The sequence below is a fragment of the Cognatundibacterium luofuense genome, from assembly GCF_018139685.1.
Classification (GTDB): domain Bacteria; phylum Pseudomonadota; class Gammaproteobacteria; order Burkholderiales; family Burkholderiaceae_D; genus Undibacterium; species Undibacterium luofuense.
On the sequence record NZ_JAGSPN010000012.1, the window covers coordinates 115,343 to 156,375 of the forward strand.

At 53.2% G+C, this 41,033-nt stretch carries 33 protein-coding genes (1 of these 33 cut by a window edge); 14 read left to right on the plus strand and 19 right to left on the minus strand.

What is annotated here, in order from left to right:
• Together KDM89_RS15355 and KDM89_RS15360 are read right to left on the minus strand one after the other, a co-directional pair.
• Positions 1-135, minus strand: the beginning of a protein-coding gene (locus KDM89_RS15355; RefSeq protein WP_212688795.1) for a hypothetical protein. 504 nt of this gene lie to the left of the window's left edge; only the first 135 of its 639 coding nucleotides appear in the window; the start codon lies at positions 133-135; its stop codon lies off the left edge, out of view.
• 345 nt (positions 136-480) lie between these two features.
• Positions 481-1,929 carry an aminotransferase-like domain-containing protein gene (locus KDM89_RS15360; RefSeq protein WP_212688796.1) on the minus strand — a complete coding sequence of 483 codons (1,449 nt, stop codon included), beginning with the start codon at positions 1,927-1,929 and terminating at the stop codon, positions 481-483.
• Between the two features lie 177 nt (positions 1,930-2,106).
• Here KDM89_RS15360 and KDM89_RS15365 point away from each other — a divergent pair, with 177 nt between their 5' ends.
• On the plus strand, positions 2,107-2,436 hold the full coding sequence (locus tag KDM89_RS15365; protein WP_212688797.1) for a hypothetical protein: 330 nt from the start codon (positions 2,107-2,109) through the stop codon (positions 2,434-2,436).
• Here KDM89_RS15365 and KDM89_RS22540 read toward each other — a convergent pair.
• Positions 2,433-3,290: a hypothetical protein gene (locus KDM89_RS22540; protein WP_230427899.1), complete on the minus strand. Its 858-nt coding sequence runs from the start codon at positions 3,288-3,290 to the stop codon at positions 2,433-2,435. The genes KDM89_RS15365 and KDM89_RS22540 overlap by 4 nt on opposite strands.
• A gap of 362 nt (positions 3,291-3,652) precedes the next feature.
• On the opposite strand from KDM89_RS22540, the gene KDM89_RS15375 reads away from it, so the two are divergent.
• Together KDM89_RS15375 and KDM89_RS15380 are read left to right on the plus strand one after the other, a co-directional pair.
• Positions 3,653-5,353, plus strand: coding sequence for a DUF1800 domain-containing protein (locus KDM89_RS15375; protein WP_230427900.1), 1,701 nt, complete (start codon positions 3,653-3,655; stop codon positions 5,351-5,353).
• An 8-nt stretch (positions 5,354-5,361) separates the two neighbouring features.
• Positions 5,362-6,759 (plus strand): DUF1501 domain-containing protein, encoded by a 1,398-nt coding sequence (locus KDM89_RS15380; protein ID WP_212688798.1) that lies wholly within the window; start codon positions 5,362-5,364, stop codon positions 6,757-6,759.
• A gap of 1 nt (position 6,760) precedes the next feature.
• Here KDM89_RS15380 and KDM89_RS15385 read toward each other — a convergent pair whose 3' ends face one another.
• The 3 genes from KDM89_RS15385 to KDM89_RS15395 all read right to left on the minus strand — a co-directional run bounded on the left by KDM89_RS15385 (position 6,761) and on the right by KDM89_RS15395 (position 8,487).
• The gene (locus KDM89_RS15385) at positions 6,761-7,354 is read right to left on the minus strand and encodes a chromate transporter (protein ID WP_212688799.1); all 594 of its coding nucleotides are present in this window, start codon (positions 7,352-7,354) and stop codon (positions 6,761-6,763) included.
• Positions 7,351-7,923, minus strand: coding sequence for a chromate transporter (locus KDM89_RS15390; protein WP_212688800.1), 573 nt, complete (start codon positions 7,921-7,923; stop codon positions 7,351-7,353). The genes KDM89_RS15385 and KDM89_RS15390 overlap by 4 nt, the downstream gene beginning before the upstream one ends.
• A 75-nt stretch (positions 7,924-7,998) precedes the next feature.
• Positions 7,999-8,487: a phage regulatory CII family protein gene (locus KDM89_RS15395; RefSeq protein WP_189356762.1), complete on the minus strand. Its 489-nt coding sequence runs from the start codon at positions 8,485-8,487 to the stop codon at positions 7,999-8,001.
• Between the two features lie 395 nt (positions 8,488-8,882).
• Between KDM89_RS15395 and KDM89_RS15400 the strand changes: the two genes are divergently transcribed.
• Complete coding sequence (locus tag KDM89_RS15400) at positions 8,883-9,656, plus strand: tetratricopeptide repeat protein (RefSeq protein WP_212688801.1); 774 nt, start codon at positions 8,883-8,885, stop codon at positions 9,654-9,656.
• 11 nt (positions 9,657-9,667) lie between these two features.
• On the opposite strand, the gene KDM89_RS15405 is transcribed toward KDM89_RS15400, so the two are convergent.
• The 5 genes from KDM89_RS15405 to KDM89_RS15425 all read right to left on the minus strand — a co-directional run bounded on the left by KDM89_RS15405 (position 9,668) and on the right by KDM89_RS15425 (position 16,704).
• Positions 9,668-12,067 (minus strand): sensor domain-containing protein, encoded by a 2,400-nt coding sequence (locus KDM89_RS15405; RefSeq protein ID WP_212688802.1) that lies wholly within the window; start codon positions 12,065-12,067, stop codon positions 9,668-9,670.
• Positions 12,064-13,335, minus strand: a complete 1,272-nt coding sequence (locus KDM89_RS15410) for an HD-GYP domain-containing protein (protein ID WP_212688803.1) — start codon at positions 13,333-13,335, stop codon at positions 12,064-12,066. Before KDM89_RS15410 ends, KDM89_RS15405 begins: the two co-directional genes overlap by 4 nt.
• Positions 13,336-13,635: 300 nt before the next feature.
• Positions 13,636-14,649: a transporter gene (locus KDM89_RS15415; RefSeq protein ID WP_212688804.1), complete on the minus strand. Its 1,014-nt coding sequence runs from the start codon at positions 14,647-14,649 to the stop codon at positions 13,636-13,638.
• A gap of 66 nt (positions 14,650-14,715) precedes the next feature.
• Complete coding sequence (locus KDM89_RS15420; protein WP_212688805.1) at positions 14,716-15,576, minus strand: hypothetical protein; 861 nt, start codon at positions 15,574-15,576, stop codon at positions 14,716-14,718.
• Between the two features lie 255 nt (positions 15,577-15,831).
• Positions 15,832-16,704 carry a hypothetical protein gene (locus KDM89_RS15425; protein WP_212688806.1) on the minus strand — a complete coding sequence of 291 codons (873 nt, stop codon included), beginning with the start codon at positions 16,702-16,704 and terminating at the stop codon, positions 15,832-15,834.
• A 167-nt stretch (positions 16,705-16,871) separates the two neighbouring features.
• On the opposite strand from KDM89_RS15425, the gene KDM89_RS15430 reads away from it, so the two are divergent.
• The 3 genes from KDM89_RS15430 (at position 16,872) to KDM89_RS15440 (ending at position 20,738) form a co-directional block, all read left to right on the plus strand.
• Positions 16,872-19,190 (plus strand): S9 family peptidase, encoded by a 2,319-nt coding sequence (locus KDM89_RS15430; RefSeq protein WP_212688807.1) that lies wholly within the window; start codon positions 16,872-16,874, stop codon positions 19,188-19,190.
• A gap of 388 nt (positions 19,191-19,578) precedes the next feature.
• A complete protein-coding gene (locus tag KDM89_RS15435; protein ID WP_212688808.1) occupies positions 19,579-20,022 on the plus strand; it encodes a hypothetical protein in 444 nt (147 codons plus the stop codon).
• A 38-nt stretch (positions 20,023-20,060) separates the two neighbouring features.
• Positions 20,061-20,738 carry a hypothetical protein gene (locus KDM89_RS15440; protein ID WP_212688809.1) on the plus strand — a complete coding sequence of 226 codons (678 nt, stop codon included), beginning with the start codon at positions 20,061-20,063 and terminating at the stop codon, positions 20,736-20,738.
• A gap of 155 nt (positions 20,739-20,893) precedes the next feature.
• On the opposite strand, the gene metH is transcribed toward KDM89_RS15440, so the two are convergent.
• The 3 genes from metH to KDM89_RS15455 form a co-directional block, all read right to left on the minus strand.
• Positions 20,894-24,631: a methionine synthase gene (gene metH, locus KDM89_RS15445; RefSeq protein WP_212688810.1), complete on the minus strand. Its 3,738-nt coding sequence runs from the start codon at positions 24,629-24,631 to the stop codon at positions 20,894-20,896.
• A gap of 339 nt (positions 24,632-24,970) precedes the next feature.
• The gene (locus KDM89_RS15450) at positions 24,971-25,924 is read right to left on the minus strand and encodes a TerC family protein (RefSeq protein ID WP_230427901.1); all 954 of its coding nucleotides are present in this window, start codon (positions 25,922-25,924) and stop codon (positions 24,971-24,973) included.
• Positions 25,925-25,928: 4 nt separating this feature from the next.
• A complete protein-coding gene (locus KDM89_RS15455) occupies positions 25,929-26,615 on the minus strand; it encodes a Bax inhibitor-1/YccA family protein (RefSeq protein WP_212688811.1) in 687 nt (228 codons plus the stop codon).
• Between the two features lie 150 nt (positions 26,616-26,765).
• Between KDM89_RS15455 and nhaR the strand changes: the two genes are divergently transcribed.
• The gene (gene nhaR, locus KDM89_RS15460; protein WP_212688812.1) at positions 26,766-27,674 is read left to right on the plus strand and encodes a transcriptional activator NhaR; all 909 of its coding nucleotides are present in this window, start codon (positions 26,766-26,768) and stop codon (positions 27,672-27,674) included.
• On the opposite strand, the gene KDM89_RS15465 is transcribed toward nhaR, so the two are convergent.
• Complete coding sequence (locus tag KDM89_RS15465; RefSeq protein ID WP_329604680.1) at positions 27,659-28,615, minus strand: LysR family transcriptional regulator; 957 nt, start codon at positions 28,613-28,615, stop codon at positions 27,659-27,661. The two genes, nhaR and KDM89_RS15465, sit on opposite strands and share 16 nt — an antisense overlap.
• Positions 28,616-28,677: 62 nt before the next feature.
• Here KDM89_RS15465 and KDM89_RS15470 point away from each other — a divergent pair, with 62 nt between their 5' ends.
• Positions 28,678-29,565: an EamA family transporter gene (locus KDM89_RS15470; protein ID WP_212688813.1), complete on the plus strand. Its 888-nt coding sequence runs from the start codon at positions 28,678-28,680 to the stop codon at positions 29,563-29,565.
• Positions 29,566-29,826: 261 nt separating this feature from the next.
• Here KDM89_RS15470 and KDM89_RS15475 read toward each other — a convergent pair whose 3' ends face one another.
• From KDM89_RS15475 to def, 4 genes are all read right to left on the minus strand, one after another.
• Positions 29,827-30,396, minus strand: a complete 570-nt coding sequence (locus tag KDM89_RS15475; RefSeq protein WP_212688814.1) for a FlgO family outer membrane protein — start codon at positions 30,394-30,396, stop codon at positions 29,827-29,829.
• Positions 30,393-30,968 carry a hypothetical protein gene (locus KDM89_RS15480; protein WP_212688815.1) on the minus strand — a complete coding sequence of 192 codons (576 nt, stop codon included), beginning with the start codon at positions 30,966-30,968 and terminating at the stop codon, positions 30,393-30,395. Before KDM89_RS15480 ends, KDM89_RS15475 begins: the two co-directional genes overlap by 4 nt.
• A 239-nt stretch (positions 30,969-31,207) precedes the next feature.
• Entirely contained in the window at positions 31,208-32,161 is a 954-nt protein-coding gene (gene fmt, locus KDM89_RS15485; RefSeq protein WP_212688816.1) for a methionyl-tRNA formyltransferase, read from the minus strand.
• The gene (def, locus tag KDM89_RS15490) at positions 32,161-32,682 is read right to left on the minus strand and encodes a peptide deformylase (protein ID WP_212688817.1); all 522 of its coding nucleotides are present in this window, start codon (positions 32,680-32,682) and stop codon (positions 32,161-32,163) included. The genes fmt and def overlap by 1 nt, the downstream gene beginning before the upstream one ends.
• A gap of 154 nt (positions 32,683-32,836) precedes the next feature.
• Here def and KDM89_RS15495 point away from each other — a divergent pair, with 154 nt between their 5' ends.
• The 5 genes from KDM89_RS15495 to KDM89_RS15515 all read left to right on the plus strand — a co-directional run bounded on the left by KDM89_RS15495 (position 32,837) and on the right by KDM89_RS15515 (position 40,837).
• Positions 32,837-33,961: a LysM peptidoglycan-binding domain-containing protein gene (locus tag KDM89_RS15495; RefSeq protein WP_212688818.1), complete on the plus strand. Its 1,125-nt coding sequence runs from the start codon at positions 32,837-32,839 to the stop codon at positions 33,959-33,961.
• 14 nt (positions 33,962-33,975) lie between these two features.
• Positions 33,976-35,070, plus strand: a complete 1,095-nt coding sequence (gene dprA / locus KDM89_RS15500) for a DNA-processing protein DprA (protein WP_212688819.1) — start codon at positions 33,976-33,978, stop codon at positions 35,068-35,070.
• A 57-nt stretch (positions 35,071-35,127) separates the two neighbouring features.
• A complete protein-coding gene (locus KDM89_RS15505) occupies positions 35,128-35,592 on the plus strand; it encodes a Smg family protein (protein ID WP_212688820.1) in 465 nt (154 codons plus the stop codon).
• A 162-nt stretch (positions 35,593-35,754) separates the two neighbouring features.
• Complete coding sequence (locus tag KDM89_RS15510; RefSeq protein ID WP_212688821.1) at positions 35,755-38,328, plus strand: DNA topoisomerase III; 2,574 nt, start codon at positions 35,755-35,757, stop codon at positions 38,326-38,328.
• 76 nt (positions 38,329-38,404) lie between these two features.
• Complete coding sequence (locus KDM89_RS15515) at positions 38,405-40,837, plus strand: DUF1631 family protein (protein ID WP_212688822.1); 2,433 nt, start codon at positions 38,405-38,407, stop codon at positions 40,835-40,837.
• The last annotated feature ends 196 nt before the right edge of the window (positions 40,838-41,033 follow it).

The window sequence follows — 41,033 nt, forward strand, 5'->3', positions numbered from 1 at the left end:
AAACGGGTAAGACAAAAAGTTCAGCACGGACTGCGGCAAAGGCAGCCAGTTCAGCAGCCAGTATGCGGCGATGGCAATCAGAATCACGCGTAACAGCGGACGTTTAGCCAGGGCATTTTGCAGGGTGGTGATCATGATCAGCTCGCGGAATCAGGTTGTCATTACAACCAGTCATGATAGAACGGAATGCGAATATGTCAGCTGAATAAGATGTCGAAATTGTAATGAGACGTTACGGCTGATACAGAGCGGATGCATCCGGGCTGAGTACGGGTGTCAGCGCGGGCGACGGGCGGGCCGCTGAAAGCCGTTTTCGGGCTCAAATGCGGTGTTCAGCATAGCGATCCGGCTGTCGTCGGCAGAAAGTCCGGCTCTGCGGAATAGCCGGATGACGATGTCTGCACAGTGGATAATGTCAGCCTTATCCACAGCGACGCCTTCGCCGCTGTGGTTCAGTTGCCGTAGTTTGGTCGCCGTGGCTCAGGCGGCGCGGCGTTTTTGCTGGTTGGCGATGATGTGGCCCAGCGTGCGCATCGCATCGTCCAGTTTGTCGGAATACGGTGCGCCGCAATTGATGCGCAGGAAGTGATCGAAGCGGTTGGAATTCGAATACAGCAGGCCGGGCGAGATCAGGATATCGCGCTCCAGCGCTGCATCAAACACCGCTTGTGATGAGCATTCCGGCGGCATTTCCACCCACAGCGATACACCGCCGTCCGGCATGCTGAGGCGGGTTTCCGGCGGAAAATACGCGGCCACCGCTTCCGCCATTTTGTCGCGCTGCTGCTGCAAATGCTGACGCAGGCGACGCATATGGCGTTCGTAATGGGTCGATTGTAAGAAGCTCGCCATCATGCGCTGCGATAACTCTTCGTTGTAACGGGTTTGCGCGTATTTGAACATGCTGACCCGCGCCTGCCAGCGCCCTGCCAGCATCCAGCCGATACGCAGACCGGGCGCGATGATTTTGTGCAGCGAGGCACAGTAAATCACATTGCCGGTTTTATCCCAGTGCTTGATCGCGGTCGGAATTTTGTCGCCATTGGTCAGCGCGCTGTATGAGTCATCTTCAATCAGCGGAATCTGATGCTGCTCGCACAGATGCAGTAAGCGTTGCTTATGGCTGTCCGGCATGATGCTGCCCAGCGGATTCTGCAAATGCGGCACCACCACCACCGCTTTGATATTCGGATAGGTTTGCATCGCCAGTTCCAGCGCTTCAATCGAAATGCCGGTATGCGGGCTGGTCGGAATTTCCAGTGCTTTCAACCCCAGACTTTCCAGCACTTGCAGCAAGCCGTAAAAGGTCGGCGATTCCACCGCAATCACATCGCCCGGATGTGCGACGGCGCGCAGCGCCAGATTCAGCGCTTCGATACAGCCGTGGGTAATCACCACTTCACTGGCGGCGGTGCTGATGCCGACATCCAGCGCACGTTTGGCCAGCGCCGCGCGTAATTCCGGATTGCCGCCCGGCGAAATCGCCTTAGTCAGCAGCGTAGGATGCTGGCGCAGCAGGCTGGTGGCTAACTGACGCAATTGCTGATGCGGATACAGTTCCGGCGCACCGGTCGCACGCGCCAGATTGACGCTGACTTTGCGCTGCCCTTTGGCGATGATGGCCGAGACTTTTTCATGGATACCGACATACTGGGCCGGATCAATCTGGCGCACCGTTGCCGGTTCTGCCGCCGGTGCCAGCACCGTTAAACGGCGCGGGGTGCGGATGAAATAGCCGGAACGCGGTCGCGCTTCCAGCCAGCCCTGGGCTTCCAGCCAGCGGCACAGTTGCAGGGCGGTCGACAGGCTGACTTCATGCTGCTGCATCAGTCTGCGCACCGATGGCATGCGTTCGCCGGGACGCAGGGTGCCGGACTGTATCGCACTCAGATAATGTTCCGCTAACTGGCGGTATAAAGGCGTGTTCATGCGTGTATCTTGCTCCTGCCGGGTCAGACTCACCAAGATACAGTTATCACAAAAAAAAGCAATAACAGATGCAAAATCCCGGATGTGCTGCGATACAGAGCGTAAGACTCTGTGTCTGTTGTGGTGGGTTGGAGGCTTCTATCATGTGCTGCATACAGGCTCACCGGGAGAAACCACATGGAGCAATTGCAGCTGGGGCCACGCCAGTGCTGGTATGGCTATCTGGAAAAAGGTTGTCTGATCCGCGCAGGGCAGGGCGTTTGCCGTCTGCGTAATCTGAGCGCGGAAACGGACGGAATGGCTTATTTTGCCTGCATACGGCCGGATCAGCCGCATCTGGTATTCCGTTCCGGCTGGATGATGCTGGAGCCTGACGGCGCACAGCGTTGCCAGCTGACGATGCGTTATCCGTGCGCGTTCTGGCTGCGCTGGTCACCGCTGGTCTGGCTCAGAGGACGCTTGCAGCAATTCCGCCTGCGCTGGCGCTTAAAGCAGCACCGGATTTAACCGAAGAACTCTTTGATCAGGAAGGCTTCCAGTTGCGCGCTGTCTTCCTTACGCGCCGACAGAGTGATGACTTTCCCCATACGGCGCGATTCCCAGCGGAAGTCGCCCTGATAGTGTTCACGGATCAGATCAATCATACGGCGTACCATCGCCAGTTCCACATTGCCGCCCAGACCGGCATCGACTTCAATCACTTGCTGAATCTTACGGTTGGAATTCGCTTTCCAGCCATTGAAGGCAAAGCGGCCTACGCGGGTGGATTTGTCCAGCACCTGAAACACGCCGCTGGTGCCATCATCACCGGCAGCCTGACGCATGCTGCGGCGGATATTTGCTTCCGCAATTTCCTGTGCTGACATCGGGCGTGAACCCTGGCTGGCGGCCTGATTTTCTTTTGCGGCACTGTCTTCGGCGGCTTTACGTTTTTCGCGTGCGGCGTTCAGCATCGCCAGCATATCGGTGGCCGGTGCCGGTTCTGCCGGCGGTGGCGGGGGAGCCTGTACAACGGAAGGCTGCTCAGTCACGGCAGGCACCGGTGATGGTTTAGTGACAGACGGGGTGCGTGGCGCCGGTTTCGGTGCTTTCGGACGTGGCGCGGCTTTCTGCTTTTCAGGCTGGCTCAGTTTCGCCATGGTTTGCTTATCCAGCAGCAGCGTCACCGCGCGCGAACCGGCGTCGTCGCCTTTTTTCTTGATCTGTTCCAGATGCTGATTCAGCAAAAAGTACAGCAGTACTGCATGCATCAGCACGACCAGCAAAATGCCGCTCAGACTGGCCGGGCGAAAACGGATATGCAGATGGATTTCACCCGGAAGTGTGACTTCCTGTTCGTTTTTTTCAATACTGAACTTCATGTACGGGTTTCAAAAAGACTCATCAGATCACGCAAAGCCACAGGCAAATGCAAAGACGTCAAGGATACTGCATCCGCTGCCTGCCTCTGTAACAAAGCGTGGATTCTGCGGAAAAAAAAGTGCAGGGCGGTAAGTTGCCGTTTTGGTATCGTAAGATGCTACTTCTTGTCGCAAGTTGCCGTTAAATGTGTAACAAATGTTTACCTTTGAAATATGATAAGTCATTGTTTTTAAACGATAAAGAGATTTTTTTCAGAATAATCAGAGACAGCTTTCCGGCTTCTGCTACAGAGCCGTCATAGGAATGGCGGGGTATTTCCACTATCCTCTGCAGTCATCCGGTATGCATATTTATTGAGGCAATGATGGAAACAGAAACAGAGCGCCCGCAGGCGCAGGAACAACAGGCCGCTTCCGTCCGTGGTGCGCTGGCGGTTGGCGCGGCAACGGTCGCACTGGCGGCATGCGGCGGCGGCGGCGGTGGTGCCGGTGACAGCAGCGGCGGTAGCGGCGGGGGCGTTACACCACCCGTGGCTCTGTCAGATACCGATGCAGCCCGCTTTCTGAGCCAGGCTGCGGTTGGTATTTCCCGTGCCCAGATTACCCGTGTCAAAGCGATTGGCTACTCAGCATGGATCGATGAGCAAATGACAATGGCTGGTTCCGGCACCCGCTGGGACTGGCTGAAGGCGAAAGGCTACGATGTCGCCGCGAATATTTTTACGCAGAACGGTTTCGATAATGTGGTCTGGGGCAAACTGATCAGTGCGCAGGACACGCTGCGTCAGCGTGTGACGCAGGCTTTGTCGGAAATTATTGTGGTCGGGATTGATGGTCTGGTCGGTGCAGGCTGGCAGTCATTTTCTGCGGCAGCTTTTCTGGACATGCTGGAAGCGAATTGCTTCGGTAACTTCCGCACGCTGCTGGAAGGGGTCTCCACCAGTGCAGCGATGGGGCAGTACCTGACTTTCCGTGGCAATGTGAAGTTCAATGCCAAAACCGGTGCACTGCCGGACGAAAACTATGCACGCGAAATCATGCAATTGTTTTCGATCGGTCTGATTCAGCTGAATCTTGATGGTACGCCGAAACTGCAAAACGGCGTGCAGCAGGAAACCTATACCAATGATGATATCGGCGGACTGGCCCGTATCTTCACCGGCTGGGATTTTGATCTGAGTACCAGCGATACTACGACGCCGGAATTTTTACGCCGTCCGATGACGCAGGTCGCTGCCCGTCATGAAACTGGCGCATCGACTTTCCTCGGCAGTACCGTACCGGCCGGTGCGGATGGTGTCGCGCATCTGAAGGCCGCACTGGATATTATTTTTGCGCATCCGAATGTCGCGCCGTTTATTTCGCGTCAGTTGATTCAGCGTCTGGTGACCAGCAATCCGAGCGCTGCTTATGTACAGCGTATCTCGACCGTTTTTAACAGCGACAGCAAAGGTGTCAAAGGCAATCTGGCCGCAGTGGTGAAAGCGATTCTGCTCGACGATGAAGCGCGTAATGCAGCCAATCTGGTGAATCCGCAGTTTGGTAAGCTGCGCGAACCGATTTACCGCTTCCTTGCATGGGCACGGGCATTTAATGTGCAATCCGTCAGCGGCTTATGGAACGTCGGTAACACCAGCAGCACATCCAACAGTCTGGGCCAAAGCCCTTCGCGTTCCGGCTCTGTGTTTAACTTTTTCCGTCCCGGTTATGTGCCGCCGAACAGTGGCATCGCCGGTGCTTCGCTGGTGGCGCCGGAGTTCCAGATCGTGAATGAATCGACGGTGGTGGCGTATGTGAACTACATGCAGCGTATCGTCAGTGGTGCGAATACGGATCTGGTCGCGGATTACAGCAGCCTGATTCCAATGGCGACCACCAGCAAAACCCTGCTGAATGAAGTGAATCTTCTGCTGGCTGCGGGTCAGCTCAGTGATGTCACGATCAATACAATTACTGCGGCAATCGACAGCATGCCTTCCGATACCGATGCCCGCAAACTGAACCGGATTTATGCCGCACTGACACTGGTGCTGGCATCCCCGGAATTTATCGTCAGTAAATAAGGAACACGATGATGGATAAGACGATGAATGCATCCCGTCGCGCATTTTTGCAAAAAGCAGCCAGCCTGTCTGTGGCTGGTGTAGCGACACCGTGGGCACTGAATCTGGCTGCGTTGTCAGAAGCTTCTGCCGCTACGGCAACCGATTACAAAGCGATCGTATGTGTGTTTTTATACGGCGGCAATGATTACGCGAACACGCTGGTCCCTTATGACACTACCGGCTACAACGCTTACGCTGCTTTGCGTCCAACGCTTGCATTTGCCCGTGACGCGCTGACACCGACAGCGCTGAAGGTGGCGACAGATCCGCGCGACAGTGCCGGCTTTCCGCATCAGTATGCACTGGCACCGAATCTGGCACCGCTGCTGCCGTTGTTTGACGCCGGTAAGCTGGCGCCGGTGCTGAATATCGGGACACTGATACAACCGACCACCAAGGCGCAGTATCAGACTAAATCAGTCAAGCTGCCGCCAAAGCTGTTTTCACACAATGATCAGCAATCGGTCTGGCAATCGTCAGCACCAGAAGGCGCGAGTTCCGGCTGGGGTGGACGCATGGGCGATTTATTCCAGTCCGGCAATGCGAACACAACCTTCACCTGTGTGAATGTAACGGGTAATGCTGTGTTTTTATCCGGTAACACTTCGGTGCAGTATCAGGTAACGACTTCAGGTTCTGTTCCGTTTTCCGGCCTGCAATCCAATCTGTTCGGTTCTGCTGCCTGCAGTACCGCACTGCGTACCCTGATTACTCAGAACCGCAGTCATCTGATGGAAGCGGAATACAACCGTGTGACGCAGCGTGCGATTGATGCGAATGTCACGCTGAGCGCCGCACTCGCCAGCGCACCGGTTTTTCAAACGGTGTATCCGACCAAAAACAGTCTGGGTGATCAGTTGAAACTGGTCGCAAAAATGATTGCCACAGCCGATACGCTGAAAGTCAAACGTCAGGTCTTTTTCGTCGGGATCGGCGGTTTTGATACGCATGATGGTCTGGTCAGTAATCATCCGACACTGATGAAAACCGTGGCTGATGCGATGGCTGCGTTTTACAACACGACGGTGGAGCTGGGTGTGGCGAATCAGGTCACCACATTCACTGCATCGGATTTCGGCCGTACCCTGAGCGGTAACAACGATGGCTCAGATCACGGCTGGGGCAGTATGCACTTTGTGATGGGCGGCGCAGTGAATGGTCAGCGCTTCTACGGCACACCGCCGGTGATTGCATCGAATGGTCCTGACGATGTCGGGCAGGGACGTTTGCTGCCGACCACGTCGGTGGATCAGTATGCCGCGACACTGGGTAAATGGCTGGGCGTCTCGGATACCGATTTGCTGATGCTGTTGCCGAATCTGGTTAACTACAACGTCAGTGCACGCACGCTGGGTTTTGTCTGATTCAGATCCAGCCCAGAATACCCGCCAGTGCGCCTGCACCGAGCAGCCATAACAGGTGCAGGCGGGTATGCCACACCACCAGTGCGCTGATTGCTGTGATCAGCCATAAAGGCCAGTCGCTGCGCAGATTCTGATGCGCAGCAGCCATAATCCATCCGGTTGATACCAGCAGACCAATCACCACCGGTGCCATGCCGAGTTTGAAGCTGCGCACCACCAGTAAATCACGGTTACGGTGTCCCCAGCTGGCCGCGAGATACGTCAGCGTTGTACTCGGCAACAGGATGCCGGTCATGGTAACCAGTACACCGAGCAGACCCAGCCAGGCGCTGCCGCAATTCATACCGATATTCCATCCCATCAGGGCAATGAACAACACATTCGGCCCCGGTGCGGCCTGAGCAATCGCCACCGATGCATTGAATTGCGCATCAGTCAGCCAGTGCTGGCGCTCCACCAGATAACGGTGCATGTCCGGCAATGTGGAAATTGCACCTCCGACCGACAATAAAGACAGCATCATATAGTGCAGCAGCAAAGCCAGCCAGTCGCTGAACTCAAGATGAATATTCAGAAAGTGTTCCTGGCCGGTCATCGCAGTCTCCGCGCTACCCAGATCCAGCAAACACCGCCGAGTACCGGTAAGACATAAAACAGAGGAATACGGAATACGCCGACGGCAATGAAGCATAAAGCGGCAACACCGAGCGCAAGTGGTTTGCCGAGCGGATGCTGATCCAGTGCAGAAATTAAGCGCAAGCCTGTGGCGATGATCAGTCCGGCAGTGACTGCGCCCATACCACGCAGTGCTGCCGCGACTTGCGGATGTCCGGCGTACTGTGCGTACACGACAGCCAGTAAGAGTACGAGTATCAGCGGGATCGTCAGCATGCCTGCCAGCGCAACGACTGCGCCGCGTATGCCGAAGTAGCGACTGCCGATAATCATGCAGAGATTGATAACATTCGGGCCGGGCATGATTTGCGCTACGGCCCATTCTTCAACGAATTCTTCCGGCGTCAGCCAGCGTTTTTTCTCGACGATTTCGCGTTGAGCAACAGCCAGTACGCCGCCGAAGCCCTGCAGCGCGAGCCAAGTAAAGGAGAAGAATAAGTCAGTAAGCGAGGCCGGACGCGGGCGGTCGGGTGCAGATTCGGCAGTCATGGCAGACTCTGATGCAAGCAGAAGCCTGTCATTGTAAAGCACCGTCCGGAATTTGTCCGGCGCAGTTGCTGTGGCTTAGTCCTGTGCCTGACGATGTGCGCGGATACGCGCGCGCCACTCGCCGAGTGCAGTCAGCGCAGCCTGAAATTCCCGTTCGATCAGATCTGCTTCCGCCGCTGTAATCACGCCGTCGAGTAAGGCTTCAGAAACTGCTTCAGCGACATCGCCAACCTGACTCATGACTTTGCACACTGTTTGCGACAGGTCATCTTTACTGACTTCGGAAGGTTCCGGTACGACAAAGGCTGCAAGGCCATGACGTCCGAGCAAAGCATGCAGCGGCAGATGCGCATCTTTCACGCCTGCCTGATGGCAGAGTTCGATAATGACGGACAATTCTTCAAACGACGGATAATGCGATTCAATCGCCGGTGCCAGTTTGTTGCGTAATACATTGACAGACATGCCCATTTTGGTCGCCAGCGCTTCCAGTCCGCCCGGATAGGCCCGTGCAACTTTATATAATGCGTCGTGCTGATTCATATCGGAATATTTACGGGTCATGTTCAGTCCTTGATCTTGTGTAATAGCTGGCACGCTTTGACTCAGGTGGTGTCGCAATGCAGCACGCATTGTACCGATTTGATAAGTTTTTGACAGCAGAAGCCAGTGGTTTTACCGCGATTGTGGCAAAACTGTGTGCCTATTGTAATCTGTCCTCATCTGCCTGCACATCGCTTTGCCCGTCGTAGATAAAGGAAGATCAGGCCGCTTTTGCGGCGCTTTCGGAAGGAATTTTGTAAGCAGGTTAAAATTACTCTGGCAGCAACTATGCTGATATCTGCATTCTGACCGAAACAAGTTCTACAATTCGTTACCGGAGAAGAAAGCAAAGAAACAAACACCGTGCATTCAACGATTAAGATGTAATCATCTGAAGCTGAATTTTCCTCCATTCCATGATCACAAGAAAAACGCTACGCCGTATTGTGCTTGCCTGCAGTATTGCTGTGGTGGCTTTATCCGCCAGCGGTGATGATGATCTTGCGGACGACGCGATGTTGCTGCAGCACTGGGCGCTGCAGGGAGACATGCAGGCGCAGCATACGCTGGGTATGTTGTATCTGAATGGTGAGCTGGGCATTCAGAGTTTTGATGAGGCACGTTACTGGTTGCAGCGTGCGGCTGATCAGGGACACGCCGGTGCACGCACCAATCTGGCGCTGATGTATCTGACCGGAGAGGGTGATGTGCATGATGTGCAGACCGGCAGTACCTATTTATCGCAGGCAGTCAGTCAGCATTTTGCGCCCGCGGCATTTCTGATGGGCTATCTGTATGAAACCGGTGAGATTGTCGAGCGTGATTACCAGCGCGCCAGTCAGTATTACCAGGAAGCAGCCAGTCATGGCAATGCCAGTGCGCAGTTTCATCTGGCCATGATGTATCGCGACGGACACGGGGTGCAGCAGGATCCGGCACAAACGGTTTACTGGCTGAAGCAGGCCACCGATCAGGGTGTTGTATCTGCAGAATTTCAGCTCGGTCTGCGTTATCTGTACGGCGACGGTACGGAAAAAGATGTCTGGCAGGCATATCAGCATTTATTGCATGCCAGCCTGAACGCAGGGATGAAAGCAATGGACAGTAAAGAACTGGTGAGCACCAGTCTTACTGCAGAGCAAATTGAGGATATTCAGAATCAGTCAGGCTTGTGGCGCGAAGCGGGCTGAAGCCGTTCTGATCATGCAGGTGCCAGCATTGCACTCATCTGATCCGGCGGCAGTGCCGGAGAATATAAATATCCCTGAACCTCGTCACATCCGAGCTGCATCAGTAAATCACGCTGACCGGCAGTTTCCACCCCTTCAGCGATGACCCGCATTTTCATAGCGTGTGCCAGATGAATAATGGCGGTCACAATCGCAATATCGCTTTCATCGTGCGGTAAATCTTCGACAAAGGAACGATCGATTTTCAGTTTGCGGATCGGAAAGCGTTTCAGATAACTGAGACTGGAGTAACCAGTGCCGAAATCATCAATCGACAGACTGACACCGAGTTGCGATAAGGCTTCCAGTTTTTTCAGTGTTTCTTCCGCATCCCGGATCAGCACAGATTCGGTCAGCTCCAGTTCCACCAGTGAAGGAGGAATGCCGGCTTCGCGAATCGCTTCGGCAACGCCGTCAACAAAATTGGTTTGCTGGAACTGCAGTGCAGACACGTTAAAACTCATGCGCAATGTTTGCCCGGCAGCGTACCAGCAGGCAGCCTGTGCAATAGCAGTGCGCATCACCCATTGTCCAATGGGTACAATGGCACCGGATTCCTCTGCAATCGGAATAAAACGCGCCGGGCTGATATCGCCGAGTTCTTCGTCACGCCAGCGTATCAGTGCTTCGACACCGAAAATTTCGCCACTGCGCAGATCAATTTGCGGCTGATAGTGCAGACGGAATAACTGCTTATCCAGTGCCTGCCGCATTGCATGATCCATTTTCATGCGTGACAGCAGGCCGATATTCATTTGCTTCTGATAAAAGCGGAAATCGGAACGACCGCGCTCTTTCACGTAATACATGGCGCTGTCGGCATTTTTGATCAGGTCATCCATGTTATTGCCGTCGGCCGGATACAGTGCGATACCGATACTCGACGTAATCGTGAACTGCATGCCATCCAGATCGACCGGCGCGGATAACTCATCCAGCACGCGCCTTGCACAGATTTCCGCACCTTCTGCAGTTGCCTCATGCAACAGCAGGACGAATTCATCGCCGCCGTGGCGGGCGGCCGTATCGACCTGACGGATACATTTTTTCAGGCGTCGGGTTACTTCCAGCAGAACACGGTCACCGAACGGGTGGCCGAGCGCATCATTAATTTGTTTAAAATGATCCAGATCGAGGAACAACAGTGCGAAGCTGCCATGGCGACGGCTGGCAACGCTGATTGCTTGTTTGATGCGTTCAGCCAGTAATAAGCGGTTCGGTAATCCGGTCAGCGCATCACTGAATGCCAGTTGTTCAATTTTTTGTTTCGCGGCGTGTGATTCTGTACGGTCTTTACAAAAGCCGATGAAATGCAGGGTTTGTCCTTGCGCATCCGTCACTTTCACCAGCGTGACCATGCTCAGATACGCATGACCTTCTTTGTTCCGGTTCCACAGCTCACCTTCCCAGCAGGCATTTTGTTCCAGCTGGCTCAGAATCTGATCCAGTTGTGCTGGTGGTGTTTCATGATCAAATACATCGCGCAGCAAACGCCCTTTCATTTCATCTTCTGAAAACTTGCTCAGCGATGAAAAGCTGGGGTTAACAGTGATAATGCGCTGATCTTTGTCTGTAATAAAAATCGCGTCAGTACTGGACTCAAACACTTTTGCTGCCAGCTGCAGGCGGGCTTCATCTTCGAGTTTTTGCGTGATATCACGATACGAATATACCCGCCCGATTGGCCGGCCGCGTGCATATTGCGGAAGCGTGACACGTTCCAGAATTTTGCCGGAACGCAATACCAGCACATCGGTTGCTTCCATCAGCGGTGAACGTGTAATCGTTCCTAAACGTTCCGCGTAACGTTCGGCATCAATAATTGCTTTATCCATCCAGCGGTAAATCGCAGCGTCATCGCGCTGAGTCAGCAATTCGTCCGGTAATCCCCACAGTTCTGCAAATAAATGGTTATAGCTACGGATGCCACCTTCCAGATCGGTGACCAGAATACCGTCTGCTGTAGATTCCAGTGTGGCCCGTAGTTCTGCAATCAGCTTTTCCAGTTCCTGTTCAACTTGTCGCTGATTTGTATGGTCGCGGATTGCGACAACAAACACAGCGCTGTCGAGCCCGGTTTTAACCAGTGTCACCTGACGTTCGACATGGATGACAATATTATCTGAACGTCGTAACAGCGTTTCCGAATGAATATTGTCTGACAAACCTGCTGCGACATCTTCCCAGAAGAAAACATCTTCCGGGGCCGCCGCCAGATCAATCATTGGCGTACCGGGCAGACTCCCCGCCGGCATACGCAGCAATCCGTGTATGGCGCGGTTTGCGGCAATAATCTGCAGTGAAATCGGGTCCACAATCAGCACTGCATCCAGCATGCCTTCGATCAGGCTGTGCAATTGCTGCGGGCTCATACATCACCTCCGCGCTCGGGACTCAACTCCAGTCCGCGTTCAAAGAAATAGCAGAGCCTTTTGCGCGGAGACAGATAATCAAATGCGGCTTTCGGTAATTGCAGAGGCTTCAGACTTTTGTGAATGCCCAGATGCGGTTCATGCTCCAGATTGATGACCAGCGCTTCTTCGCGCGGTACGGAAACATCATGAATCACGACACGTGGCTTGATTGGCCGGCTGGAATTGACCGAGACAACCATGGCGAATCGCTCATCGGTCAGCTGAACGACAGAACCCGGCGGATAAATGCCCATCATGCGGATAAAAGCCGTCATAGTCGGCGCATGAAAGCGTGCTTTGTACTGGGTAAAAATCTGCGACAGTGCTTCGTGCGGGGTAATGGCGAGTGCCGGATTAGCCGGATTGCACAGGTTGTCGTAATAATTCACCAGACTCAGAATCCGGCTCGGTAAATTCAGCCGGTCACCACTCGCATGACTGGGGTAACCACTGCCATCAAAATATTCATGATGCTGACCAATCAGCAATTGCACCGGTGCGGGCAAACCCAGTTTGCGGGCCAGTTGCACGCCATGTGCGACGTGTTCCTGAAATAACTGTTTTTCCGAATGATTGAAATGCTCATCGACCCAGCGCAGGCGGTCAGGCAGCATCATTTTTCCCAGATCGTGTAACAGCGCGCCAATACCCAGATGCAGCATGTCTGCTTTACCCAGACCAAGTGCTTTTCCGAGTAACAGGGAAATCACAACAACATTGATTGCATGCAGCGAGGTTTTCTCCCCGGCTTTTTCAGACAGCAAACGAATGGCTGCTTCATCTTCGGTCAGAATGTCACCGAGAAATCCTTCAATCAGCTGTTCTGCCAGTTCGCGCGCAGTGCCCGGTTGCGCATGCATTTGTTCATGGATACTGCGGAAGGTTTGCGCCGCATGACTGAATTGTTTTTCACAGTGCTGCAGACTGGCGGCTTGCGAAGCTAACAGCTCACGCCGTTCACGGGCTGCTTTGGCTGCCGGACTTTCTGCCGCGACTTCTTTCGGTGCTTCAGCTATTGCAGCTGGTTCCGGTTCAGGATCACTTTTGGCGGGCGCATAACGGATACGCTCGAGTCCGAGCGAACGTATTTTGTCGATCTGCTCCTGATGGCTGATCCGGAAATTGCTGACCGGAAACGGGTGCTCCATCCACCCCATATCGAGGTAGACGAACATCCCGATGCGCAGCTGGGAAGTATCGATAAATTGCGTGTGAATATCTGTCATGCTGTTGTTATGCTTGCCTGAGATCTGCCGGGGAAAATGCCTGAGCTTCCGCTGTCAGAAAAAATCGTATCAACATGCTACCGGAATCCACGGTAAAAGCCAGCCACCGCCAATCGGGAAATCCGGTTTTTATGACAAAAATCATGCAAGCCTTATTGCTGGCCTGCAATACCGGCACGCTGAAGCGCACCGTTTTTCATCATAGGATGGAAACACAGCTTTGATGGCTTGTGTTGAAAAAAAGTCTCTGAATGTGGTTTTCAACGCAATCTGCAGATACCGTTCATACCCTTGTACAGGTCAGGCATCGGGATCGCGCCGGCGAAATGCCAGCCATGCCGCAATTCCGGTCGCAATGGCCAGTATCAGTACCACAATCCAGAAGCCGTATTCGTTTTGAGAAAATGGTACTCCGCCGACATTCATGCCCATCAGCCCTGCGGTCAGATTGATCGGTAAAGCGAGTACGGTCACGATAGTCAGCACGAACAGCGAACGGTTGTTTTGCTCATTGACAACGGTAGCCAGTTCTTCCTGCAATAACTTAATTCTTTCCTGCAGCGAATGCATATCACGCAACACTTCCGCGAACTCTTCCGTTGCCTGACGTAATTCCTGTCGCGCATCATCGCTCATCCAGCGCGGTGGCTTTTGCAGAAGACGGAATAAGGCTGCCGGTTCCGGTGCGAGCAAGCGCTGTAGCCGAACCAGTACACGACGCTTCTGACCAAGACGGGCGCGTTTATGATTCAGCCTGCCAGCCAGCAGTGCATCTTCCGTATCATCAACCTGCCGGTTCAGCTGGCGCACAATGCCAGTCAGTACATCAGCCTGATCATGCAGTAAGTGGCTGAGTAATTCTGCGGTAGATTGCAGTTGTGCGCCCTGATTCACCGCTTGCCGGAGGCGGTCGACGGACTTCAGAAAAGTCCGCCGTACTGTCACGATCAGACGCTCGCTGGCGCACACCCATAAGGTGGAAATATCGCTGGCTTCGTAAGAAAAGTCGTGTACGACATCGTTGATGATGGCGATCAGATGCTGATCAGCATGTTCGATGCGGGTAGAACGGGAACCTTCATGCAGCGCTTCGTAAAATTCAACAGGTAACTGTAAATGTTCCCGCAGCCATTTTTCTGTAGCGACATGACTGAGGTTCAGATGCAGCCATATAAAGCCGGCATCATCACTCTGGTTTAACCAGCTCAGTGCATCTGATCCGGAGACAGGCTGCGCATGAGATGCATGGCAAAACCGGTAAGCGCAGATCAGGCCGGATGCATCTGCGCCATAGGATTCGGGAGGATTCAGCATACAAAATATTTATACTAAGTCCCTCAGAATACCAGTTTTGCCTCAGCTGAAAATGACAGTTTGATGTCAGGCACGAGCGTCGTAATTAACGCGATGCGTCACACTGCGTGTGCCACGGATGTCGCTGTACTTGTTCAGCGAACTGCTGACTGTCCCGGTGACGTAATTTGTCCAGGTAAAGTCAACAGTACAGGCGGATACCAGCGCAGTATTCGGATTGTTGTTATTTTTTGCCTGACTGCGTGCATTCAGTACCGCATCCAGATCCAGCGTATCGATACGGTATGCATCCGGGTCAAGTTTGTATTGCATATCGGTTGTATCGCTGAAACTGCTGCCGTCGGTACGGTTGCATGTGGCGGCGAGTGAAACGCTGACATAACCGGGCATGTTGCGGCTGAACTGCACACGCATTTTGACAGCAGTGCGTGGCAGGTTAGACACTGCAGCCGGTGTCGTTATGCTGAAAGCGGAAGGGATGGTTACGGTAGCCGGATAACTGTCTGCACCGCGCTGCAGGCTGACGGTAACAACTGGTTGTGCGCTGCTGTCAGCAATCAGACCACGGTAGCTGGTGCGCATACCACCACTGTTATCGGTCAGGACAACTGACTGGCCATTGCTGGCGGCCGTCAGTTTGTCACTGCCACTGGGGCGTACGGTAGTAAACACATTCGCACTTTGTCCTAGTCCGGCATCCACCTGCACCATGCCGTTATTCTGACTGACGGAAAAGCGGGTCGAAATATCGGTCAGCGCCAGATCCGACGATTCTTTGCAATTCAGAACGGCGCAGGTTACGCCTTGTCCGATGGCATTACCAATATCTTCACCGGGATTACCGCCACCACCGCAGCCGCTCAGCACGAGCAGGGCGATCGCGCATGAGAATTGCAGAGGACGGGAAAAGCGGAGTCCTTGTTTCATTTTCAGCTCCTGAAAAAAGGGAGGGGCGACGGCACAGAGTTGGCATGATAGCAAAAATGAAGATTGCATACTGACAATTTTTTATATGGTTTTTTAAACTGTTTTTTGTATTCCTCAGGCATTTTTAAATGAACAGTTTTGACCATGTTGCAGAAATGGACGAGGAGCGCGAGTTTATTTGGTCTGCGACGTTGTCTGAAAAAAAACGCTGCAAAGCGGTTCTCTGTGTTTTTGAAGTATGCCGGTAAAAGCAGTTTATTTTGTCGCGTCGTAATTAACGCGGTGCGTCACACTGCGTGTGCCATAGATATTGCTGTAGCGGTTTAATGCGTTGCTGACGATTCCGGTGACTTCATTGTTCCAGCTGAAGTCCAGTATGCAGGTGGTAACCAGCGGCGTATCCGGTTTCTGATTATTAGCTGCACGGCTCAGGATCGTTAAGGCCTTATCCAGTTCAGCAGTGCTGACCTGATACGTGTCAGAAACGACGCTGTACGGAATGCTGCTGCTTGCCGTGAAGCTGGTGTTATCGGTACGCTGGCAGCTTGCGTTGAATGCCGCGCTGACTGTGCCTGACAGACTGCGGTTAAATTGCACTGTCATCACGCCTGCGCCGCGTGGCAGATTCAGCGGGCTGGCTGGCGATGTCAGACTGAATTCCGGTTGCAGCGTTACCGTTGCAGGGTAGCTGTCATTTCCGCGCTGGAAACTGACCGTCACCACCGGTTGCGCACTGTTTTCATTCATTTGTCCGGAGTAATGCAGACGCAAACCCTTGCTGTCGTCAGCGAGGTTCAGATTTTGTCCGTTGACTGTTGCGGTGATTTTATCTGCACCAGCCGGACGTACTGTCGTCACCAAATTGGCGCTCTGACCAAGGCTTGCGCTGACCTGAACCAAGCCATCTTTTTGAGTGACATAAAATTTTGCAGAGATATCCGATAACGCCAGATCCGGTGATTCTTTACAATTAGCGAAAGCACAAGCCACACCCTCTGTCAGCCCGTCAGCATACGCCTTGCCGATTTCCTGGCCATCAACCCCGCCGCCACCACAGGCGCTCAGTATCAGCGCACTCATCAGTCCTGCAATACGACAAGGTGCAGAAATCCGGATTTCTGTTTGCATTTGCCTCTCCTTGTCAGCGAATACCTTTAAAAAGTTGTCATCATATTAAATTTCAATGTGGTGATATACGCAATATTCTTCAGTTGCAGCAACTGAATATGCCTAAGCAGAATTCTTCTGATAATATCTCATAAATATATTTAATAAATATTTTATCGGAGGCGCGTTTGAAACATCATCCCGGAACCATTTTGTTGCTGAGCAGTACTTTGTTGCTGAATCTGCCTGTCAGTGCAGTTGCTCAGACCGCTTCGCCGACCGCGCAGCAATATGCGCTGGCAGAACGTTATCTGCCGGAAAATATCGGTAAGCTGACTTACCGTCTGCATATACAACCGCAATGGGTACAGGGGAAAAGCGGTGTGTTCTGGTATTACCGTGATGATGCGGAGCAGCCGCGTTATGAGCTGGTGTTTGCGGCCGATAAAAAACGCGAAGCCTTGTTTGATCATGCGGCGCTGACGCAGGCACTGGCCGCAGCCAGCGGGAAGCCGCAAGAGAATCTGCACTGGCGGCCTGCCGCGCTGAAAGTGACGGATGACTTGCAAACCCTGCAGTTCCGTTATCAGGGCAAACAATGGGAATGGCAGCGCAAAGATGCGAAGCTGAAAGAAATCGCAGACGCGCCAGCGGCCGCACCGGCGACCCGTTCACCGGATGGTAAATGGGATGTGGTGGTGAAGGCCGGGAATCTGTGGCTGAAAGAAGTCAGCAGCGGTAAGGAACGTCAGCTGACCACCGATGGCTCGCCGGAAGCGCCGTATGCGCAACCGCTGATGGATCCGAAACTGATCATCGATGGTAAACACAAGCAGGCGTCCGATGTCACGGATCTGAGCTGGTCACCGGACTCCACCCGCATTGCTACCTTCCGCATGGATTTGCGCGACGCAGCCACGCTGACGCTGATGCAATCCAGCCCGCCGGATGGCAGTCTGCGACCGAAGACCTTTACTTATCCGTATGCACTCAGCGGTGATACCCGTACCGCGACGGCGGCGCTGACGATTATTCGTATCGCGGATGGTCAGCAAATAACGCCGCAGTTAGCACCGCAAGCAATGCTGTATTACGGCGATCCGGATTACCGCTGGAGTGTGGACAGCCGCCACCTGCTGCATTTCCGTCCGGCACGCGGCTACGCCAGCATAGACCTGTTCAAAATCGATGCCGATACCGGTGCCGCGACTTTGCTGGTGCAGGAAAAAGCTGAACCGTATGCCGACTATTACGGCCATCGCTACTGGTTGCGCGAACAGCAGAATGAAATTTACTGGACCAGCGATGCCGGTGGCTGGAAGCACTATTATCTGTACGATTCACAGAGCGGCAAACAACTGGCGGCGCTGACCAGTGGTAACTGGCGTGCCGGTGACATCCTGCAGTTTGATGATGCAAACAAACAAGTGATACTGACCGGCATGGGCCGTGAACCGGCGCGTGATCCTTATCTGCGTCATGCGTACCGCGTCGGCAAAGACGGTTCAAAACTGAGTTTGCTGACACCGGAAGCGCTCGATCATGATGTCAGCGTATCGCCGGATACGCGCTATCTGGTCGATAATATGTCGGCCGTGAATCAGCCTACCCGCACCGTATTGCGCGATGGCGTCAGCGGCAAAATTCTGATGGAGCTGGAGCAGGCCGATATCAGCCGCTTGCTGGCGACCGGTTTCCGCTTACCGGAACCGTTCAGCACTACGGCGGCTGACGGCAAAACCGCTTTGTATGGCGTACTGTATTACCCGGTTCGCGCCAGACAGGGAAACCGCTATCCGGTGATTGATAATATTTATACCGGACCGCACACTACCTATGTACCGAAGTCATTTGCACGTGCATTGCGCAGTAGTGCGCTGCCGTTCACGGCACTGGATTTTGCTGTCGTGTATGTAGATGGTCGCGGCACCACGCGCCGCAGCCGCGAATTTCTGAATTACGCATTTAATAATCTCGGCTCCAATGGTTATGAAGATCATGAAGTCGCGATTCGCGCACTGGCAGCGCAAAAGCCCGTGCTGGATGTGAACCGCGTCGGCATCTTCGGATTTTCTGCCGGTGGTTACGATACTGCGCGTGCGATGTTTACCCGTCCGGACTTTTACAAAGTTGGCTGGGCGGCATCCGGTAATCACGATCACCGCTCCGATAAAGCCGTCTGGAATGAACAGTGGATGGGTGGCCCGGCGCTCGGTGCGCACTATGACCGTGACTCCAACCTGACCGCCGCCAAAAATCTGAAAGGCCGCCTGATGATTGCGCACGGTGAGCTGGATAACAACGTGAACCCGATGGCTTCGCTGCAACTGGTGAATGCCCTGATCAAAGCCGGTAAAGATTTCGACATGCTGATCGTACCGAACGGCGATCACTTTCTGGATGACAGTGCGTACTACAACCGCCGCCGCTGGGATTATTTCATCCGCCATTTGCAGCAGCGTCAGCCTTTGCCGCTGAATACGCCGGATTCCGTCAGCGCTAAGTAAATCTGGTATTCCTGATTTTCAAGTCTTCTTCAGCCGTGTTTTGCCAGCACTCCGGTGCTGGCTTTTTTTATTTCTGCGTGGCAGCAGAGTTTGCAGGCGGTGACGAGTATCGGCGAACGCTGAAAAAAACGAAAGACAGTGATCAGTCGACTGGCAGGCCGGAAATATGCGAAACACATGCAAAATGCGGAGTTCTACACAGAAAAAAGCCATTTTTCACAGACGTCCGCGAATTTGCTGGCTGAGCGGGCAGGGCTAAAATCGTGCGATGACGATTTCTGCATCAATACGGGTGACCAAAACGTGTATTGGCCAAAGTTTTTCTGTGCTTGCATGGTGATACGGGCTGTTTTACCTTGAGGGTTTTCTGTCTGAAGCGGTGTCTGCGATGAACGACAATGATGCAAGCGATATGATGGTCAGCAGCCGTTTGTGGCTGGCGCAGGCCAGCGGATACGGTTCCGGGTCTCACAGCGCGACGGCACTGGTACTGGAGTATGGCGAGCAGGAATACTGGTTGCGCAGTCGTTTTGCGTGGAGGCGTCAACTGGCTGCTGCAGGTGAACCGGCATGGTTCGCCAGCTGGCTGGACACAGAAACAGGGTCTCGTCAGCGCGAGGCATGGCGCAGCAGGTTGCCGGTATCGCAGCGTGCCGGCTTGTGGCGTGTCAGAAACCTGCAATGCTGTATGCCACCGGAAACGCTGTTGAATCACACAGAGCAGATATTGTGCAGTCCGTACAGCGGTAAACCCTTACTGCATTTACAGTTGCAAGCAGATCATACGATACGCTTGTACTGGGAGGCAGATTGTTACCGGCAGATTTATTGATAAGAATATTTGAATTTATTTTTTGAGAAGGATATGTGATGTCGGAAATGATGACTGCTGAAGGCATTATCGAAGCCGAATGGTTGCTGGCCGGATACTGGACAAAACCACGCTTTGCTTTGCAAACCGAGGCAGGGCACTGGAGTGATATTGATGTGTTGTCATATGAGCCGGAAAGCCGGCATCTGGTGGTGTCGGAATCAAAAGTGCAGGGCAGTCGCCATGCCGTATTCGCATACACCGAATACACCCGCGAAACTTATGGCGATATTCTGCGATACGACGGCGATCAGTATTTCTCTTTCCTGCGCCATCTGCCGCTGATTTGTACGGATGGCACAGTGTTTAAGCGCTTCGGTCGTCAGGTTAAACGTCTGACGATACAGCTGGTGTGCAATTACGCAGTGGATCCGGCGTTACTGGACGAAGTGCAGAACACCGTTATGCAGCGCATACACGCACTGGGTCTGCCACCGGATCTGAACATCGATTTCCGGCTGGATTCCACGCTGGAAGTGTTATGCCGTGTGATGGAACAGGAGCGGGAATCTGAACAAAACCGGCGCTATGGTAATCCGGTGCTGGATATCGCCCGTGAGCTGAACCGTTACCTGCAACCGCAGGTGAAAAATGCCGGACGCAGCCAGCAGGCTATCGATGCGGTACGTCAGCAACTGCGTGAGCGCCTGTTACAGGCTTTCGTACCGGAGCGCTGAGCCGGGGATGGTGACCGAAAAAATGCGAAACACATGCAAAATGCGGAGTTCTGCACAGAAAAAAGCCGTTTTTCACGGACGTCCGCGAATTTGCTGGCTGAGCGGGCAGGGCAGAAATCGTGTGATGACGATTTCTGCCGCATGAGGGAAGGGAATTACAGGTTCGGTGCGAGCCAGCGTTCGGCTTGTTCTTTGCTGACGCCGCGACGGTCGGCCATGTCGCTGACCTGATCATTGCCGATTTTGCCGACGCTGAAGTATTTCGATTGCGGATGGGCGAAGTAGAAGCCGGATACGGCGGCGCCCGGAATCATCGCAAATGATTCGGTGACCTGCATCTCGATTTCTTCGCACTGCATGACGCGGAACATATCGGCTTTCACCGTGTGTTCCGGGCAAGCAGGATAACCCGGTGCCGGACGAATACCGCTGTAGCTTTCAGCGATCAGCGCTTCATTGCTCAGCTGTTCGTCGGCGGCATAGCCCCACAAATCTTTACGCACACGTTCGTGCAGATATTCCGCAAACGCTTCTGCCAGACGGTCCGCCAGCGACTTCAGCATGATGCTGCTGTAGTCATCGTGCGCGGCTTCAAAACGCTGTTCGTGTTTTTCGATACCCAGACCGGCAGTCACCGCAAACATACCGATGTAATCCTGTACGCCACTGTCTTTCGGTGCGATGAAATCGGCCAGACACTGATTAGGACGCTGCACGCCGTCGATCACCGGTTTTTCGGTTTGCTGACGCACACCGTAATACGTGAACGCAACTTCGCTGCGGCTTTCATCGGTGTAGATTTCGATATCGTCGTGACGCACGCTGTTCGCCGGTAACAGCGCAACCACGCCGTTTGCCGTCAGCCAGCGGCCTTCGATGATTTTTTTCAGCATTGCCTGACCTTCGGCAAACACTTTCGTCGCTGCTTCGCCAACCACTTCATCGGTCAGAATCGCCGGGAAAGGACCGGCCAGATCCCAGGTCTGGAAGAACGGACCCCAGTCGATGTAATTCGCCAGCAAGCCGAGATCCACATTTTTGAAGACGCGGCGGCCAATGAATTTCGGACGCACCGGTGCGGCATCACCGCTGAAACTGACTTGCATGCGATTCGCGCGTGCCTGTTCCAGCGTCAGCATTGCAGCGGCTTTTTTACCGGCATGCTGCACGCGGATGCGTTCGTAATCGGTTTGCATATCCTGAATGTACTGCTCGCGCGCTTCCGGTGACAGCAGCGATTGCGCGACGGATACCGAGCGCGATGCATCCGGTACATACACTACCGGCCCTTCGTAATTCGGTGCGATTTTGACGGCAGTGTGGGCGCGGCTGGTGGTCGCGCCGCCAATCAGCAGCGGGATTTTCATCATGCGGAAATGCGGGTCGCGCTGCATTTCTTTGGCGACATAAGCCATTTCTTCCAGCGATGGCGTGATCAGACCGGACAAGCCGATGATGTCAGCGTTTTCCGCTTTGGCTTTGGCCAGAATTTCAGAACACGGCACCATCACACCCATGTTCACCACTTCAAAGTTATTACACTGCAGCACGACAGAGACAATGTTTTTACCGATGTCATGCACATCGCCTTTGACGGTGGCGATGACGATTTTGCCTTTGGATTTGGTGTCGCCGCTGCGTTTTTTCTCTTCTTCAATAAACGGCACCAGATGCGCAACCGCCTGCTTCATCACGCGCGCGGATTTCACCACTTGCGGCAGGAACATTTTGCCCTGACCGAACAAGTCACCGACGATATTCATACCATCCATCAGCGGACCTTCGATGACCTGAATCGGGCGCTCAAACTGCTGACGCGCTTCTTCTGTATCTTCCACAATCCATTGTGTAATGCCGTGTACCAGCGCATGCGCCAGACGTTTCTGTACCGGGTCGTTACGCCATTCCAGCGATACTTCCTGCTTTTTGTCACCGGCTTTCAGGCTGGCGGCAAATTCAATCATGCGCTCGGTGGCATCGTCGCGGCGGTTCAGCACCACATCTTCCACACGCTCACGCAGTTCAGGGCTCAGTTCACTGTACACACCGATCATGCCAGCGTTCACAATGCCCATGGTCATACCGGCCTGAATCGCGTGATACAGGAACACCGTGTGAATGGCTTCGCGCGCCGGATCATTGCCACGGAAAGAGAAGCTGACGTTAGACACACCGCCGCTGATTTTGGCGCCCGGCAGATTTTTGTGTATCCAGCGTGTGGCTTCGATGAAATCAACGGCGTAATTATTGTGTTCTTCGATACCGGTCGCGACTGCGAAAATATTCGGATCAAAAATAATGTCCTGCGGATCGAAGCCGACTTTATCCACCAGCGTGCGGTATGCGCGTTCGCAGATTTCGATTTTGCGTGCATAGGTATCCGCCTGACCGGTTTCATCAAAGGCCATCACAATCACGGCTGCGCCATAACGTTTGCACAGCGTGGCCTGACGCAGGAATTCGGCTTCGCCTTCTTTCAGCGAAATCGAGTTCACAATCGCTTTGCCCTGCACGCATTTCAGACCGGCTTCAATCACGCTCCATTTGGAGGAATCGATCATCACAGGGACACGCGCGATATCCGGTTCCGATGCAATCAGATTCAGGAAGCGCGTCATCGCCGCCTGCGAATCCAGCATCGCTTCGTCCATATTGATATCGATGATCTGCGCACCGTTTTCGACCTGCTGACGCGCGACGCTCAGTGCTTCATCGTATTGTTCATTCAGAATCAGACGCGCAAAGGCTTTGGAACCGGTCACGTTGGTACGTTCACCGACGTTCACAAACAGTGAATCCTGATCAACGATGAAAGGTTCCAGACCGGACAGGCGCATCGCCGGTGCGATTTCCGGAATCTGACGCGGACGCTGGGTGCTGAGAATATTCGCAATCGCGCGGATATGGTCCGGCGTGGTACCACAGCAGCCACCGGCCACGTTAATGAAACCGGCTTCGGCAAACTCTTTCAGCAGTGCAGAGGTATCGGCTGGCAACTCATCGAAACCGGTATCGCTCATCGGGTTAGGCAAACCGGCGTTCGGGTAAATACAGACGAAGGTGTCGGCGATTTTGGATAACTCTTCCGCATACGGACGCATCAGCGCCGCGCCCAGTGCGCAGTTCAGGCCGATGGTCAGCGGTTTGGCGTGACGTACTGAGTTCCAGAACGCGGTGACGGTCTGACCGGACAGAATACGGCCGGACGCATCGGTGACCGTACCGGAAATCATGATCGGCAGGCGCTGACCGGTTTCTTCAAAATACTGGTCGATCGCGAACAGTGCTGCTTTGGCGTTCAGCGTATCGAAAATGGTTTCCACCAGCAGCACATCGGAACCGCCATCCACCAGACCGCGCACTTGCTCATGGTAAGCCGCGACTAACTGATCGAAGGTCACGTTACGTGCGCCGGGATCATTCACATCCGGCGAAATCGATGCAGTTTTCGGGGTCGGGCCCAGAGCGCCGGCTACGAAGCGTGGTTTATCCGGTGTGCTGTATTTGTCGCAGGCGGCACGTGCCAGACGCGCCGAGGCCAGATTCATTTCATAGGCCAGATGCGCCATGTGGTAATCCTCCTGCGCGACCGACGTCGCACCGAAGGTATTGGTTTCAATCAGGTCGGCACCGGCCGCCAGATACTGTTCGTGGATTTCCGAAATCACATCCGGACGCACCAGCGACAGCAATTCATTATTCCCTTTCAGAAATAATTCGCGCTGTGTGTCCGGGCCACGGAAGTCAGCAAAACGCTCACCACGGTAATCTTCTTCTGTCAGTTTGTAGCGCTGGATCATGGTACCCATCGCACCGTCCAGTATCAGAATACGTTGTTGCAGCAGGCTGCGCAGGCGTTGTTCGGTATCAGAAACGGGGAGGGATGCATTCATGGTCTTGGCTCACTTCGGCAGGGACAGCGGGCATATTGTCTGTCCGGATAACAAAAAACCCGATCGGCTTATGCATGCAAGCGGATCGGGCGTGGTCCTTTTAGCAGCATTTATTACGCGCCCGCAATCTGAATCTCAAATCGGCGCTGATGTGCTTAATTATACGGCAAACGCTGGGTGAAAACCGGCTTCAGCTTATCGTGCTCTGACAATATTTATACATTTTCGTCAGATCGATATGACATTTTTGCAGGGCAGAAATAAAAAAAGGCGTCAGCTGTTGCCCAGACTGACGCCCAAAGGGAATACCAGAGAACTCCGGTACACGAGTGAAATGTTTCAGTGCTTCTTCGGTTTGGTCAGCAGGCTGGCTGCAATCGAGCTGCCCAGCACTAAGCCAATGACCATCAGCGAAATATTGGTCGGTACATGCATCCATTCGACGATGAGCATCTTGATACCGACAAACATCAGCACAAATGCCAGACCAAACTTCAGCAGATGGAAACGGTCTGCCATGTCAGCCAGCAGGAAATACAGTGCACGCAAACCCATAATCGCGAAGATATTCGAAGTGAACACGATGAAAGGATCGGTGGTCACTGCGAAGATCGCCGGAATCGAGTCCACAGCAAAAATCACATCCGAGATTTCAATCAGAATCAGCACCAGCAGCAGCGGCGTGAATATGCGCTTGCCGTTTTGGATGATGCTGAATTTCTCGCCATGAAACTCTTTGGTGAACGGTAAAATTTTCTTCGCCAGTTTCAGTACCGGATTCGCTTCGATATCCGGTTCCTGTTCATTCGCTACCAGCATGCGCAGACCGGTGATCAGCAGGAAGACGCCGAACAGATACAGCACCCATGCGAATTGCGAAACAACCCAGCTGCCTGCCAGCACCATGATGATGCGCATGACGATTGCACCGAGTACGCCGTACAGCAGTACTTTGCGTTGATACTGCGGCTGCACACCGAAGTGCGTAAAGATCATCAGAAATACGAACACATTGTCGACAGACAGTGATTTTTCAATCACATAGCCAGTCAGAAATTCCATGGCTTTGGTCGTGGCAGCTTCGCGGCCTATGGTTTCGGTCAGGTAAATCCAGAGGCCGTAATCGAAGCCGAGTGCCAGCAGCACCCAGACGATAGACCACGCCGCCGCTTCCCTGATGCTGACTTTGTGGGCGCGCGAGCCACCCAGCGCAAGTACGTCCACGGCCAGCATTGCGAGCACAAATCCGATAAATACTGCCCACATCCAGGGTTGAGCGACGGTATGGATCATGCTGTTACTCCTTGTCCATCACACCCAGCAAATGCAGCAGGCTGGTGAACAGATTGAAGATAGTTACGTACAGGCTGACGGTTGCCATAATGTAGTTGGTTTCACCGCCATTGATGATGTTGCTGGTTTCGAACAGGATCATGCCCGCCATCAGCAATACCATCACTGCAGAAACAGCCAGTGCCAGTGCAGGGATTCCAAAGAACATCGCACCGAGGCTGGCCAGCAGCGCAACGATCATACCCGCCATCAGGAAGCCGCCCATGAAGCTGAAATCTTTTTTCGTGATCAGCACAAATGCCGACAGCGACATAAAGATCAGACCAGTCATGCCCATCGCCATCATCACGATGGAAGAGCCGCCCGGCATACTCAGGTAACGGGTCAGGATAGGGCCCAGCGTGTAACCCATGAAGCCGGTCAGCGCAAACACGCTGACGATGCCCCAGCCGGAATTACGCAGCTTGGTGGTGGCAAACAGCAAACCGAAATACACCACCATGGTGATCAGGATGCCCGGCCCCGGTATGGCGAACATCACGCTCAGGCCTGCGGTCAGTGCAGAAAATAATAAAGTCATCGACAACAGCATGTAGGTATTGCGCAGCACTTTGTGGCGGGCGATACCAAAGCTGTGTCCGAACCCGAACGACTCAGCGTTCTGGGTCTGGTTACGGTCGAGGTAGTTCATAGCGATCTCCTTAAAAAACTGTTTCAGTCTGCAAATACTGCTTTGCATCCCTTTACAGGATGCCTGCAGTGTAGTTGCAAGCCTTTTGAAAGAAAAGTCGAATATACTTGATAGAAATATCGAAAAAACCGATGATTTAAGGCAACCCGTATGGCGACACTGAATTACAAGCATTTGTATTATTTCTGGGTGGTGGCGAAGGCTGGCAGCATTGCACGTGCCAGCGAACAATTGCATCTGACACCGCAAACCATCAGCGGTCAGCTGACGCTGTTTGAAGAAATTCAGGGTGAGGCGCTGTTTCGCAAACAAGGCAGAAATCTGGAGCTGACCGAAGCCGGAAGGCTGGTGCTCAGTTATGCCGACGACATTTTTGCATTGGGGCGTGAGCTGGAAGAAGTGCTGCATCACCGCCCCGGTGAGCGCACGCTGCAATTCCGCGTCGGCGTGCTGGATGCCTTACCGAAAGCAGTGGCCTATCACTTGCTGGAACCGGCACTGACCACGCCGCAAACCCTGCGCATTAATTGCCGCGAGGGCAAACTGGAATTGTTGCTGGCGGAATTGTCGATGCATAAACTCGATATCGTGCTGTCGGACAGCCCGATGCCGGTCACCGCGAATGTGCGCGGTTACAGCCATTTACTCGGCGAATCCGGTATCAGTTTTTTTGCGACCGCCGGTTTGCGTGATCAGTTACAGCCCGGCTTTCCGCAATTGCTGGAAGCCGCGCCGATGCTGCTGCCCGGTGAGGATGCTGCCTTGCGCAGTCGCTTGCTGCAATGGCTGGAAAAGCAAAAACTGCATCCGAAAATCGTCGGCGAATTTGATGACAGCGCACTCATGAGCGCCTTCGGGCAAGCCGGTGCCGGTGTGTTTGCCGCACCAAGCGTGATCAGCGAACGCTTGCGTCGTCAGTATGAAGTCGAAGAAATCGGTCGTACTGATGCGATCCGCGAACAGTTTTACGCGATTTCGATACAGCGCAAACTGACCCATCCGGCAGTGCTGGCAATCAGCGATGCCGCCCGTTTGTTTTCTGCTCAGACTTCGGTCTGATCAGTCTGGTGGTAGGGATGGGCGCTCAGATAATCGATAAACACCCGTGCTTTCAGCGGCAGATGGCGGGTCGGATGCCAGGCAGCGACGATATTGCGCGGTGCGTAACTGTGTTCAAATTCCCAGTCATCCAGTAATTGCTGCACTTTGCCCGTCGCCAGTGAGGCGGCAGCGATGTAGTCCGGCAGCAGGGTGATGCCGCTGCCCTGTTCGGCAATGGTCAGCATCGCCAGACTGTTATTCACAGTCATGCGCGGCTCCACCTGCACTTTGACCTTTTCACCGCTGGCAGAGCGCAGCAGCCAGTCGCCGCCGAATTCGCCGTAACCGAACAGAATGAACTGATGTGCCGGTAATTCGGAGGGATGTTGCGGCACACCGGCCCTGGCCAGATAGGCGGGCGAAGCGATCAGAATATAACGCACTGCCTGCAGCGGTCTCACTGCCAGCCCCGGTTGTAAGTCGCGGCTGATGCGCAGTACCAGATCGTAATCTTCTTCTATCATATCGACGAAGCGGTCCAGCAGATTCAGTACCACCGTCACCTCCGGATAGGCTTGTGCGAAACCGGCCAGTAAAGGTGCAACCCAGCGTTGACCGAGCGATACCGGCGCCGAGATTGTCAGTTTCCCCTGTGGTGTCTGGCGATACTGATTGCCGAGTCCTTCAATATCTCTGGCTTCTTCAACAATGCGCTGGCATAACTGCGCGACCTGTTGCCCGAGTTCGGTCGGTGCCAGCTGGCGGGTGGTACGCACCAGTAAGCGTCCACCCAGATGCTGCTCCAGTCTTTGCACATGGCGGCTGACCGCCGAAGTGGTCAGCCCCAGTTCTCTGGCGGCAGCACTGAAACCACGGGTTTGTACCACTCTGGCAAATACCGCCATTTCATTCAGCAGATACATTGTTGCTCCGGCTTCAAAGATGATTTGAAATTTCACTATATTGTTGCGGAAAAGCATGAGGATCACAATGCATCGCATCAACATTGCGGAGTGAAATCATGCGCTTTTCTCATCTGGCACTTGCCCTGCTGGTCACCGTGATCTGGGGCAGCAATTTTTCTGTGATTAAGTGGAGTCTGGGCGGAACCGATCCCTTACTGATGGCGGCTTTACGATTTACCCTGTGTGCGCTGCCGGCAGTGTTCTTCATTCCGCGTCCGCAAGTCCGCTGGTCGTATCTGGTCAGCTACGGGGTTTTGTTCGGCAGCATGGTCTGGGGGCTGTGCAATCTGGGGATTGCGGCCGGATTATCGGCCGGACTGACGTCACTGGTGGTACAGGCAGCCGCATTTTTTGCAGTCGGTCTCAGTGCATATCTGTACCGCGAAACGCTGGGCTGGCATCAGAAACTCGGCGGGGTGCTGGCGGCCGCGGGTCTGTTACTGATTTTCATGGTGACCGATGGCAGCGTATCGGTGAAAGGTGTGTTGCTGGCGCTGGCCGGTGCATTTTGCTGGGCAGTATCGAATTTTGTAGTCAAAGAAGCCCGTACGCCGCAGATGCTGGGTTTTCTGGTCTGGTCTTGCCTGTTCGCGCCATTGCCGCTGTACGGAATCAGTTATTGTCAGCATGATGCCGCGTACATCGTGACGCAGATCCGGCAACTGCCTGCGCCGGTCTGGCTGGCGCTGCTGTATCAGGTGTATGTGGCGACGCTGTTCGGTTATACGGTCTGGAATGCACTGATGCGCCGCTACTCCGTCAGCCAGATTGCGCCTTTGTCGCTGATGGTGCCGGTGTTTGGGATGAGCCTGTCGGCATGGCTGTTTCAGGAAGCACTGGGCGCACAGAAATTGCTGGCGGCAGCGCTGGTGTTACTGGGATTGCTGGTGAATCTGTTCGGTCCGCGCTGGCTGAACCGCCTGTTGCAGCCGCGCAGCATCTGAAACTGCCCGAAAATGCTTGTTTTGCGGAGTTCAGCACAGCGATCCGGCGGTCGTCGGCAGAAAGTCTGGCTGTCCGTAAATGGCAGATGCGGAGATCTGCACAGCCAGGGGAGCCGGACGACCCGGGCTGCGCCTGAAAACGCGCCGGAATGGGTCAGATATAAAGTGAGCGCCCAGCAAAAAAGCCATTCTCCGGGGGGGCGAATGGCTTTTTTGCCTTACACACGCCACCGTTGCGGACAACGATGGTGTTTCAGAGGATTAACGACGGCCCAGCAGCGATTTTACAGTGCGGTCCATCGGAACAGCGTAGTCATAGGTGCTCAGCACGATGTTGTCACCCGGACGAATCAGCTTCAGGTTCACGAACACCATTTTTTCGCTTTCCGCGTAAGTGCCGACGATGACTGCCTGCGCATTGTGAGTCTGCGCCACGTCTTTGATTTCACGGGTCAGCAGCAATTCGCCGACGTTTTGCTTGATGAAGACGCGGTCACGGAATTTCATTTCCACCATCGCATAACCGGAACGGGTGAACTGACCCGATACCTGTTCTGCCACGATACGGCCGAACGGAGAAGATTCTTCCAGTGCATTGATATTTGCCAGTGTCGCGACGATGACAGGACGGCTTTTATCCAGTGCGGCGCCCGCTGCGGTAATCAGTGCGTTTGCTGCCTTTTGATTGGTCGGGATGAATTCGTTGCTTTCAGCTTCTTTCCACGACATTGCAGTCGAAGAGCTGACGGTGTTGCTGCCACCCAGATTCAGGCTGGTGGCGCAGGCACTCAGTAACAGGCCGCAGCCAATTGCCAATGCTAATCTTTTCATGATGGACTCCCGGTAACTTTAAAGTTGTGATCGGTTCCTGCACTGTACAGGGAACTGTCGCCGTCACTGACTTTGAAGGTATCGGTGCGGCGGGTGACATACTGAGAATTCTTGATCAGCGATGTGGTGATGATCAGTTCAGACACCGGTGCGGTTTCCGGCGCGGAGCGGAAGAAACTGCGCGAAGTCTGTTTATCTTCACCAAATTTGACCAGATCAGCACTGATTTCAACAACTTGGGTGGTGCGGTCATTCATGCTGCGCACCAGCACACCCTGACTGACCAGTGCGGTCACGATTTGGGTATGCAATGCCTTACTGAAATGGCTGGGTTTGGTCACTGGCGCAACATAGACCGGTGCGCCGATAGTATCAGTCGCCGCTTTGATCTGCGTTGCGATGGTGTTCGCAATCTGTATCCAGCTGGTGGTACCCGGTGCGGCAACCGCGGCAGGTACAACGGCAGGCGGAACAGACTCTGCCGAATTGCCGGACAAGGAAATTTTGCTGCCTAAGCCTGAACAACCGGCCATCAGTGCTGCAGCGATAGCCACTGGAACGATGCTCTTCATGCGATAACCTTAATTTCAGATGACATGGTGTTGAATCTGCGCTGCCGGACCCCGGCCCGGCTCAGAGAATCAGCGTCAGAGAATACAACAAGTCTTAATGTAAGCGTAAGATTTTGCGCCGGACGGTGGCGCAGTCAGACTATTTTCACAGCAGATCAGCGGAAATCGCACCGGATTGATCAAAGCTTGTCGCTTTTTTGCTGCAACCGGCGCGTATTTTGCGGTTTTCAGGCTGTTTTTCAGCTGAATAACAGCTCAGAACGGAATTGAAAACCCTTCAGGAAGTCACCGGTCGGCAAGCGTTTGCCTCCCGGCTTTTGTAACTCCAGCAAGTCCAGTGCACCCTCGCCGCAAGCAACGCGCACACCGTTGGCATCCGCAGATAACAGGGTGCCTGCCGGTTTGCCATGTGCTAACGCGACGGCGCGCGCCGCAGAAACTTTCAGCATCTGACCATCGTATTGCACTTGCGTACCCGGAAACGGTGAAAAAGCCCGCACCTTTCGTGCAAGCACATCTGCCGACTGGCTGAAGTCCAGTTTCGATTCTTCTTTGGTGATTTTGGCTGCGTAGCAAGTGCCTTGTTCCGGTTGCGGTGTCGCCGGCAGGGAACTCTGCTGCAAAGCCTTTAAGGTGCGCACGATCATATCGGCACCCTGCGCCGCCAGTTTGTCATGCAGACTGCCGGTGGTATCGGTATCGCTGATGGACTGTGCTTCCATCATCAGCATGTCGCCGGTATCCAGACCCTCATCCATTTGCATAATGGTGATGCCGGTTTCCGCATCGCCTGCTTCAATCGCACGGTGTATCGGTGCGGCACCGCGCCAGCGTGGCAACAGTGAGCCGTGAATATTCAGGCAACCCAGACGCGGAATGCTCAGAACGGATAAAGGCAGAATCAGGCCGTAGGCGGCGACTACCATCACATCATGTTCAGTTGCCTGTAATAAAGCGTGCGCCTCGGCTGCCACTTCAGGATATTTCCCGTTCAGGCGCAGCGACACTGGCTGTGCTACCGGGATACCGTGTTCTACCGCCACCTGTTTAACGGCGGACGCCTGCAGTTGCATGCCGCGTCCGGCCGGACGATCCGGCTGTGTCAGTACCAGCGGAACTTCAAAGCCGGCTTTCAGAATCGCACTCAGCGCGGTTGCGGCAAATTCCGGCGTACCGGCAAAAATCACCTTCATTAACGGCCCGCCTTGCGTTGCTGTTCGCGCTCTTCTTTTTGCAGCTTGGTTTTGATACGGTTACGCTTCAGTGGTGACAGATATTCCACAAACACTTTACCGTTCAGATGATCAATTTCATGCTGTATACATACAGCCAGTAAATCTTTGCAATGCATTTCAAACGGCTGACCGTTCGCATCCAGTGCGCGGACTTTGACTTCCGACGGACGCTCAACGCCGTCGTAAATACCCGGCACGGATAAACAGCCTTCGTCATAAACGCGCTTATCTTCACTGGACCAGATGATTTCCGGATTAATAAAGGCGATCAGTTGATTACCTTCTTCGGACACGTCGATGACGACCAGACGCTCATGGACATCCACCTGCGTGGCAGCCAGTCCGACGCCGGGAGCGTCATACATGGTTTCCGCCATATCGGCGATCAGCGTTTTCAGGCGCTCATCAAAAACGGTGACAGGTTTCGCGATTTTGTACAGACGCGCATCGGGATAGCGCAATATATTCAGTTTTGACATAAGACATTTCACAACAAGCCCGAATGACGTTCGCGCTGTTTTTCTTGCTAGTTCAGGGAATTGTGGGCAGAATTTGCTTCAATTTGGCAAGTTTTGCAAGCTGAAAAACGCCTGCTGCCCTGCTGTTTGCTGCTATTTGCAACGGATCTGATTCATGAAAAAGTTTAGCACAATCGCCGCACTGATCGCTGTCGGCCTCTCTTCTGTCAGCCTGACGGCTGCAGCCGCTCCCGCTGATGCCACCATCGCGCAGGCTCAGGCCATCGCTGAAAAGTCGCAGTGTGCTTTCCGTGCAGATGCGCCGGATAAGCACGTGGTGGTGCGCGGAGATACCCTTTGGGGAATTTCGGCAGTGTTTCTGCAAAACCCGTGGTGCTGGCCGAAAGTCTGGGGCATGAATCGCGAAGACATTCGTAATCCGCACTGGATTTATCCGGGTCAGATCGTTTATTTCGATCGCGCGAACGGCCGTTTGCGTCTGGCGAATGTAGCCGGCAACGGTACCGCGAGTGGCGGTGTGCCAACGGTCAAACTGTCTCCGCGTTCTCGTGTGGAAGGTCTGGGTGCAGAAGCGATCCGGTCGATTCCGGCATCTGCCATCGAACCATTCCTCGCACAACCGATGGTAGTAGACGTCAACACACTGGAGCGTACACCGCGCATTGTGTCTGCGACAGAAAACCGCGTTAATCTCGGACAGAATGAAAAAGCCTATGTGCGTGGTGAGCTCGAAGGCAGCACCTCATTCCAGGTTTTCCGTCCCGGTGTACCGCTGAAAGATCCGGAAACCGGCAACGTCATTGGCTATGAAGCCCGCTTTGTCGGTACGGTGAAGCTGGAGCGTGAAGGTGATGAAAACAACGATGTTCATACCTTTTCTGTCGTCAACACCAAGGAAGAAATGTCAGTTGGAGATCGCTTACTGCCGGTTCCGCCTACGCCGATTATGAGTTATGTTCCGCATCCTCCTTATGATGATGTGAAAGCCCGCGTGGTCAGTATTTACGGCGGTGTTTCCGTCGCAGGTCAGAATCAGATCATTTCGATTAACCGTGGCCGTGAGCACGGACTGGATCTGGGTACTGTTTTGTCATTGCAGCGTTACGGTGAGACTGTGAAGGATCGCACTGACAATAATCGTATGATTAAGCTGCCGGACGAAAAGTATGGCTATGTCTTTATTTTCCGCGTATTCGATACGATTTCCTACGGGTTGGTAATGGAAGTAACGGATATTGTGAAAGTCGGCGATAACGTCATTTCTCCGATACAGCAATAAAATTCTGGCCAGGCATGCACGAGTTTGCCAGCTGGTTGCGCCTGACAGAGACAGCGGGGGTAGGCAACGGAACTGCCCGCCGCCTGTTACAGGCTTTCGGATTGCCGGAAGCTATTTTTTCTGCTTCGCTGCAATCTTTGCAGCAGGTTGTCAGTCCGCGGATTGCACAGGCGCTGCTGCAACCGGTTTCACCGGCTTTGCAAGATCTGATCAATAAAACGGCTGTCTGGTTGCAACGACCTGAATGCCACATCCTGACGCTGGCTGACAGCCGCTATCCTCCCGCATTACTGAATATTCCCGATCCTCCCGTAGTGCTGTATGCACTTGGCGACTTGCGGTTCCTGAACCAGACCATGATCGGTGTGGTGGGTAGCCGCCATGCAACCAGCCAGGGAACACGTCACGCGCATGATTTTTCGGCTGCACTGAGTTGCGCCGGAGTGACTGTCAGCTCCGGACTGGCTGCCGGGATTGATGCTGCTGCGCATGAAGGTGCGCTGACCGGCGGTGGCAGCACAGTGGCCGTGGTTGGTACCGGACTGGATAAAGTGTATCCGGCGCGACACAAAGAACTGGCACATCGCATTGCTGAAATGGGATGCATCATCAGTGAGTACCCACTTGGAACATCACCGGTTGCAGCTAATTTTCCGCGTCGTAACCGCTTAATTTCCGGTCTGGCGACAGGTGTTCTGGTGGTCGAGGCCGCAGCACAATCCGGTTCGCTGATTACTGCCAGAATGGCCGCAGAACAGGGGCGCGATGTGTTTGCGATTCCGGGATCGATTCATGCGCCCTTATCCAAAGGTTGTCATCAGTTGATACGTCAGGGTGCCAAGCTGGTGGAATCCGCCGCAGATATCCTTGAAGAATTGCCTCAGATTGTTAAAGTCAATAGCATCGTTTCCTCAAAAGTGTCAGATCGTCAGCCGGATATTGTTGAAGAGGCATGGAGTGGTCTGCTTGGATATGATCCTGTTCCGCTGGACGTGCTGGCGCAGCAAGCGGGTCTGGAGGTCGCCGCCTTACAGGCGCAGTTACTGATGATGGAACTGGCCGGACAGGTCGAAATGTTGCCGGGTGGTTATGTTCGCAGGCTGAACTGAGCAAGTACCGGGGTAAAAATGCTTGTATCCGCTGTAGCCTGACGGTACAGTAGGGGCATGTTTGATATTCTTGTTTATCTTTACCAGACGTATTACCGTCCTGATGCATGTCCCGAGCCTCCTGTTCTGATGAAGAAACTGGCGGCAGTTGGCTTTGATCAGGAAGATATTTCTGATGCACTGGCGTGGCTGAGCGGCTTGTCTGAGCCGGTGACTGTTGTGCAACCACCATCCGCATTGCATCCTTCTCAGCGCGTTTATGCTGAACCCGAAGCACATGCACTTGGTGAGCAGGCGATTGGCTTCATTCAGTTTCTGGAGCTGGCTGGCTTACTGGGTTTTGCGGAGCGCGAACTTGTGATTGAGCGGGCGCTGGCAGTGAACGAATCACCACTACCGCTCGATAAGCTCAAAATCATCGTACTGATGGTGCTGTGGAGCCAGGGCCTTGAGCCCGATATGCTGATGCTGGACGAATTATTGTTGTCTGAGGACGACAATCAGCCCCGTATCCTGCATTAAGACTTGTCAGAATAAAGAATCCCTGACTGAATCAATATCACGTTGCGGTTTTTACCCTGCACCGTATATCATTCCGCGCTAATTTGATTAGTCTTATAATTAGTTTGCTAGAATTGTTGACAATTAAACATTTCTGGACCTTCAAAGCCCGAGAATTCTGAAATGACCAAAACGCTCATTATTGCTGAAAAACCATCTGTCGCTGCCGACATCGCCAAAGCACTGGGTGGCTTCACCAAGCATGATGACTATTTTGAGTCAGATGAATACGTGCTTTCATCCGCTGTTGGTCATCTGGTAGAAATTGCCGTACCGGAAGAGTACGACGTCAAGCGCGGCAAATGGAGCTTTACCCATTTGCCAATGATTCCGCCACATTTTGCGCTGAATCCGATTGCAAAGACGGAGTCGCGCCTGAAGGTATTGTCCAAACTGATCAGACGTAAAGATGTCAGTGCGCTGATAAACGCATGTGACGCGGGCCGTGAAGGTGAGTTAATCTTCCGACTGATTGCGCAATATTCAAAAGCGAAACAACCTGTACAGCGTCTCTGGTTACAGTCGATGACACCGGCAGCGATACGCGATGGCTTCCATAAGCTGCGTTCGGATGCTGACATGTTGCCACTGGCGGATGCTGCGCGTTGCCGTTCCGAAGCCGACTGGCTGATCGGCATTAACGGTACGCGCGCGATGACCGCGTTTAACTCGAAAGATGGTGGTTTCTATCTGACGACTGTTGGTCGTGTGCAAACGCCGACACTGTCGATTGTGGTTGAGCGCGAAGAAAAGATTAAAAAATTCGTAGCCCGTGATTTTTGGGAAGTCCGGGCGGAATTTGTCTGCGCCGGTGGCATCTATGAAGGCCGCTGGTACGATCCTAAATTCCGTAAAGATGAAACCGACCCTGAAAAGAAAGCGGAGCGCTTGTGGAGCAAGGCTGCCGCTGAGTCAGTCGTTGCTGCTTGTCGTAGCCGTCAGGGTACGGTCACAGAAGAATCCAAGCCATCGACACAAATGTCGCCGGCACTTTTCGATCTGACGAGTTTGCAGCGTGAGGCTAATGCAAAATTTGGCTTCTCCGCAAAAAATACGCTGGGTCTTGCTCAGGCATTGTATGAAAAACATAAAGCGCTGACCTATCCGCGTACAGATTCGCGTCATTTGCCGGAAGATTATCTGGCAACGACAATGCAGACACTGGACAGTATTTCTGCAATTCCGGCATTTCAGCCGCATGCACGTCAGATTCTGAATCAGCAATGGGTTCGTCCGAACAAGCGTGTTTTTGATAACAGCAAAATCAGCGATCACTTTGCGATTATTCCAACTGGTCAGGTACCGAAAAATTTGTCTGAGCCAGAGCAAAAGTTATACGATCTGGTGACCCGCCGTTTTATGGCGGTTTTCTTTCCGGCTGCGGAATTTCTGGTGACAACGCGGATTACCGAGGTCTCCGGCCATCAGTTCCGTACTGAAGGCAAGGTATTGGTGAATCCGGGCTGGCTTGCGATCTACGGTCGTGATGCCCTCGAAGAAAAAGATGGTGAAGGTCGGGGTACGCTGGCACCTGTTGCAAAAAATGAAAAAGTGCTGGCAGATCAGGTAGCTGTGCATGAACTGATCACTAAACCACCTGCCCGCTATTCTGAAGCGACTTTATTGTCTGCTATGGAAGGCGCTGGCAAGCTGGTTGATGATGAAGAGTTGCGTGAAGCCATGGCTGGTAAAGGCCTGGGAACACCAGCTACGCGCGCAGCGATTATCGAAGGATTGCTGACTGAGAAATATCTGCTGCGTGAAGGCCGCGAACTGATTCCGACAGCAAAAGCGTTTCAATTAATGACTTTGTTGCGCGGACTTGGCGTTGATGAGCTGACATCCCCTGAGCTGACTGGCGAATGGGAGCATAAGCTTTCGTTAATGGAAAAAGGCGGTATCAGTCGGGAAGCCTTCATGCGTGAAATCGCACAAATGACGCAAATCATCGTTAAACGTGCGAAAGAATACGATAACGATACAATTCCGGGTGATTATGCGACGCTTGAAACGCCATGCCCGCATTGTGGTGGCAAAGTAAAAGAAAATTACCGTCGTTTTGCATGCACGCAATGCGAATTTTCGTTGCCGAAAACGCCGGGTAGCCGGCAGTTCGAGGTTTCCGAAGTAGAAGAGTTATTGCAAAAGCGTGAAATCGGGCCGTTACAGGGCTTCCGTTCAAAAATGGGGCGCCCGTTTGCTGCAATGCTGAAGATTGTGCCTGATACTGAGCATAACAACCTGAAACTTGAGTTTGACTTCGGACAGGCGCAGGAAAGCGACGAAGACGGCGAGGAGCCGGATTTCAGTCAACAGTCTGCACTCGGCCCTTGCCCGAAATGCAGCAGTAACGTTTACGAATTGCCGTTGGCATATATTTGTGAAAAAACGGCAGCAAAACCGAAAGCTTGCGATTTCCGTAGTGGCCGGATTATTTTGCAGCAGGAAATTAGCCCGGAACAGATGCGAAAATTACTGGTCGAAGGGAAAACGGATTTATTGCCAGGTTTTATTTCCCAGCGTACCCGTCGTCCTTTCAAAGCATTTTTGGTACGTGGCAAAGACGGGAAAATCGCGTTTGAATTCGAAGAACGAAAAGCCAAAGCTCCTGCGGCAGGAAAAACCGCCAAGAAAGATGCCGCAGTGCAGGCTGATGCACCCAAGAAAACCGCAGGCAGAAAAAAAGCCAGTGCTTGATATTTACGGTTAGCACCCGCTGAGGGTGCCCTTGTGTGCGCGTCAGCTTGTTCCTGCAATTTACCGGAACCCAGTTATGACACCGCGTGAGGTATTACTGCTAGCCCGTCAGGCATTCGAACGGGCCGTCGAAGAACATTTGCCAGCCTTGTTTCCGTCAGCGACGGAATGGCTTTTTGCGAAGGCTAACCAGTCAGATAACAAGGCCGAGCAAATTGCTGCGCATCAGGCACGCTATTATCTTCAGGAGCGTAAAGAGCTCCTCGCTCCCAAAATCATGTTTTTCCTGAGGGGTTTGCTTGACCGCAGCCTTGATACTGCCTATCAGCAATTTCAGACACGATCGGCTTTGCAGTCAACTGGACTGTCTTTGCTCGGAGAGTCCGAGTTTGAAGGTACGCTGAGTTTTATGAATATGATTCAGCGTTTGCGTGACAGTGGTGGTCAGGAGCTCAACGAGCTGAATCTCCGGATTACAGGCTTGTTCGGGCAAAGTGAAATTAAAGAACGAGAAAACCCGTTCCGTCCTTATATTCTTGCTAATAGTATTTCCGAGGCCGTCGAAACTATGCGGTTCGAGTTAACGGTTTCCAAAGTGCTGAAGTTCGCGCTGGCGGAATCGATGGCTCAGCAGATAGCCGTTATTTACCGACTGACCAACCAGACTCTGCAGGCTCAGGGTGTGGAGGCAAATCTCAGTTTACGCATTGCTAAACAGACAGACGTTTCCAACAGTCGTGGCGCTTCAGCCTCTGCGTTCCAGCATTACAGAAGTCAAGGCGAGTCGGTATCCGCCGTATCGCGCGAATTACATTTGCATGACTGGTTAGCTGCTATCCGGGCGAATCAGGTCTCGGATAGCAGCAAAGATGGAAAATCCCCAGATCCCTTGATTTGGCTTTCAGCGCAGGCAACCCTTGGTGAGGCTGTGCGAAAGGCGTTCGGCAAGTCAGATATAAAATTTTCTGATGGCAATACTTACTCTGTTCTGAGAGCGGATAGCAATTCCGGAGGAAGTGCACAGGTACTGCCGGAACGCCTGATGCCATATCTGCGTGAATTGCAGTCGCAGGGTGCGTTTACTTCAATGACACCTGCTCTGGTCAGTCGTTCCGTATTAGTCAAAATTCTGGGTAAGCTGCATAAAAAAAACTCAGTCGAAGGAAATTCACGTATACGCAAGCTCAGCGAGTATCGCGATGATTTGATGGCACTGTGTGAGCGTTCAGAGCAAAAAATGACACTGGATGTCGTCATTGCACTGAGCGAAGCCTGGCAGCTTGATACAAGAATGCCAGAGTTGTTACGTGAGAAATTGAATGCTTGTGATTTTCTGATTGCACAGCTGGCGCTAATGGATAGCAGCTGGTTTCTCGCGATCCGTCATCCGGCACGTTTACTGTTTAACCGTATCTCCGCTGTGATGACAGGTGTTCGTGGTTTGACCGGACCTGAAACTTATTTTCAGGAGGAGGTCGGCAAAATATTCAAGACACTTGCGCGCCATGACTGCGAAGTTCCGGGTTTATTTGAACGTATCTTTTCTCGTCTTGAAGCTTCTCTTGAGAAAGACCTGCGCAATCTGGATCGTCTGAGCCGGCGTTCCGTCAGAGTTCTTTCTGAGGCACAGTTGAGGTTTGCAGATAGCCAGCGTTTGCGTCAGGAAATTTCTGATGTGTTGAGTGTCATCCCCGGTTTTTCGCAGCAATTTCGCAGCTTTCTTGAGAATGAGTGGGTTCGTGCGATCGTCATCGCTTCGCGCAAAGATACAGAGCTGCTGCGTAGTTTCTGTGAATTTGTTCCGTGGATCGTATGGGCAATTCAGCCAAAATCTGATGATGCACAGCGCGCAACTTCAAGATCATATTTTCCTGATCTGATGCATATTCTGCGTCAGGGATTCGGCTTGCTCGAGTTGAGCACTTTCCGCCAGAACGCGTTATACAGTTGGCTGAATGACATCCACGAGCGTAACGGCCAGCAGTTAGCTGTTGAGGCGCTGACATTTGATGAATGGCAGTTACGTTTCACTGCGGTCAGAGAGTTTCAGGCCCACCTTCGAAATGAAACGGATCTCACGCTGCAATTCTCCGATATACAGCCCTTCATTCAGGCTGTTGCTGACGAAATTGAATTGCAGGTCAGGTATCTTGCAGAGGATAGCCATCCATCCCAGCAATTGACCCAATCGCCATTTACAAAGGTAAAGAAGGTTGCGGAGAGCGATATATGGCTTGATCGTTTGCAGCCGGGTTGCAGTTTTGAATTATTCCAGACAGGTGAATGGCGTCGTATGTGCGTGGTCTGGCGAGATCATCTGTCTTGCGCCTGGCTTTTGATGACTGCATCGCATTCTCATCCTGTCCTCGCAGACTTTGCATTGATCCAGTCTGCTTTTCATCGCGGCGCAGCCAGACTGAGTGAGTCAGATGAAATGATGGAGCGATCAATTCAGAAGATTATCAGCGCGGCAGATACCGCTGAGTCCTCGCAGCCTAATGTCAGGTAGGGTGTTGACAATGCGCATCTGAAAGGTCATAATCTCGCTTCTCTGCTGCTGACGAACACAACGCTTCGAAGCGATAGCAGAAAAGAATGCAGTTCTTTAACAACCAACAGCCAATAAATGTGGGCACTTAATGAACGCGAACCGGTTTTACCGGGAAGCTTAAAACATATGAAGTGCTCGCAAAAGAAACAAGATA

Bases quoted from the DNA above. Each gene is read 5' to 3' on its own strand.
- KDM89_RS15455 (WP_212688811.1), bottom strand. From the start codon at position 26,615: ATGAACTACCTCGACCGTAACCAGACCCAGAACGCTGAGTCGTTCGGG.
- def (WP_212688817.1), bottom strand. From the start codon at position 32,682: ATGTCAAAACTGAATATATTGCGCTATCCCGATGCGCGTCTGTACAAA.
- KDM89_RS15515 (WP_212688822.1), top strand. From the start codon at position 38,405: ATGACACCGCGTGAGGTATTACTGCTAGCCCGTCAGGCATTCGAACGG.
- fmt (WP_212688816.1), bottom strand. From the start codon at position 32,161: ATGAAGGTGATTTTTGCCGGTACGCCGGAATTTGCCGCAACCGCGCTG.
- KDM89_RS15435 (WP_212688808.1), top strand. From the start codon at position 19,579: ATGAACGACAATGATGCAAGCGATATGATGGTCAGCAGCCGTTTGTGG.
- KDM89_RS15360 (WP_212688796.1), bottom strand. From the start codon at position 1,929: ATGAACACGCCTTTATACCGCCAGTTAGCGGAACATTATCTGAGTGCG.
- KDM89_RS15395 (WP_189356762.1), bottom strand. From the start codon at position 8,487: ATGACCCGTAAATATTCCGATATGAATCAGCACGACGCATTATATAAA.
- KDM89_RS15475 (WP_212688814.1), bottom strand. From the start codon at position 30,396: ATGAAAAGATTAGCATTGGCAATTGGCTGCGGCCTGTTACTGAGTGCC.
- KDM89_RS15480 (WP_212688815.1), bottom strand. From the start codon at position 30,968: ATGAAGAGCATCGTTCCAGTGGCTATCGCTGCAGCACTGATGGCCGGT.
- nhaR (WP_212688812.1), top strand. From the start codon at position 26,766: ATGGCGACACTGAATTACAAGCATTTGTATTATTTCTGGGTGGTGGCG.
- KDM89_RS15375 (WP_230427900.1), top strand. From the start codon at position 3,653: ATGATGGAAACAGAAACAGAGCGCCCGCAGGCGCAGGAACAACAGGCC.
- KDM89_RS15470 (WP_212688813.1), top strand. From the start codon at position 28,678: ATGCGCTTTTCTCATCTGGCACTTGCCCTGCTGGTCACCGTGATCTGG.
- KDM89_RS15380 (WP_212688798.1), top strand. From the start codon at position 5,362: ATGATGGATAAGACGATGAATGCATCCCGTCGCGCATTTTTGCAAAAA.
- KDM89_RS15415 (WP_212688804.1), bottom strand. From the start codon at position 14,649: ATGCTGAATCCTCCCGAATCCTATGGCGCAGATGCATCCGGCCTGATC.
- KDM89_RS15405 (WP_212688802.1), bottom strand. From the start codon at position 12,067: ATGAGCCCGCAGCAATTGCACAGCCTGATCGAAGGCATGCTGGATGCA.
- KDM89_RS15505 (WP_212688820.1), top strand. From the start codon at position 35,128: ATGTTTGATATTCTTGTTTATCTTTACCAGACGTATTACCGTCCTGAT.
- metH (WP_212688810.1), bottom strand. From the start codon at position 24,631: ATGAATGCATCCCTCCCCGTTTCTGATACCGAACAACGCCTGCGCAGC.
- KDM89_RS15410 (WP_212688803.1), bottom strand. From the start codon at position 13,335: ATGACAGATATTCACACGCAATTTATCGATACTTCCCAGCTGCGCATC.
- KDM89_RS15400 (WP_212688801.1), top strand. From the start codon at position 8,883: ATGATCACAAGAAAAACGCTACGCCGTATTGTGCTTGCCTGCAGTATT.
- KDM89_RS15390 (WP_212688800.1), bottom strand. From the start codon at position 7,923: ATGACTGCCGAATCTGCACCCGACCGCCCGCGTCCGGCCTCGCTTACT.
- KDM89_RS22540 (WP_230427899.1), bottom strand. From the start codon at position 3,290: ATGAAGTTCAGTATTGAAAAAAACGAACAGGAAGTCACACTTCCGGGT.
- KDM89_RS15440 (WP_212688809.1), top strand. From the start codon at position 20,061: ATGTCGGAAATGATGACTGCTGAAGGCATTATCGAAGCCGAATGGTTG.
- dprA (WP_212688819.1), top strand. From the start codon at position 33,976: ATGCACGAGTTTGCCAGCTGGTTGCGCCTGACAGAGACAGCGGGGGTA.
- KDM89_RS15425 (WP_212688806.1), bottom strand. From the start codon at position 16,704: ATGCAAACAGAAATCCGGATTTCTGCACCTTGTCGTATTGCAGGACTG.
- KDM89_RS15420 (WP_212688805.1), bottom strand. From the start codon at position 15,576: ATGAAACAAGGACTCCGCTTTTCCCGTCCTCTGCAATTCTCATGCGCG.
- KDM89_RS15385 (WP_212688799.1), bottom strand. From the start codon at position 7,354: ATGACCGGCCAGGAACACTTTCTGAATATTCATCTTGAGTTCAGCGAC.
- KDM89_RS15510 (WP_212688821.1), top strand. From the start codon at position 35,755: ATGACCAAAACGCTCATTATTGCTGAAAAACCATCTGTCGCTGCCGAC.
- KDM89_RS15365 (WP_212688797.1), top strand. From the start codon at position 2,107: ATGGAGCAATTGCAGCTGGGGCCACGCCAGTGCTGGTATGGCTATCTG.
- KDM89_RS15495 (WP_212688818.1), top strand. From the start codon at position 32,837: ATGAAAAAGTTTAGCACAATCGCCGCACTGATCGCTGTCGGCCTCTCT.
- KDM89_RS15450 (WP_230427901.1), bottom strand. From the start codon at position 25,924: ATGATCCATACCGTCGCTCAACCCTGGATGTGGGCAGTATTTATCGGA.